Genomic DNA, 45,047 nt, shown 5'->3' with positions numbered 1-45,047 from the left:
TCGCTGTATTGCTGCTCGGACGGCGTGCGTGGTCGTGGCGCACCCATGACGTATCTGTCCCATACGGCTTCCTTCCATTCCAACGAAAGGATCGCACCATCAAACCGTGGGATCAAACACCTAAGGCCGTGCGCGCTGGCTTGTGTGCGGATGTCTCAGCATTTCGGCGATCTCGGGAATGGGGCGAGTGAATGTCTTGCAGGCGAGAGCAATCGTCATGGCGAGGCGCGCGAAGGGCGGCTCTTGGCGCGAACCCAGATTAATTGCGCTGCATAAAAACCGCACTGATTGGTCGGGCATTGCCGTTCCTAATTGGTGGCAAAAGGCGCCAACATGCCTGCCGTTCCAGCGGCTGAATGGCCCCGTCAAAACCCGTCGTTCATTCATCGTGAGAGGGTAATGCGAGAAAGACTGGGGCTGGGACAAAGCAGCCATTGATTACCAATGCTTCCAACCTCCGGATAAACCGAAACTGAATATTCGATCAGTGGTGTAGCGACTCTTTCATACTTCCAGACTGCAAACGCTGGCGCTTTTTGATGGCTTGAGCCGAGCATGAAGGAAGAATCCGATTAAAAGTTAAGAGGCTTGCTTTCGACAGTTTCTAAGGGTGTCCAAGAACAGAACGGGCAACCCACTGCGAATTTTTTTGGAATATTTGCACCACATCGAAGGCACGTTGCAACATCGAGATGTCGAATTAACCGTCCGAGCAATCTTTTCATGCTTCGAGTGTCCTTCGTGCCGCCTCGGCGCACCGCGACGTTCTCTCCAGAGCTTGGCCGATGAGCAGCAACGCTGGTCCGTCACCTAGTGCCGTTCGCGCGGCCAGGGGCAGCAGGTCGAGCCGAGTATGAAAACGCTGCTCGATCGGAAGGCTGGCGTTTTGCACCAGCGCGACCGGCGTTTCACCCGGCAAGCCAGCGCGGAGCAGCCCGCGCGAGACTGCCTCCGCGGCAGCCTTGCCCATATAGACGGCCACCGTTGCCTGTGGATCTGCGAGTGAACTCCAGTCGAGATCGAGAGTTTCGCCGGCCCGGGCGTGGGCGGTGACAAACGTAAGCTTGCGAGCCAGACCACGCAGAGTGAGCGAGGCGCCGAGCGAGGCAGCGGCGGCGCTGGCCGCGGTGATGCCTGGACAGATTGAGACGGCAATGCCCGCCGCGCGGCACGCCTCAAGCTCTTCAGTGGCGCGGCCGAAGATTGCCGGATCGCCGCCCTTCAAACGGACGACGCGTTCGCCGCGCAGCGCAGCTTCGACGATGAGGCGGTCGATGGTTTTCTGGTCCTTCGAGTGGCGTCCGGCCCGCTTGCCAACATACACCAACTGCGCCGTGGGTGGAGCAAGCCCGAGCACGCCTTCGCCGACCAGTGCATCGTGGAAGATCGTTTCGGCGCGGGCGATCAGGCGCTCGGCCTTGCGGGTGAGCAGTTCGGGATCGCCCGGTCCTGCGCCGACCAGCCATACGCTGCCTTGCGGGAAATCGTCGTTCACGCCGCCTTCTCCTCGGATGATGGGGTGATCGTTGCGAGCAGCCGGGCGATCGCCGGGCGGCATGAACCGCAATTTGTGCCCGCTGCCGTGGCCGCGCCGATGGCAGCGACCGTGCACGCGCCACCGCGCGCTGCCGTCTCGATATTGCGCGCACCAATGCCGTGGCAGACGCAGACGATCGGGCCGGGATCGGGCGCGGGCGAGGCGGGGCGAGCGGCAAGGAGTTCCGCCGGTGCCGCTTGCCCGAGGCCGACTTGCGTGGCGATCCATTCGCGCGGGGGAAGCGTGCCACGGCGGGTGACGTAGAGCGCGGCGGCAACGGTTCCGTCTGGCGCGAGCACGACCACGCGGCGCATGCCGCGCGTGGCGTCGGCCACTTCGATCCGCTCACCTTCGGGGAGCAGCGCGTCGACGTCGACGCTGCCTTGCCCGGCAAGTTCGGTCAGCCAGCCCTGCGTCAGGCGCGAGGCGACCCAGTAGGCGAGGCCTTGCGGGCGGCTCGCTTGCGCCGAGACGAGGAAGCCGCGCCAGTCGACCGTGACCGGTTCGATCCGCGCGGCGCTGTTTTTGAAGCCGGGCTGGCCGGACACGGGGTCAACCTCCGGGGCGACGAGGCGGTTGCTGCGACCCTCGCCGGCCATGGCGTCGGTCCAGTGCATCGGCACGAAGATTTCGCCACGGCGCTGGCCGGGGTCGAGCGCGACGCGGAACACGGCGCTGCCCTGCGGCGTGACGACGCGCGCCAGCGCGCCCTCGGCGAGGCCTGTTACCGTGGCGTCTTCGGGATGGACTTCGAGCAGCGGCTCGCGCCGGTGCTGCGAAAGCCTTGGGCTCAAGCCCGTGCGGGTCATCGTGTGCCATTGGTCGCGATAGCGCCCGGTGTTGAGCCGCAGCGGGAAGGCGGGGTCGAAGCGCGCCTGCGCCGGCCTTACGGGCACGATCTTCGCATCGGTCGGCAAGGCCTGTGCGCTGCCCCACTGGAAGGGTTCGAGCGCGTCGTATTGCTGGTCCGACAGGGTGGCGTGAGCCGAAAGGTCGAGCCGCTTGCCGTGTCGCGCGGCTAGCGCGGTCATCGCTGCATATTCGCGAAAGACCTCGGCGCTGCAGTTCCAGTCGAAGGCCGCGCCGTGACCGAGCCGGCGGGCGACATCGGCGATGATCGCCCAGTCGGCGCGCGCCTCGCCCGGGGGTGCGAACAGCGCGCGCTGGCGGCTGACGCGGCGTTCGGAATTGGTCACGGTGCCGTCCTTCTCGCCCCAGCCGAGCGCGGGCAGGCGGATGTGGGCGAGGCGAGCCGTGTCGGTATCGGCGATCACTTCGGAAACGATCAGCGTTTCGACCTTGGCGAGAGCCGCCCGCACGAAGCCGGCATCGGGCATCGACACGGCGGGGTTGGTGGCCATGACCCAGAGGAAGCGGACCTTGCCTGCATCGATCGCGCGGAACAGGTCCACCGCCTTGAGGCCGGGGGCGGTGCAGAGCCGGTTGGTCTTCCAGAAGGCGGCGACGTCTTCGCGTTCGTCTTGCGAAAAGCCGAGGTGGCAGGCGAGCGTGTTGGCGAGGCCGCCGACCTCGCGCCCGCCCATCGCGTTGGGCTGGCCGGTCATGCTGAAGGGGCCGGCGCCGGGCTGGCCGATGCGGCCGGTGGCAAGGTGCAGGTTGATGATCGCGTTGCCCTTGTCGGTCCCGCCGGTCGACTGGTTGGCGCCCATGCTGAACAGCGTGACCATGCGCGGGGACGCAGCGACGAGATCGACCAGCGCGGCAAAGTGCGCGGCGGGAATACCCGGATCGCAGGCGAGCCCGTCCCATGCCTCGACCTGCGCCAGCCCGCGTTCGGCGAGCGCGTGGAGCAGGGCGTTGAACAGCGCGGTATCGCCGTCGGGAGCGATGGCGATGTGCAGGTCGGCCTGCTCGGCGGTTTCAGTGCGGCGCGGGTCGATCACGACGATCCGGGTGCCGCGCGCCTCGCGTGCCGCCTCGATCCGCTGCCAGATCACCGGATGGCACCACGCGGTGTTCGAGCCGACGAGGAGGACGAGGTCGGCCTCCTCGAGATCGGTGTAGGAGCAGGGGACCAGGTCTTCGCCGAAGCTGCGGTTGTGCGCGGCGACCGCGCTCGCCATGCACAGGCGGCTGTTGGTGTCGATGTTGGCGGTGCCGACGAAGCCTTTCAGCAGCTTATTGGCGGCGTAGTAGTCCTCGGTCAGCAACTGGCCGGAGACGTAGAACGCGACGCTGTCCGGGCCGTGGCGCTCGATCGTCGCGCGCATCCGTTCGGCGACGAGATCGAGCGCGCTGCCCCAGTCGGCGCGCTTCTCGCCGATCATCGGATGAAGCAAGCGGCCTTCGAGGCCGACCGTCTCTCCTAGGTGCGTGCCCTTGGAACAGAGCCGGCCGAAGTTGGCGGGGTGCGCCGCGTCGCCCCGGATCGTCACCATCCGGGGCCCCGTGACTTCGGCGCGGATGCCGCAGCCGACGCCGCAATAGGCGCAGGTGGTGCGGATTTCGCTCACGCCGCGCGCTGGCCCAGCACGGCGGCGCGCAGCAGGTAGATGCGCCCGGCATCGACCTTGAGCGGGATGACGGGGACGCAGCCTTTGTCCTCGCCCTGCGCCTCGCCAGTCTTGAGCGAGATGTTCCAGTTATGCAGCGGGCAGGTGACGACGCCGCCGTGGACGATGCCCTGGCTGAGCGGGCCCTGCTTGTGCGGGCACTTGTTGACCAGCGCGTGGAAGCCGCCGTGCTGGGTGCGGAACACCGCGATCTCCTCGCCGCCGACGACCGGCAGGGTGCGGGCGGTGCCGGGGGCGATCTGGTCCACCGGGCCGATATCGAGCCAATCGCCAACCATCATGCGTTCTCCATCTGAAGGGGGCGCACCTCGGCAAGGTGCTGGTGGAGGTCGGCATGCGCGCCCGCGGCGCGCGCCGCCCAAGGGTCGTCTTGGCAGAACAGCTGCGAATGGCGGAACCGCGCGGCCAGCCGCGTGACACTATCGTGATCGTCGAACAGCCCGGCCTTCACATGATCGAGCCCGACCCGCTCGATCCACGGCGCGGTGCGTTCGAGGTAGTGCGCCTGTTCACGGTAGAGCTGGATGAAGGCGGCGCAGACGTCCATCGCCTCGGCCTCGGTCGCGACCTTGCACAGCAGGTCAGTGGCGCGCACCTTGATCCCGCCGTTGCCGCCGACATGGAGTTCGTAACCGCTGTCGATGCAGACCACGCCGAAGTCCTTGATTGTCGCTTCGGCGCAGTTGCGCGGGCAGCCCGAGACGGCGATCTTGAACTTGTGGGGCATCCACGAACCCCAGGTCATGCGCTCCAGCTTGACGCCGAGCCCGGTCGAATCCTGCGTGCCGAAGCGGCACCATTCGCTGCCGACGCAAGTCTTCACCGTGCGCAGCGACTTGCCGTAGGCGTGGCCCGAGACCATCCCGGCGGCGTTGAGATCGGCCCAGACGGCGGGCAGGTCTTCTTTTTTGATGCCGAAGATGTCGAGCCGCTGGCCGCCGGTCACCTTGACCATCGGCGCGTTGTACTTTTCGACCACGTCGGCAATCGCGCGCAGCTCGCGCGGGTTGGTGAGGCCGCCCCACATGCGCGGGACCACCGAATAGGTGCCGTCCTTCTGGATGTTGGCGTGCATCCGCTCGTTGACGAAGCGGCTCTTCTGGTCGTCCTCGACTTGCCCCGGCCAGGCGCAGAGCAGGTAGTAGTTGAGCGCCGGGCGGCACGAGGCGCAGCCGTCGGGCGTTTTCCAGTGCAGTTCCTGCATGACCTGCGGGATCGCCTTGAGCTCCTTTTCGAGGATCAGGCGGCGCACGTCGTCGTGGCCGAAGCTGGTGCACTTGCACAGCGTCTTCGGGCCCGACTGGACCTCGTCGCCGAGCGTGATCGCCAGCAGGCTTTCGACGAGCCCGGTGCACGAACCGCAGCTTGCCGAGGCCTTGCAGGTGGAGCGGACGGCATCGAGGCTGCACGCGCCACCCTTGATCGAGGCGACGACCTGGCCCTTGGAAACGCCGTTGCAACCGCAGATTTCGGCATCGTCCGAAAGGGCGGCAACGGCGGCATTAGGGTCCAGCGAGGGCCCTCCATTGGCGAAGGCCTGGCCGAAGATCAGCGCCTCGCGGATGGGGGAGATGTCCTCGCCCTTCTTCAGCAGGTCGAAGTACCAGCTGCCATCGGCGGTATCGCCGTAGAGCACCGCGCCGACGAGCTTGTTGTCTCGCACCACCACGCGCTTGTAGATCCCGCGCGAGGCATCGCGCATGACGATGTCCTCGGCCCCGTCGCCGCCCGAGAAGTCGCCCGCGCTGAACAGGTCGATGCCCGAGACCTTGAGCTTGGTAGACGTGACCGAGCCCGCGTAGCCGGTGGGCTGCTCGCAAGCCCCCTCATCCCTGCAAGCATTGTCGGCAAGCGCCCGGCACATGTCCCACAGCGGCGCGACGAGGCCATAGCACTGGCCCCGGTGCTGCACGCATTCGCCCACCGCCATGATCGCCGGGTCGCTCGTCACCATGTGGTCGTCGACGACGATGCCGCGCTCGACGGCAAGGCCCGCTGCCCTGGCGAGGCCGGTCGCGGGGCGGATGCCGACCGCCATCACGACGATGTCGGCGTCGAAGGTGCGCCCGTCCTTGAGCTTGACGCCGGTGACGTGGCCGTTCGCTCCGGTGATCTCGGCGGTGTCGCCCCCGGTGACGATGGTCTGGCCGCGCCGTTCGAGTTCGCTCTTGAGCAGGAAGCCCGCCGCTTCGTCGAGCTGGCGCTCCATCAGCGTGGGCATGAGGTGGACGACCGTGACCTTCATGCCGCGCAAGGCAAGGCCGTGCGCGGCTTCCAGACCGAGCAGGCCGCCGCCGATGACCACGGCAGAACCGCCCTTGTCCGCTGCCGCCAGCATCCGGTCGACGTCGTCGAGATCGCGGAAGGTGACCACGCCATCGAGATCGCGGCCGGGCACCGGGATGATGAACGGGTCTGACCCGGTGGCGATGAGCAGGCGGTCGTAGGGCTCGACCCGGCCCGATCGCGTGGTGAGGGTGCGGGTCTCGCGGTCGATCGAGACGACCGGATCGCCCGAGACGAGCGTGATGGCGTTGTCGGCGTACCAGTCGGCGCCGTTGATGACGATGTCCTCGAACGCCTTTTCGCCCGCCAGCACGGGCGAGAGCATGATGCGGTTGTAGTTCACCCGGGGCTCGGCGCCGAAAATGGTGACGTCGAAGCGGCCGCAATCGCGGGCGAGGATTTCCTCCACCGCGCGGCAGCCGGCCATGCCGTTGCCGATCACCACCAGGCGTTCGCGGACCGGGGCGGTCGCGGGGGGATGCTTTTCGAGCACTGTCGTCGGGGCGTTCACGGGATTTCCCTCTGGCAGATGCGTGAACACGAAAAAGCCGCCCGAACGCATCCCGGTGAAGGGAGGTCTGGGCGGCGACGTTGCCACGCAATGTTGATGGTTCAGGCGGCGCTCGATCACCCTTCGTTGGGTGGCGCTTGTGCCTTCGAAACAAAGGCTAACCGATTCGGGTCGGTCAGCGCAAGCGGCATTTTGCAGTGCAGCAATGGAAAGTGGTGCGGTGTAAGCGGAAAGCGGTCTTGTGGCGAACCGCTTTCCGCTTCATGCAGGATCAGAAGGCGTAGTCCGCCTCGAGCCAGAACTTGGTGGTGTCCACGCCGAAGCCCTTGGCCTTGTAACCGGCATACTTGGCGAGCAGCGCGACCTTGCGCACCTTGAACCCCACGCTGGCGTCCCACTCCTCGCCGTATTTGACGTGGCCGATATCCGAATGGAAATCGTGCCAGGTGACGTTGAGTGTCAGGCCCTTCGCCTTGGGGAATGCCTTGGCAAGCCCGGCGTAGACGTCCTCCAGCCCGGCGGCGGGGGTGGTCAGGAACAGGTCGGCCCAGCCGTTGAACTTGTGCAGCGTGGCCATCGGCGTCTGCAGCGCGATGGCCTTGCCCGAACTCGTGTCCGAGCCGAGCTTTTCGTAACCCCCGGTCGCGGTGAAGCCATGCGCGGCAAGAGCGGCCTCGGCATTGACGTAGTCGGCATGGAAGTGCGCCGGGTTGTCCTTCCACCCTTGCTGCCGCGCGTAGCTTCCGACTAGGTTGAGCTTGGCCTTTTTGCCCAGCGGCAGCGCGGCGGTGGCGCGCAGGCCCCAGGTCTGCGTGTCCGCCAGGGTGACGGCGAGCGGGCCGACCTGCTCCTTCGCATCGTAGTCGAGCAGGTAGGCAAAGCCCTTGACCGTAACCGGACCCTGCCTGACCCCGGCCTGGAGGAACCAGAAGTCGCCGTCGTAGGCGGTTCGTGGCCCGGCGTCGTGGCCGTAGATCGTGCGCTGGCCGCGGGCATACGTGACGTCGGCCATGACCGGGCCCAAGGTCGCTTCGCCGCGCACCGCGTCGAAGGTCTGCTCGTTCTGCCGCCACGCGACCGAACCGACCCAGCGCTGGTCGTCGAGGTTGATGCGCTGGCGGCCGATGGTCAGGCCCAGCTGCTTGGTGCGGTACTGGACCTGCAGGCGGTTCAGCTCGACGTTGGCCGGGTCCGGCACGATGGCGTAGGCGGGGCGCGCCTTGGCCGGCACGAAGGCGAGGCCGTTGAAGTGGTCGCCGATCTCGAGCGTGCCTTCGGCTTCGGCAAGGAGCGAGAGGTGCGACGGGGCGTGGCGAAGCTCGAACCCGCTGCGCAGGCGCAGGGTCACGGCGTCGGCGTCCCTGGCCGGGGTGTCGACGCTTTCCCATCGCAGGCGGGCATCGACGATCGGGTCGAAGGTCAGCGTGTCGGTGACCGGCACCGGGTCTCCGAAGGTCCTGGGGGCGGCGAGCGCGGGCTGCGCGAGAGCGAGCGGCGCCGCCAGCGCGGCCGCGCCGAGAGTGAAAGTCTTCATGTCCGGAAATTCCCTCATGGTGGGGCCGGGGTGGTTTCGTGCCCACCCCGGTCGCCCGACGTCAGCACATCAGATGCGGGCACCCGCAAGGGCGGCGCCCCAGGTCGTCCGCCAGCGGCTCTTGACGGCGGTGAGCCCGGCCAGCGCCACGATCGCCAGCGCGGCGAAGATCATGAAGCCGATCGAGGCGCTGCCGGTGGCCTTCTTGATCGCGCCGAGCGAGCTGGCGAGGTAGAACCCGCCAAGGCCGCCGCCGAAGCCGACGAGGCCGGTCATCACGCCGATCTCCTTGCGGAAGCGCTGCGGCACCAGCTGGAAAACCGCGCCGTTGCCCACGCCCAGCGTGCCCATCACCGCGACGAACAGCGCGACCGCGATGGCAAGGCCGCTGGTCGCGACCATGGCGATCACGCCGAGCAGCACGGCGGCGACGGTATAGACCACGGTGAGCGTGCGGATGCCGCCGAAGCGGTCGGCCAGCGCACCGCCCATCGGGCGCAGCAGCGAGCCCATGAACACCGCGGCGGCGGTGCAGTAGCCGGCGATCACCGGGGTAACACCGAAGCTGTCGGCGTAGAACGTCGGCAGTGAACTGGACAGGCCGACGAAGCCGCCAAAGGTCACGAAGTAGAACAGCATGAACCACCAGGCGTCGGCTTCCCTGAGCACCGAGGCGTAGGCCGAAAGCGGCTTGGGCGCGGGCTGGTCGGGGCTGTCCTTGGCGGCGACCAGATAGAAGGCGAAGACCGCGATCAGCGGGATCAGCGCGAAGCCGAAGACATTGGTCCAGCCATAGACCTTGGCGAGCAGCGCGGCGAACAGCGAGGCGAACACCGTGCCCGAATTGCCCATGCCGGCGATGCCCATCGCCTTGCCTTGGTGCTCGGGCGGATACCACCGGCTGGCGAGCGGGAGCGATACGGCGAAGCTCGCCCCGGCAAAGCCGAGGATCACGCCGAGCGCGAGCGTGCCCTGATAGCTGGAAATGCCGAAGTGCCAGGCAACGAACAGCCCGGCGATGACAACGATCTGGCTGATCGTGCCGGTAAGCTTGGGGCCGATGCGGTCGACCAGCAGGCCGTTGATCAGGCGGATCACTGCGCCAGCCAGCGTCGGAAGGGCGACCATCATGCCCTTTTGCGCCGGGTCCAGCCCCAGCTCCTTCGAGATGATCGGCGCCAGCGGGCCGAGCAGGACCCAGACCATGAAGGCCATGTCGAAATAGAGGAACGCGGCAAGCAGCGTCGGGCTGTGGCCGGATTTCCAGAAGCTGGTGGTAGCGCCCTTGGGCGCGGGGTTAGCGGATGGCATGGCGAACGTGGCCATAGGTGGTCCTCCCTGCACTTGACGAGTGATGGCTTGGAACGATCCTCACGCACGCGGGCGACGTGCCCGGGCGCAAGGGGCTGAAACGAGTATGCGGAACTGCGGGGAACTGGTTGTTGCGGCTGGCTTTTTCAGTGCGACCGGACCGCGAGCCGACAACCAGGACTTCGGTGGCGTGCACCTCGGCAGCGCGACTGAGCGCGCCCGCCACGGCATCGTCGCGGCGGTTGCCGACGGCGTCAGCGGCGGCAGGCAGGGCCGCGCCGCCGCAGAGCTTGCGGTGCGCGCGCTGGTCGATGGCTTCTACGCGCTGCCCGAAACGCTGGGGCCGGCGCGCGCGATCCGGCAGGCCATGGGCGCCTACAACCGCTGGCTCCACGCCCAGGGCCGGGGCGAGAGCATGGCCAACAGCGGCACGACGTTCACGGCACTGGCCCTGCGCGGACGGCAGGCGCACGTCGCGCATGTCGGCGACAGCCGCGCCTGGCGCTTTGCGGCGGGACGGCTTGCCTGCCTCACCACCGATCACGTGCGGCCCGAGCCCGACCTCAACCACGTGCTGATCCGCGCGCTGGGGCTCGAGGCCGAACTGCGGCTTGATCACCTTACGCTGGAAATTGCCGAGCGCGACCGCCTGCTGCTCACCACCGACGGCGTGCACGCGGTGCTGTCGGCACCCCGCCTCGCCGCGATCCTTGCCGAGAACGCGAGTGCCGAGGCCACGGCGCAGCGACTGGTCGAAGCGGCGCTCGCCGCGGGAGGCCGCGACAATGCGACCGCGCTGGTGCTCGACGTGGTGCGCCTGCCCGCGCCCGACCACGAGGGCATCCTCGCCGAAGTGTCCGGGCTGCCGTTCGTCGCGCCGCCGGGTGTTGGCGACACGATCGACAGCTTCCGCATCGAGCGGACCTTGAGCGAAGGCCGCCACGCCGTGCTGCTCGTCGCGACGGACGAGGAAGACGGCGAGCAGGTGGTGCTCAAGTTCCCCCGCCGCGAGATCCTGTCCGACCACGCGCTGCGGCTGGCCTTCGCCCGCGAATTGCTGCTTTCCCGCCGGGTGGCGAGCCCCTTCGTGCTGGCGGCGAGGCCGGTGCGGCCCGAACGGCAGAGCGGGCTCTATTCCGTGCTGCCGCTGCTGGTCGGGGAAAGCATGGAGGCGCGCCTGGGGCGCGGACATCCGCCGCTCGAAGAGGCGCGGCAGGCGGCGATCGGGCTGGTGCGCGGACTTGCCGCGCTGCACAGGCTCGAAGTCGTCCATCGCGACGTGAAGCCCGAAAACGTCATGCTGACCGGCGAGGGCGGGGTGAAGCTGATCGACCTCGGGGTGGCGCGACTGCCGCGGGTCGAGGACTTCCATCCCGACGAGATCCCCGGAACGCCGGGGTTCATGGCGCCCGAACAGTTCGAGGGCAACGCAGGCGATGCGCTGACCGACCAGTTCGCACTGGGCGTCACACTCTACCGCTGGTTCACCGGCAAGTGGCCCTATGGCGAGCAGGAAGCGTTCCAGCGCCCGCGCTTCGGCATCGCGCCGGCGCCTTCGCGCTACCGGCCCGAGATCCCAAGCTGGCTCGACGCCGCGATCCTCGCGGCCATCGCCCCAAGGCGCGAAGATCGCTTCGGCGACGTGGTGGAGCTGCTCCGAGCGCTCGAAAGCGGTGGGGCGCTGGGCTTTGCCGCCGCGCGTCGCCGGCCGCTGATCGAACGCGATCCGGCGCTGTTCTGGAAGGGCACCAGCGCGCTGCTGGCGGCTGCCCTTGCCGCGTCGCTGCTGCTGCGCTGATCGCACTTCGATGCCCACGCCGGGTTGGCTCCTGCTGACGCGCAACGCAAAAAAGCCGCCTCGACTTGGCCGGAAGGGCCAGATCGGGCGGCGACGTTGCCACGCGTTGTTGATGCTGTGCACGACCGGCCTGCGGTGCGCCCCATCGTCGGGACACGGCCATCGTGCATCCCAAGGCTAAGCGATTCGCACCGGCGAGGTAAAGCGCTTTTTGCGATGCAGCATCAGATCGGCATCAGGGCAGGGTGGCGAGGTATCCCGCAAGATCGGCCGGATCAAACACTCCGCCATCGAAGAAACGGTTGCTTTCCAGAGTCATGCGCCCCTGCTGCGTGCCGACGACGGTGGTCCCGGCAAGGCTGCCTTCGACCTTGGAACTCGCCCCCGGAAGCGGTTCCGCGCTGCCGACCAGTGCGCTGCGGTAGACATCGGGACGGAACACGCGGGCCGCCTTGCGCGCTTCGTCGGGCACGATCGCGCCCTGCTCCCAGCGCACCATCTGGGTGTAGAGCCACTCGGCCTGGCTGACCCACGGGAAGTTCGCCGCCTCGCGGTACTGGAACATGAAATCGGGGAAGGGCACGATCGCGCCGCCCTTCGCCAGCATCAGCTGGTCCGAGATCGCGCGGCGGATCAGCTCGGCGCTGCCGTCGAGGTATTCGGGCCGGGCGAGGATCGCGGCGTTGGCGTCCCAGTTCGCCGGATCGACGAAGTGGAGTGCGGCGCGGATCAGTGCGCGGACCATCGCCTCGACGTCGCTGCGGCGTTCGTCGACCAGCCGCTCCTTCATCGCCAGGACCTTCTCGACCCCGCGCCGCCAGATCTGCGCGGTGACCATCACGATTTCGCCAGCGCCGCGTTCGACCGCCACGCTGTTCCACGGTTCGCCCACGCAGATCGCGTCGACTTCGCCGGCATCCAGCGCATCGGCGCAGAACGGCGGTGCCACGGTGGTTATCTCGACGTCTTGGTCGGGGCGGATGCCGCTGGCTGCGAGCCAGTAGCGCAGCATGTAGTTGTGGCTCGAATGGCGGTGCACGACGCCGAAGCGCAAGCGGTCGCCCGCCGCGATGCGCTCCTGCGCGACCAGTCGCAGTGCCGCGCCTGCCTTAACCGGATCGGCAAGCTGGCCCGGCGCGGTCAGCCGCCGGGCGAGATCGGGCCGCATCGTCACGGCGTTACCGTTTAGGCCAAGCACGAACGGCACCGCCAGCGGCTGCGCTGGCCGGCCCCGCCCGAGCGTCGCTGCGATGGCGAGCGGGGCGACCATGTGTGCAGCATCGCTGTGGCCATAGAGCAGGCGGTCGAGCACAGTCGCCCAGCTCATGTCGCGCACCAGCCGCAGCGACAGGCCCTCGGCCTCGGCAAAGCCATGCTCGTGGGCAAGGATCGGCAGGCAGGCATCGACCAGCGGCAGGAACCCGATGGTTATTTCAGCGGGCATCAGGCGCCTCCCATAAGCTCGTGCGCGGTGACCACCGCCTCCGCGATCTCGGCGATCCGCCGGCCCTGGTTCATCGCCGTCTTGCGCAGTTCGGCATAGGCCTGCGGTTCGGTCAGTCCGCGGCTGTCCATCAGGATGCGCTTGGCCCTGTCGATCGCTTCGCGTTCGGCCAGCTGCCCCTTGGCTTCGGCAAGGTCGGCCTGGAGGCGGGCAAATGCGTTGAAGCGACGTACGGCAAGGTCAAGGATGGGGCGGATGCGATGGGGGGCGAGCCCGTCGACGACGTAGGAGGATACGCCTGCATCGATCGATGCCGCGATCGCCTCGTCGTCACTTTCGTCGACGAACATTGCAATGGGCCGGGCAAGTGCGCGGCTGACCGCGAAGTATTCTTCGAGCACGTCGCGTGATGGATTGCCCAAGTCCATGAGGACGATGTCAGGATCGATCTCGGCGATCCGCGCGACGAGCGCCGTACGTTCAGTAACAACGAACAGCTCGCAATCGTCGAGCGCAACCAGTCCTTCACCGATCACGGCGGCGCGGGAGGCACTTTCATCGACGATCGCGATGCGCATGGCGCCTATTGGACTGCAACACGAGTGGTTGGCAATCACTCACACCACAAACGTTTTGCTGTGCAATGAGGGGTTTTGGCCTACACAGACCCCGCATCCTGCATGGATGGATGACTGGCGATGGTCGAATGCTGCCCCCGCAGATCGCCGACCGTTGGTTGGCGGCTGACGCCGCCAAAGCCGCCGTTCAGGCCACCAGATCGGGGCGTCGGAAGCGGTCATATATTCACTTTGTTGGACGGCACGGTGAAATGGCGCGGCTTGGGACATTTCTGCCGTTCCGTTGCGACGTGTTGAACGGCAGGTCTGGCCAGAAGCCGACATCCGGCGCTGGCCCGACCAGCACCGCAGAATGCTGGAGATTATGCGGGGTGCAGACTGGCCGCTTACCGGCTCATCCCCCGCTTTGGCGACACGGAACTTGTAAACGTGGCACCATTGAAGCGATGGAATGTGGCCAAATCCTGCACCATTTGCGAACGATATGAACGGCATATTCTTCGCCGCGTTATTCATCGCGCCTTCGGCAGGATAGTGTAAAATGGCGAGAGGTCCAGATTGCTATCCGCACGGTCCTCGAGAGAAGGCCGTAGGTGGGCACGATTGTCGAAGCTGGTGCCGCCCAAAGTATTTCGGCATTGCGACCGGACATCCGTGTCCGATCGCTCTTTCCTATACTCCATGTGCGCTGAAAGCGCTTAAGCTTGGATCTGCTCCGGAATGTTGGTTTACTTCATAGGACGCAAGCGTCCAGTCCTCCTATGGTCATCAGTGTCTAGTTGCACAGGACGCGAATGTCCTGTCGGATGATCTTGAAACTCCTCGTGAGCGAGCGCAGATAGACGCTCGAAAGGAATGGTTTCATGGCCAACACGACCAACACGCCGCCCGAATCAAATGTCATCCCGTTGCGCGGGCTGGGCAAATCTGCACGTGCGCGCGGGTTCGAGGAAAAATGGGGGCCGATGGCCGGCAAGGTCGGGTTCACGATGATCCCGACGACGCTGCTGCGCGGCGCGGCCCGGCTGCAGCTCGATCCGCCCAAATTCGCGATCGTCCTCCAACTTCTCGAGCATTGGTGGGAGCGTGATCGCGATCCCTATCCGTCGAAGGAGACGATCGCGACGCGTGTAAAGCTCAGCCCGCGTCAGGTGCAGCGGCATATCGCACTCCTCGAAAAGGAAGGGCTCGTGCAGCGGCTTGAACGCCGGGCGCCGGGCCGCGGCAAGACCAGCAATGCCTACGACCTGTCTGGTCTGGTTAAGCGGGTCGCGGCATTGTCGGGAGAGCTTCTCGAGGAAGCCGCCGACACCAAAAGGCGCCGCGCGGCCTTGGAAAAGCCGGGTCTACGCAAGCGTGCCAAGCCCAAAGCCTGATCCGCTCTACGCCGCCGATCCATCTCCTTCAGCCGCATCCCGACCCCGAGTAGTTTCCGATGTCCGCTCAGCACTTGCCCTTCACCCTCGGCGACCAGACCTTCGATCTGGCGCACCTGGACGCCTCGACGTTCGGGTGTAAGACCGATTTTCGCGCAGCGGACCTGACGATTGGCATTCGGTACAGCAACCATTGCTATACCGTGGGATGTGCCGAAGACGAGGAGCCCGGTGAGCGGCTGATCCTCGATCATCATGGAAATCGTCGTTCTTTTGACGACGACCGGTACGCGCTTTCGCATAACCTCCCGGCCTTGCTGGCCGCGTTGCCAACTGCCAAGGTCTGGCAGAGCGCGCAGGAGCGGAACTATCTCCATTTCTCGACGGCTCTTGGGCCGGCAGAATATCGTGTTTTCTTTCATCTCCGGCGCGCAGCCGCCGGCGCAGGTCATGATCTCGCGCTGTTCGTCGAGAGCGCCTATGCGCTCGAAGCGGCTAACCCGGCTACGCGCGGTCGAGGACAGATCCGTTTTCCGATCCTCGCCCGAAAGATCTACCTGGGCGAGCCGGTGCGGTTCGACAACGGCCGCAACCTGCGCCGAAAATAGAGAGCCGCAGAATCAAAAAGGGCGCCCGTTAGGACGCCCTTTAGTGTAACTCGGTAGCCCCTTCGGCTTGCGCCTATCTCGCATCACGCGTGGACCAGGTTGCCCTGGCGGGGAAGCACTGTCGGCTCCGAGGAGCCTCAACCGATCTGTTGCCTCTGAGCAGCGAGATAGTCCCGCAACTCTGAAGAATCAACTAAAAGTTGACTCATTCGTTCCCGGGAAGCGGCCGCTTCTGCCCCTTTCAAATCACCGCTCACCGCAGTTTTCCGCCATTTTTCCCAAGTTTGTTGGCTTGAGCTCTCCAGTCACTGGTGCCTCGTGGACAGTGCGCTTTTGGGCTTTTGGATGGTCACGGACGCGCAATGAGATAGGCTTCTCGGATGCGATTCCAACCGCCCCCACCAGCCTGTTCCAAACGAATCATCCTGCGACGCAATGTCTAGCTCTGCCTTCAAACCGGACTGGCCCGCTGCAGATGAGCTATCACGGCGGCTTCGGTTCGTTGATCCCACAGCCCTGATGCACCTCTCGCGAGGCCTGACCTTCAATCCCCTACGCTCGGCCGAGGTCTTGGACGACACGCTCATTCATTTCGACAAGAAGAATGGCTATATCACACAGGTCGAGGACTGGATCCGGTCCGGCGGCATACAGGCAGGACCATGCCCCGCCTTTCCAACAGGCCGCATCATCGCCGACACCACTGAGATGACCAACGCCGAGGGAGGGACAGTGCATATGGCTGCCATTCTCAATGAGACGCGCGATGCCGTGATCGCGCCCGCGGTGTTCCTCAGCATGGTTTCGCCCGTGCTCGACATCCCAATGCGGGTCGAGCTGCCGATGCGCGCGGTCCTGAAGGGCAATCTGCCGCTCCCCGGCACATACACGCTCTATCTCCACGCATTGGGGACGAGCGACAGCGAAGACTATGTTTACTACGGCATCACCAAACGAGGCTGGAGCATCCGATTCCACGAACATACCCGGGCTGCCGTTGCGACCGCATCGAAGCGCCTGTTCGCGAGCAAGCTCAATGAACTGATCGAGGCCAGGGTCGCTGAACGCACCGGGGTGATCGACGACCGCCCCAAACTGCGCTCCCTCATCACGGCCATCTGCGCGACCGGCCTCAACAAGGCCGAGGCCTTTGAGGTGGAGGAGGCGATGGTCGAAAAATATAGCCTAGCATCGAAGCATCCGCGCGGGCTCAACATGATCCCCGGCGGAGCCGCGGGCGCCCGTCGGTTCCGCAAGGCAGGATAGTCGATGCCACAACACATATTCTTTTCATGGCAGAGCGACGTCCCGAATGCCGCGGGCCGTAGCCTGATCGAGCGGGCGCTCGAACGCGCGATCGGTCGACTCCAGGCAGATGCGGAGGTCGACCCCGCCGACCGCGATCTGGTGATCGACCGGGATACCCTCGACGTTCCGGGATCGCCCCCAATCCTCGACACCATCTTCGCCAAAATCGATCGGTCGACCGCATTTCTGTCCGATCTGACCTTCGTCGCCCAACGCGACAACGGTTCGCGATGCCCGAACCCGAACGTCTGCATCGAGCATGGCTATGCACTGAAAGCCCTAAGCTGGCGCCGCGTGATCGCCGTGATGAACACTGCATTCGGACATCCCGACCAGCATGAGCTCCCCTTTGATCTGCGGCATGCGCGCCGCCCGATCCTGTTCGATTGCCCAGCGGACGCGGATGCCGAAACTAACCGCGCCGCGCGTCACGGTTTGACGGCAGCCTTCGTCCAGGCTCTTCGCGCGATCCTCACGGATCAGGAGTCGCGCATCGTCGCGGCGCCCGCTGAGCCGCATCCGCATGACGTCGAACTCCTCGCGCGCGTCAGGCAGCTCTTCGATATGCCGTTTCAGCGGTTCATACGGCAGCAGAATTTCGGCGAGCCATTCCGGCAAACCAATCTCAATCCAATGTACGAGATGAACGAGGACTGGGTCGGCGCGGCTTTCGAGTTTCACGACCAGCCCCTGCAAACGGCTTTTGCGGCGGTGCGCGCCGCCTGCTCAGAGCTGGGCGCGCTCGTGTTCGAGCGCGTCCACTACATGGACCGAATTCCTGGGATGGTCTGGACGAAGACCGATCAGGATGCCGCTCACGGTCGGCAACCCGAGAGCCTGCAGGCCGTCATCGAGCTGAACCGGCGCGGCAACGTCTTTGCTGATGCAATCGACGCCTTTGAGCGGGCAGCACGCGACCGCGTCCGAGTGGCGGCAGGGGCTGTCGCCGCAGCCCCCGACGATCGGCCGGCCCGCGCGATCGAGGTGCTCAACGCGCTTGCCCTCGACACCCAGCGTGGCGCCCTACCGGAGATCGTCAGTCGGCCGCGCATGACGATGCGGCTGATCCCGTTCGCAGCGATCGACGGCGGGCGGCTCGATACCACAGTTGTGCAACGCGCTCAGGGACGCTTTCCCCCGACGCCCCACGCTCGCGTCGAGACCGACAGCGACGGTCGCCAATGGTGGAGCTACGGGCCGCGCCATCGTTCTGCCGAAGGCACCAATCAAGAGACCGATTGGCGCATGCGTCTAGTCCGGCCCGGCTATCTCGAGTTGCAGATGTCCATCGGCCGTCGCGTCGATGACGATCCAGATATTCCCGTAGATGGCCGCCGGCTCGAAGGACTGGTCATCTCCTCCGCCGAACGCATGGCAGCGATTGCCATCGATCTGGGATTGGACGGGCCTGCCCTGATCCACCTCGGCTTCGACGGCATCGAGGACGTCTACCTGATGCGGCCGCGTGGCCGAGCCCGGGCTATGCGCATCCCAGAACTCGTATTGAATCCTTTCACCGTTCAGCGGCTCGATCGGCCGCTCGCCGAACACTTCCACGAGTCGTTCGATATCCTGTGGCAGACGGGCGGCTGGCCCGATGGCTCTACCTCCTACAGCGCTGGGATCTGGGCGGGCTACGCCGACCGCCAGAATTACGCCGACTACTGACCCCACCGCTGGCGGGGTAGTCAAAGATAGGCCGGAAGCTCTAAACCCGATCGTGATGAAGGCCGAGCCTAGATAGCTGTAGCGCAGCGACATACTTGCCGTTGAACGGTCGGCATCGATCGTGTCCGAAGCAGCCGCTTGCGGTGGCTAAGCCAGTCGGCCGGGTATGGTCGTTTGCCGACTGGTATCCGGTGTGCTGAGTTTGAGTCCAAGCTTCCTTTTGCCATGGCGGTCTTTCATCATGGAGTCTTGGGTAACCCTTTGTGGAGGGTGCCGGAGCGATCAAACGCAAAGCGCAGGTGGGCGAGGATAATGACATTGCTACCTCCACCGGGAGGATCATCTCGGACCATATCGTTAACTGAGCCTAGGCCGGCCGCCGAGGTGGATGTCCAAGCCCTTGTCGTGGAAGCATATTTGCGCCTTGGATATAGAGTCCACCGTGAGGTCATGGTCGGCCCGATGCGGGTGGATCTCGTGATCGAGCAAGGCGTCAAGAAGATTCCCGTCGAAGTACTTGGCGGCCAAGGTTCCGTGACAGTCGATCAACTCCGCAATGATATCCTCCGCCTGTCCACTCTACGGGGTGCCGACATTTGGGCTGGAACGCCCGTCATCGTCATCGCGGGGGCAATGTCGCCCGCAACATCCAACTGGGCACGGCATCAAAAGAATGTCAGCATCATCACGCTTAATGCCCTTCTAGAACAGGCTGCTGCTAACCAGTCGGCGCCGCCAGAGCACGCGCCAGAGTTCATCGACGACAGGATTTCAGGCTTTGAGCGGGACTGGCAACGTGACCAAAAGCGGGCGGACCTAATAGAGCAATTGCGAGAGCATGACCTCGACGGGTCGGTTCTTTCTCCAACGGAATACGAGAATCTGTGTATGCAGGTTTTCATCTTTCTGTTTGATCCAAGCCTTTTTGGATTTGAACCTCAGACTGAGACCACCGATGGCGGAAACCGATATGACTTCATCTGCCGAATCGCGTCTGGCCGTCCGTTCTGGGACACGCTCCGTGCCGATTTCCGGACGCGAGCATTACTCTTCGAGTGCAAAAATTACCGCGAACCGATTACCGCTGATCAGATCTATTCGACGGAGCGCTACCTCTTTGCCGGCGCCTTGCGTACGGTGTGTTTTCTGATCGCGCGCAAAGGCGGCAATGCCAGTTGTATGCGGGCTGCGCAGGGCGCGATGCGTGAAAGCGGCAAGCTTATTTTAGTTTTCTCAAACCGAGATTTGATCGAAATGCTGGAGTTGGGCGAAGATCCGGACAGTGCAGAAAATCTGCTTGATGAGCGGATCTGGCGTTTCATCATCAGCCTTCCGCGTTGATGCGGATGTATCCGCTTAGCGTCCGACGAGTCCGGGGCTGTTCACCTCTTGAACCTCGAACAGGAGCGAATTTCACAGCCTCAACCATTTGCAAACCGAGGGCGCTGCTTTCATGGTCGCAGTTCAGAATTTCGGTTTCGTCATCAGCGTGCCGGTCAATCTAATATAGCAGTTCATCGATGGGGAAATTTGATGGGGCGTGAATCCATTTCCAAGATTGGCGAAGCTGCTGCTGCCGGCGTTGGCGCGGCCGCTGGTGCTGGTATCGGGGCAACCATCGGTGTGACCACTGTTACAGTCGCAGCTGAAGCGGCAGCAGCAGCTGCTTTGGCTTCTGGCGCCACGGCGGCAACGACCACTGCTACGCTTGCAGCCGCAGGTGGTGGTAGCTTGGCAGCGGGTGGTACGGGAATGGTAGGTGGCGTGTCGGCGATAGCTGGATCAGCCGCAGCTTCAGCAGCCATGCCAATAATCGGATGGGCTGTGGGCGGCGCGATGCTGGTGGGCCTGGGTGCTTGGGGCGTCTACAAATTCTTCGAACCCACGCCGCAGAACCCTGCCCGCCCACCGGACCCAACGACGGTTGACGCCTAACGCCGCGATAGCCGACATTTGGGGGTTGGACAGAGTGTCGCGAAAGCCGCCGCCCGTTCATATGCCTCGGGTAGCCGAGATCGGTTGGGAGACCACCATACCGGTAGACCGTCTGGCCTTCAGTCGTCGGTTCGGCCTAGATCACCCAACACCTATGGGCTGCAGTGCTTCATGCAGCGCACGTCCGCGCCGGCCGATGATTCCAGCCAAAGCATCGGCGGTTAAGGCGGCAATGGCATCTCGATGCAAATAGCCGGCGTTGAAGAGCGCAAGAAGTTCCCCTCGTGTCAGTGGAAAGCCTAGCGCGCTCAGAGGCAACGCTTCGGCTGGAAGCCCAAGATCAAGCCGCGCGAGCATTATAGCGGCCGCATCCTGATCCTCGGCTTGTTGCAGCACGATCGCGGCTATGCGCAGCGCGGACTCGAGCAGGAAGCGAGAACCATCCGCGTAGCCTCGAATGTCGCCGTGGCCGACCCTGACGAAGGCGTTAGATGAGTACCGGACCTCAATATCGTTGGTCGGCTCGCCAGAGATCCAGTCACTCACGATGAGCGCGCGCTTGCATCGGGCATAGAACGCGACATCGCTTTCAGCACGATGCTGCAATGCGCGGCCCACGCCATGTCCAAAGCGGCCAAGGGCAGCCTGCTGCCAGCGCGGCTCGCCATTGCGGATTTGCGGTGTGTAATCCTCGTCACGCTCCGGTAGACATTCGACGAGAACAAGGAGGGCTTCTAGCGTCGCGTCAGCCGGATCAACGCGACGCAACAGCTCAACCAGGCGCATCGCCGACTCAAGTGTGAGGGGCGACTCGCCGCAGGCTCGTCCAAGCATGGTCAGACGGAGATTGTCGTCGTCTTCCTCGATCAGGCCATCCGCGATCATGCGATCCAACAGCCGTTCGAGCGTAGGGACCATGCGATCGCGCCATGCGGGATTTTGGAGGGCGGCGAGATAACCACCATAGGTGTTAGCGATCAGGTCGACTACCGCTCCGCGCGGAACATCTCTGACCTGCGTGAGCAAGCGGATCACCCACGTACCCGGCTCGTTCTGATTGAACGATGACCGGATGACTTCCGGCTGACCCTGTACGTATCGCCGGAAGAGCTGATTGCGCTCCATGGGAGTATCGGCGAGCAGGATGGCCTTCCCCTCAGCCTCAAACCCCAGGCGCCCGGCGCGGCCTGACATGTTCTTGTATTGGGCAACCGTATAGGGCTGCCGCTCCCGCCCGGGGAAATCCGTCTCGGCGATGATGACGGTGGATGCGGGCGTGTTCACCCCCGCGGCAACCGTGCTGGTTGCGACGAGCGCCCTGATCTGGCCATCTGCCCGGCGAAAGCCGCGCTCGACCGCGACGCGCTCATCGCGGGTGAGATCGCCGTTGTGAAACGCAATGCCACCCTCGAGCGATCGGCGAAGACTCTCTGACATTTGGGAAAGGTCGCCTTCGGGAAGTGCGTCGATCACGTCTTGCGCTGCCGACAGGCCTAGTTCGGCAGCAAGATAGTTTGCGCAACCACTCGCCGGACCACGCGCGTTGCGGAAAACGATGACCTTCTCGCCGGCATCGATGAGATGGCGCACGAGCGGCACGATCACGTCCTGCGAGGATTGCTTTTGCCCGCGCTGGCGGATCGCAAAGCGATCGAGGAGTTGAATCGTTTCGGGGCCGTCCGGCCCTAAGCGCGTAAGTGCGCCGGTTCGATCAAGAACGCCTTCCACGAGCGGGACCGGCCGATGATCAGTTTGCAGAAGATCGCAACCGAGCCAGCGGTCAAAATGGTTGGCGTGCCCGATGACCGCGCTCAATGTGATGAGCTGCGGAGCGACGCCGCGCTGACGGGCACTCACGAGATTGGTAAGCAACAGTTCGACCACCATGCCGCGACCCGGCTCAGTGATGAACTGCGCCTCATCGAGCACCGCCAGCCCGATCTGATTGAGCATGTGCGGGGAGGCGACCGACATGCCCAGGAACTTTTCGTAGGTAAAGAATGCGATGTCGTATTTACCTCGGAGGACAGTGCCGACCTGATCCTGCCAGTCGCCGGAGCATCGGGCGATCCGGAGCCCCAGTCGATCGCCATAGTGAGCCGAGAAGTCCTCGAACTTCTCGTTGACGAGGGCCTTGTACGGCAAAAGAAATATGGCCTTACGGCCATCCGCGATGGCTTTGAGAGCGGCCAGCTCACCAATGAAGGTCTTTCCTGCGCTGGTGGGTGCCACGACCATAAGCGAATTGCCGTCCAACACCCCCTTTTCGTTGACCGCTTCGATCTGAAGTTCGTTGAGCCCTTGAGGAAAGCGCTCATGCCATGCGTCGATAGCTTCTTGCGGAATACCTGCCGCTGCCAATTCGCGAATGTCGCCTGTTGTCTTAACATTGACGCGTTCCGGAAAGGCTTCGCGATAGCGGGCGCCGATCTGGCCGGGTGGCAGGACAAGACCGCCTTCGGTCTGGCCGAACATAGTCGGGGACTGAACATAGCCAAATCGACGGGCATTGGCAGTGACGAGGCGAGTAACTCGATCGACAAGCTCGAGCACCCCGAGAGGTGCGTGTGCCTCTAGAAAAACGTCAATGACGGCCTTGGTGAAGAGGCCGTGACGCGACTGGGGATCCTCAAGCGCCTCTTGATCGGCCGAGGATGCCGCGAACAAAATACGTCCGTTACCTGCCACCTCGCCGAGCGGGAAAGCTACAGCGTCACGGGGAACCAGGCCCGCCTCGATTACGCGCGCCGGAGCACCGCCGCTAAAGCAGCAATCCAGCAAGAGGATGACCGCACGCGCTCTGGTCTCCCGAAAACGCTGAGCCAACTCATCCATGCCCAAGGTAGTGCTCAGCAGATCGGCTACATTCGTGTCATGCATAACCAGACGGTGGTCCTGCGTGCCGTGTCCGGCGAACCCGAGGATCACTACATCGTCTTCATCCGCAGCGCCGAGCGTCGCGTCGAGAACATCGCGCATCGCAGCCAGTGTCGCCTCATCGTCCGTGACGAGGGGCGCGTCCAAGTTGGCGATGCTGTCCGACAACACCGCCCACAAAGCGGTCGCGTCACGCGCGGCTCCTGTCAGATCGCCGATGAAGGAATCCGCATGCCGATCAATTCCGATGAACGCCCCCCGTATCATTACTCAGCCTCGTGTCACCTGGAACGACGCAAAATCAGATCGGTCTGCTTTCTCGAGCGCGATGGCAGCGAACGTCTCTCGCGAGGCGACCTGCTTGTTGCCGACCTTTTCAAACCAGACGCACCAAATCGCAATGCCCTCCACCGACCAATGCTCGCCGATTTGCTCAACGGTCATGATCGGGCCGCCAGATTTCAGTTGGACCGTGTCCCCCGGCGCAAAATCCATACTCTCCCCCATCTGCGTGAACCTCATCTATTGGAAAGGTAAGTTGTTTTGTTACATCTTGCGAGACGGACGGTCCATCTGACCTCGACATTATGTCTTTGCTACGATTCAAGCTACGCTTCGAACACTGCCGCCGCTTTTGGGCCGATTAAGGACCGTCGTCGCCGAAGCACGATCAAGCGCCGACAAGGGTCATCGACAATGACGTCCGTTGCGGCAGTTGGTCCCAGCTCCTGAAACCTGTCGCAAGTTCAGGAAGCCAGATATGGCGCCACCAAGCTTGTCAGCCTATGCGAGTTCCACCAATGTCACACGGCTTCTTGGCAAATGTCGGGGCCGCCCCCGAAAGGCAGGTTTTCGACGTTCCTCAACAACAGCGGAACACGCTGTCATTAGCACAAGCGACATGCTCTAATTCGGTCATGCCTATACTAAGACGCCCCACAAAGAAGGTTCTGTCTGCGAGCATCAGCAGCTGTCTCGGCAACGGGAATCGCTTGATTGAGGAAACGTATGACTTGGAATTTCGGGAACCCAGTGCAACGAGGCTTTACCTTGCAATGATTGCACAGGAGGAGTTTGCAAAGGCGTTCATGCTACTCTTGGTCCGTGATGAGGTCATTCCCTTCAGCGCACCGATACTCCGCGCAATGAATGATCACGCTTGTAAGCAATTGGTGGGATTGATCATGGATTACGTGATCATGCACTGGGATGCGATTGATGATCTCAAAGCGATGTTCGCCGAAGATTCCGAGATGGGCGAAAAATTTCCGGCAGATGTTGGCAGCGCCCTTGAGCTTCTCCGCTACGAGAAGATTGGCCGGTGGGAAGGGAAGAATTGGTGCTGGGACGTAGATCCGAACTATGAGCGTACGGCGCTCGGTATCGCCGAGGGCAAGCAAGACCGTCGCAAGCAAGACGCTCTATATGTCCGCATTGTGAAAGATGGGCGAGTGGCGAGCCTTCCTGACCAATTTACCGAGCAACATGCCAAAGTCGAAATCGAGAAGGCCAATCGCTACGGCCAACTAGTGGCTGCAGCGACAGAGGGTGAAAGCCTCACATATCGATACGAAAAGGCAATTAGCGCCTTCAAGATGCTGTTCGCTGGCTAGCCGCGCAGAACATTTTTCGACGAGGATGGCACAGTTCGTCGCCCTCACAGTGTTGGCTTATGTAGATGAATTGTGTCAGCTTGCCGTTGGCTAAAAGTCTGGGGCGATTCACGCCATGGATGAGCTTGGCATCGGAGGTGACGGTTTGGCGGCGCCGGAAGCCGCTGGTGAAGAGCGCCCGCAAACCACGATCTGGGCCGAACTGAACGCTTGGGGTAAGTCCATTGCAGACTGGCAGCGCTACATAATCTCCCACGCCGTTCGAGACGGCACACTTTCCGATGCGCGGATTGATGAAGCCTATCGATTATTTCTGCGGGACAGGAAGCTTGATAATGGTAATGATGAGCTACCGGATGTGCCGGGCTCGGTCACTGGCCGCGCAGTTGCGGAGGGAACGCCCCTCTCTCTGCAAGCGATAAAGTCACTGAAGAATGTAAATGCCATCCCCGAGGTGTCGCATGTCACCTTCGGTTCTCAACTGACCGTAATCTATGGACACAACGGCGCCGGAAAGAGTGGCTTTGCACGCATCCTCTCATGTGCCTGTTTCAGTCGCTCCAGTTCCCAGATTATTCGCAACATCTACGATGATGATGCGCCCGATGCGCCAGCAACGGCCCAGTTCGTCGTTGATCGTGGCAACGGCTTTGACGAGGATATCGCCTTCACCGATGGTGACGAGCATGATGATCTGAAACGGGTCAGCGTCTTCGATTCCTCTGTCGCCCGCATTCACTTGGCCAAAGAGAACGAGCTGGGATTCCAGCCCGCTGGCTTCGACGTATTCGATGAAGCGATCCGGGCGATCGGCCTCATCACTCAAAAGCTTGACGCTGACATCAATGCGAAAACGCGACCGAACAAGTTCGATCAGCTTTTCGCCGACCCAGGGTCCGTCGCGGACAAGATCGCTGTGCTGAACGCGAAGTCAGACATCGCTGAGCTTCGGACACTCGCAACCTTTGGCGATGCCGAAAAAGAACGTTTGGATGAGGTGGCGCGGCAGGAACAGGAGCTTCTAGCCAAATCTCCCGTTGAAACGCTCAAAGCCCTTGCAACTGCAAAGACCGATACTGAGGCTCTTCAGAAGAAGGTCGCGGATCTCGCGTCCGCCCTCGGCAACGCCGCGTGCGATGAAGCACGCCGACTGCTCGATGGCCACAAGACTGCGCTGTTGGAGGCCGTAAAGGCCGGAAGTGAGGCGGTCTCCCATTCCCAGTTGGGTCAGACGGGCTCAACCGACTGGAACAACTTCGTGCTCGCGAGCCGCAAGTTAGGTCAAGCCGAGGCTGGAACTTATCCGGCAGCAGGCCACCCTGTTTGCTCTGCCATCGCCCTCTCGATGCCCCGTCTGCTTCGCTGATTGGTCGCATGTGGGGTTATCTTGACCATGATGCTCGAAAGGCAGCCGTCGTCGCTGACGAGGAACTCAATCGCTATGCGGCCCAACTCAAGGCGCTTAATTGTGCATTGCTACCCGCTGAGAGCCGCATTCGCGCTGACCTTTCCAAGATTAATCCTGCGCTGGTCGGGGAAATTGACGCGGCCTCTGCCACTTTTGACGCGAGGCGAAACGCGCTTGTTGCTGCTCTTGAACAAGGTGCGGCCGACGCCGTCCATACCGGCGATCTTGCCCTTCCAGAAGAGGCTCTTGCCAAAGCATTGGAGGATATTGAGGCGCAGGATGTGGCGCTCCGCGACGGCAAATTTGATGAGGTTCTTGCCAAGCTGAAAGCCGAGCATATCTCCCTTCGCCATCGTCAGGTGCTCAGCAAGAACATCGACGACCTGGTTGCATTCGTCGAAGACCTAGCCTGGATCGAAAAGGCTGTCGGCTCCCGTCCAAACACCCGTTTCGTCACGGATCGCCAAAAGATAGTTTTCGAGAAGTTGATCGAGGGCAACTACAAGGAGCGCTTAAAGGATGAGTGCGCCAAGCTCGATTGCTCACTGCCGTTTGAGTTCAAGGCGCGGGGGAGCGCTGGGAAGACCCTTCGCGGTCTCAAAGCCAAAGGCGGTCACAAGCCTGATGATATTTTCAGTGAGGGGGAGCAGCGGGCGCTGTCTCTTGCGGATTTTCTCACCGAAGTGAATCTCAATCCCACCAGTGCCGCCATTGTTCTCGATGATCCGGTCACATCGCTCGACCATCAGCGAAAGCGGGCGATTGCTAAACGACTCGCTGAGGAAGCATCTGTACGACAAGTGATCGTCTTTACGCACGACCTCGTATTTCTCACGCTGCTGTCTGACAGAGCCGAGGCCGCTGGCTGCGAGGTCACGAGCCACTGGGTACAGTGCTTGGAAGGTGTCCCTGGGTGTGTAAGTCTCGAAGACACGCCAGCCAATAGCAGGGCCTATCGCAAAACTACCAAGGCGAAGGAGTTTCTGCAACAGGCCAAGCAAGCCACAGGCGGCAAACGGGTTGATTTGGTTCGGAGTGGCGCAGGGGCGCTTCGCCGCACGGTTGAAGAAGTGGTCATTCTTCACCTGTTCAAAGACACTGTGCGTCGATGGGATGAACAGGTCAGATTGGGCGCATTGACCAAAATCAGTTGGTCAAACGACTTAGCAGACGAGATTGTCGCCTTGCATGATGACACCTCCCGGCTCTTGGAAGGCCACTCCAACTCGGATGAATTCGCAGGTGAAATGCCGGACGTGGACTATCTCGAGAAGTTGATCGCCCGCGTGGATGATGTGATCGACAAAGCCAAAGCTCAACGTACCTGAGACCGAGCAAACTGCAGCGATCCGGTGAACCGTCGAAAGAGGGCACAAAGCTGACACGCTAGTTCTCTGCCGGGAACGTCCGCTATGCCAATCTGCGCTCCTGATAGGAGACTTTCCGGTTCGTCCGCAATCATGGTCGTTCTAGAGCCATCATCAGAGCAGATAGGCGATGGAGTGTCTTAGCCAACCTGCTCCCGGAAGGCGCCGCTCGGGATCGTCCGTCGCTCCGGGCTCCACATGCCCCATCCGGACGATCACAAGGCCGCGACCTTTACTCCGGTCGGGCGTCAGCGCGAGCGCCGTTGTCGGCACGGTCAATAGTCGTTGCGGGAACCAGGATGTTTAGTGTGCGTGGATCTCTCGCCCCTTTGTACCAACGGTCCAGCGCGGCCGAGAATAGGGCCTGCTCCGGATCCGCCTCGGCAAACAAGGTTAGCGATGAGCGCACCTTCACGGCGTCAAGCGCGCCAAACACCTCCTCCGGGCCAGACATCGGCAAATCCTGCAGTGCAGTGACGCATTCCTGCAGACGGCTTCCAAGAACAGGATGAGCGAGGTACGCCTGGGCCTCTTCCAGCGAGCGAATGGCGAAGCGTTGCGCCATTCCACTTCGGCCCAGCCCGCTCATTTGGGGGAAAATGTACCAGATCCAATGCGTCTGTTTTCGACCACTTCTGATTTCGCGGAGAGCGGCTTGGTAGGTATCGCGCTGCGCATCGACAAAGCGTTCCAAGTTGTAGTTCATTGTTTTCTACACGCCCAAACCATTATCCGCTCGCATCACGACGCCTTGTACCGGTCACACGCTGATACTGCCAAAAATGCCGGTGCTCCATGTCCGGCATAGACATTCGCCGTGAGCCAGGCCTCTTCCGCATCGCGCTCGACTTCGGTAATATTGCGTGACCAGAAACGTACAACCGGATTCCAGCGGTATCCCCGTGTCTTCAAACGGTCTTTGCTCTCGAACGGAGCATCAACCGCATTTACCGTAAAGCTTGGCCTTTCCGACTTGGCCATCAGGTGTGAAATCACGGTACGCCCATCGGGCAAGTCGTGCGCGAGCAGATGGATGAGTGCGAGAATATCGGCCTCGGCCCTGTGGCCCTCGTAAAACCAACCGCACTGCGACACGAGATGGGCAAGAGCTCACCCGTCGAACCCGAGGTCCAGCCAGTCTGGCTCTGTTAGTGAACAGGCCCACGCCTTACCCGCAACGCCAGGCAGACGCTTGTCGACAAACGGACGATCAAATCCGGCATTGTGGGCAACGATGAGGTCTGCCGAAGTGAGAATCTCCAGCGCCATCTCGTCATCAATGACTTGCCCCTTCAGCATATCGTCCGTCAGCCCGGTCAGTCGGGTGATCACAGGATCAAGGGCGCGCTCCGGATCTTCGCGCCAGACGCGAGGTTGCCCGACCTCTACAATGCGCCCCGCCAAATCGTAGCGGAAGCGCTGAACGGCCAGCTCGATGATCCTGTCGGTTGAGCTATCGAGACCTGTGGTTTCGACATCGATCGCCACACCGACGCGATATTCAGCATCGGGGATCGGCGCATGAAATCCGGTTACGGGCCTCAGCTTGCGCAGGACACGGTAATCCCCACTGGATTCCAGGAACCGCGCGGCGCGCTCGAAGGTGTGATGATCGGTGGAGGACATGGGCTTGCTCGATCGTTGAAAGGATCGCGGGCAGCAGCTGCCAGCATCGGACAAAGGTTCGGCCAGGGACGGTCAAAGCTGCGCGCAAGGTTGTAGGCAGGGAACTAGCCAAGAATCGGCGCAACCCGAGGGCGCGTCAGGCGGCCTTCTCCAGATCCTCGATACGAGCTTCGCACGCCGCACGGACAGCGTCCTCCAGGACCGCGACACGGGTTGCGATCCAGGCAAGTTCGTCGTTCGTGATGTGATACGAGGAGGAATATCGCGCCTTGATGTAAGCATCGCGTAGCAGCGAATAGCAGCGCCGCTCGGCGCGCGTTGCGCGCGGCCAAACCGCTTTCAGGCTTGGCTCCATCTCTTCTGCCAGGTCCCGCAGCCTGTTTAGGTTGTGCGATTTAGGCGACCACAATGTGCGAACCAAGAATATGCAATGATAGAAGCGCTCGACAGCCTGATGAAGGAGAAAAATGGCTTCCTTGGGTCGCCCCATTTCAGAAACCAGGCCGCTAGTGCGAAAGAACGTCGATGCACTCTCGAACCAATCATCAAAATAGTCCTGAGTTTCCTTCAACGCCTGCTCCCGCGACAACGGCAGCGGTTCGACGAACGCGTGGCCTGGTTCCTCGAAGAGGACGATACCGTCCTTGAGGATGTCCATGAAGAAGTAGCGGCCAAGCCGAAGCTTGTCGTTCACATCGTCGAGCGCATGGTAGATCGCGCTCACCGGGGTCCGCAGGGTTGTACCTGCTGTCAGATCGGACAGCAGCCGGCTTTCGGTCTTGTCCCAGAATTCGGCAACGTCGGTCAGCTCCTCGCGGTCCACGACGACCAGCAGATCGTAGTCCGAGAAGTAGCGCCCGACCGGATCCTCGACCCAGTCGCCGCGGGCATAGCTGCCGAACAGGATGATCTTGAGGAGCTTGCCCCCACGAAAGCGCTCCTGCGTGCGGCGCGCGGTGGCGGCCTCGAAGCCGGAACGAATGACCTCGACCACGTAGGCCAGTTCCCTGGCCTTGGTTTCGGGCAAGTGGTCAATGGTCGAGCGCATGAGGGCCAGACTCGCCGTTTTGCACGCTTCTGCCAAGCGAAAATGCGCAAGGGTGACCACGGGGGGGTGCGTTGCACAACTGCCGCAGGGCAATTAAATCCGCACTAAATCAGAAACATCTTGCATTGCAGCATAATCGAGGTGTGTTAGAAATAATCCAGCAACACTTGGGCGATTTCGGAGGCCTGGGAACCGCAGGGGCCGTCCAGCAGACACGGAAAGGACGATCGTCAGGAACAACGGCAGTTGAAGATGCTACCGGCGATCGTGGCTATGCCAGGCGTCCATGCAGGTCTCGGCTAAAACGCTACTCGATCTTGTTGAAGGTGTGGGAAGCCGCGACGAACTCGGCGGGGTCATGAGCGAGGTGTGCAGAGTTCTGGGGTTCCAGTATTTTGCCCTGACCCACCATGTCGACCTTTTGAAGGCCGGCAATGGCGCCATCAGGTTGCACAATTATCCCGAGCGCTGGGCCGAGCACTATGACAGCCAGACCTTGTCCCTCTCTGACCCGGTCCATCGCGCGAGCCAGGTAACTGCCTTTGGCTTTCAGTGGTCCAGGATGCGCGCGCTCATTCCGCTCAACCGGGCGGATCTGGCTATTCTCGAGGCAGGGCGCCACCAGGGCTTCCACGACGGCTATACAATTCCCGTCAACGTCCCCGGCGAAGCCTGCGGTTCGTGTACGTTCGTCAATTCGCTTGGACAAGCAGCGGAGGGCGAAGTTTTACCGCTCGCCCAGGTTCTCGGCACCAAGGCATTCGAGGTAGCTCGCCGATTGTGGCTGCCCCGCGGCTTTTCAGGGAACGTCCAGCGCCCGACACTGACCGATCGCCAGCGCGACTGTGTGCTGTGGGCGGCGCGCGGCAAGACCGACTGGGAGATCTCCAAAATCCTGGGCATTTCCGAAGAAACGGTCGCGCGCCACATTCGCCTCGCCTGTGATCGCTACGGCGTCACCAAGCGCGTTGCGCTCGCCTTTTGCGCCGTGAGCGAGCGAATCATCACGATCCACGACGTCGGTCCGTGGGTCTATACCCCTTTCCCGGCATAGCCGGAGCACCCCGTCTGGCGTGATCGTGCACCTGACCACAGCGGTCCAGGAGCACCCACATGCTGAACATCCTCACGCCCGGCAGCGAGCCGGACGCAACAGTAATGCGCGCCATGTTTGCGGCCCGCAAATCGGTTTTCGTCGATCTGCTCAAATGGGAGGTGCCGGTCCTCGACGGACAATACGAGATCGACCAGTTCGACAACGTCCACGCACGCTACCTCGTGCTGACGGACCCCGACGGCAATCACCTCGCTTCAGCGCGTCTGCTTCCGACCACCAGAGAGGGCATTCTGTCCGGGCTGTTTCGCAAATTGTGCGATGGCCCGGTTCCCTCCGCTCCAGACATCCTGGAGATCACGCGGTTCTGCCTCGACCGGCGCCTGCGCGCCGCAGAGCGCCGCCAGGCGCGCGATGCGCTGGTGCTGGCGCTCGTCGACTACGCGCTGGCCAACGGCATTACCCAGTACTGCGCCGTCGCGGAGCTGGGATGGCTGCGCCAGATCGTGGATTTCGGATGGGATTGCCGCCCGCTCGGACCACTGGGCCAGATGAAGGGTGAGCGGCTCGCCGCGGTGCGCATCCTGATCGATGCAGACACACCAGCTCGCCTTTTCGCCGGTGGAATCCGCGCGACCGGACTTCCGAGCATTCCGGCAAGCCTTGCTGCGTAAGGGAGCGACACACCATGAATGCTCACTCTTCCGCGATCGCCACGGCTCAGGTCGAGCGTCATGTCCACGAGCTGACGACGCGCGGTTTCACGATCGTCCGCGGCGCGCTTCCGCCCCGGATGGTCCGCACGCTGGACAAGGATCTGGAACAACCGTTCAACAACACGCCGTTCGGCATAGGCGCGTTCTACGGCGGCACAACCAAACGGTTCGGGCGACTTCTGATCCGTTCGCCGCATGCCCGCGCCCTCGTCTGTCATCGGCTCATCCTGTCGATCGTCGAGCAGGTACTCTCACCCTGGTGCGACCGCATCCAACTCAACACCACGCAGGCGATCGCAGTGCATCCGGGCGCGCCGGCCCAGCTCCCGCATCGCGACCAGGACATGTGGCGCGGGCCGGTCGGCGAGATCGAGTACCTCGTCAACGTGATGTGGCCACTCACACCCTTCACGGCCGAGAATGGGGCTACCCGGGTCTGGCCTGGCAGCCACGGGGCCCGGGCGCTCGAAGCCGGAGCCGACGGCCCGGAGACGATCGGTGAAATGGCGCCGGGTGCAGCCTTGCTGTTCCTCGGCTCCACGCTCCATGGCGCAGGCGCCAACTACAGCGACATGGTGCGGCGGGGCATCGTCATCGGCTATTCGCTCGGGTGGCTCAAGCCTTACGAGAACCAGTGGCTGGCCTATCCACCGGAGATCGCGCGGAATTTCGACCCGGAGCTCGCTGCCCTGGTAGGATATCGCCAGCACCGGCCCAACCTCGGCAATTTCGAGGGCCAATGTCCCTCGGTGCTACTCGGCGACTACGACGGCAGTCCGCTGGGTGCGATTGATGCGCTGCGTCCCGACCAGATGGCGGCGGCCGACGCTTTCAGCGCGGGCGGACGGGAGGCTGCATGAATGCCGGTCCAACTGCCGAGAGGGTGTATGAGGCCTTGCGCTTGCTTATTCTCAATCAAGCGTTCTGCCCGGGCGACCGTCTCGATCCAGCGCTGCTGGCCGAACAACTGTCGGCCAGCGTAACGCCGGTGCGCGATGCGCTGAACACGCTTACCGGTGAAGGCCTTGTCGAATCCCGCCGGGCGGGCGGCTTCCATCTGCCATCGCTCGATGAGCCGGGCTTGCGCGACATGTTCGTCTGGGAAGCACAGATCCTGCGCCTCGCACTGAACGAAGCCCAGCTGATGCCGGCATCGCCAACCACCCACCGCCAGCAACTCTCGTATGCCGAGCGTGTGGCTGGTGCTGTCGGGACAGTGGCCGAAGGTTCGGGCAATAGCGAACACGCTCGCGCCCTCGCCCGGCTCGGCGCACGGCTGCATTCCGTGCGCACGCTCGAGGAAAAAGTGATCGAGAACGCGCCCGGCGAACTCGCACACATCGAACAGGCGCTGGACCAGGCTGATCGCGCTGCGCTGCGCCGGCTGTGGCGGGCCTGGTATCATCGCAGGGTCGGCGCCGCAGCGAAACTGGTGCGTGCTGCCTACAGGCTACGCGGGAGCGCGTGAGGCGCCAACAATCGGCATATCACCGCGATATAAAATTCGGATCGGAAGACCGGCTTCGTAGCCTGAACTTTGCCGCAATCGTGCGGCGCAAGTGATGGAGTGAAAGCCATGGAACGCAAGATCGAACTGATCGAAGACGTCGAAGACCTCGGCGCTGCCAGCACCGAAACGCTCGGCGCGCCGGGCAACCAGCTCGAATTCGGGGTGATCGCCCGCCCGCTGGGCCTCGACTCCGAATAAGCCTTCGGCAGGCGCGCTTGGTCACAAGCGCGCCTGTTGCCGGGTTGAGGAATACGCTGATGGCATCGCCGCCCCCTCCCCCCGCCTTCCGGCTCGCCGACGGGATCGGCGTTGCCCGGTTCGATGACTCCGTCATCGTTCTCGATGTATCGTGCGATCGCTACCGGAAAGTCGGCGGCGAAGCGGCGGCTGCGCTGCTTGCAATCGCCGATGCGCGCCCGATTGACCCGAACCACGCCGGGCTCGCGGCTTTGCATCGTGCCGGCTTCATCGCCGACCGATTGCACTCCGATGCGCCGTATCTAAATCCTCGCAGCATGCCGCCCCCGACGTCGAGCGTGCTTGAAGGTGGCGCGCCATATCGGGTGGCTACCCGCCACGATCTGGGCGTCGTCCTCGACTGTGCCGCGAGCAGGCTAGATCTGCGGCGATGGCCACTTGAGCGCGTGTTGCGCGCGCTGCGGAACGCCAGACAACGGCATTCAACACAAGAGATCGGTGAGCTGGCGCGCGACTTCGACATGGGACGACGGCTGGCGCCTTTCCGCCCCTGTTGCCTGCCCGATGCGCTGGCTTTCACGCGACGCGCACGGCGGCATGGCCACGATGTGCGGCTCGTGTTCGGCGTGAAGTGCCACCCGTTCGAAGCGCATTGCTGGGCACAGATCGGCGAGGTGGTGCTGACTGACCCGCTCGAGCGCGTGCTGCGCTTTCAACCGATCCTCACGTTATGAACCCTGAACGCTATCTTCTGGTGATCGGCGCAAATCGTTCCCCTGCCCTGCTGTCGCGCGCCGCGGCGCAACTGACTGGATGCGGTCTTCAACGCCGGGACTTCGGCCAGGATGTCACCTTGTTTGCAGCACCGGGCCTTGCCGTCGTGGAGCACCCGTCATTGGCGGTGATCGGACAGATGTCCGACGCCAACTTGGCCCAGCTCGCGCATTGTGAGACGCCTGTTGAGCTCGTAGCCGACTCCTGGGGCAACTATATCGCTCTGGGCCTTGGCACCGATGGCACGCCGCGCTGGGTGATGCGTGCGCCGCTGGGACATCTTCCTGCCTACCGCACAAGCGCAAACGGCACCGAAATCATCGGCTCACATCCGGACCTCACCCTGGCCGTTACGGATGAAAAGCCCACGCTCGCCTGGGAGTTCGTGGGGCGGCATCTGGCGTTCCAACATCTGCAGACTTCCGAAACGGGGCTTGCCGGAATCGAGGAGTTGCTCGGCGGGGAAAGCCTGGAACAAGGGTCGAACGGGGATTGGCATCGCCGCCAGGTGTGGTCGCCCTGGACCTGGACCGCGCAGAGCCGCGAGATAGGCGACCCGTTGAGGGCGCGACAGAACCTGCGCGCCAGCGTTGAGCGCGCGGTTGCAGGTTTGATCCCGCGCGACGTTCTCTGCCTTCTTGAACTGTCGGGGGGAGTAGACTCTTCGATCCTCGCCGCCGCGCTCGCAGGCCACAAAGCAAAGGCGCGGGCCGTCACGCTCGTGACCGATGAGCGCGAGGGCGACGAACGGATCTATGCCCGCGCAGCCTCGATCGCCACGGGGCTGCCGCTCGACGAAGTAGCCGTGACCGGCGCAGTCAATCTCGCCCGCCCCGCCAGCATGCGAAGCGCGCGCCCCGGATTGCCGATGACGCTGTCGCTCGCCGATGACCTGCTGGCCGAGAAAGCGCGCGCCGAAACCATCGGCGCCTTCGTCAGCGGTGCAGGCGGGGATTGCGTGTTCTGCTCGCCCGCCTCGGCCGCGCCTGCCGCCGACGTGTTGCGCCGATTCGGCGTGGGTCGCGCGGCGTGGGCTGCGGTCGATGCTCTGGCGCGGATTCACCACGCCAGCGTGTGGGACGTCGCGAAAATGGCCTGGCGACAGGCACGCGAGCGCACGGCGCAGTCTCAATGGCCGCGGACCACCGGCTTTCTGGCGCACGACGCTTTGCCCACCACCGCACCTGTCCATCCCTGGCTCGAGGAGCCGGCCGATGTCCTGCCCGGCAAGCGCAGCCATGTCCGCGCGATCCTCGCAGCGCTTGCTCATGTCGAGGGGTACGGGCGTCACGCGGTGGCACCCTCGCGCTTCCCGCTGCTGAGCCAGCCCGTGGTCGAAACCGCGCTGCGCATTCCTTCGTGGTTATGGATCGAGAACGGTCGTGATCGCGCGGTCGCCCGAACCGCGTATAGCGGCTTTCTTCCCGCAAGCGTGCTCGACCGACGCACCAAGGGCGGGCTCGACAGCTATGCCATTGCGATGCTGGCCCACAATCGCAGCGCGCTGCAGCCGCTCCTGCTGGAGGGACATGTTTCGCGCAGCGGGCTACTCGACCGGCGGAGGCTCGAGGCTGCACTCGCGCGGCAACCTCGTCGCGGCGATGCCGACACTTATCTGCTCTTCCCCTTGATCGACACCGAAGCCTGGGCAAGCGCCTGGCTCGGCGAGCCGTAGCCACGCCAGCGGACGTATTGCGCGGCCTTGGCGGGATCGGGATCCACCTCGCCGGCCAGCCAGAAGCGGAACCAGTCGAGGTTGCGTTCATTGGCAGCAAGCTGGTGGCGAGGCTGCCACTTGATGTGCATTTCCTGGGGGAATGCCCAGAGTTCGGCGGGCTTGCCGGCGCGCTGCAGTCGGGACAGCAGTTCAACATTGGACCGATATTCCTGCTCAGGCACCTGCATGAGAAATGGCGCCGAGATCCGGTCCGCGTTGAACGCCGGCGACATCCGCCGCCATCCTTTGCGGTCATGATCGGGATCGCCGATCCCCCATGAACTGCGCAACACACCAGCGACATCGCGCCCGGCGACTGCATTGTACCAATAATAGGCCGGGGTCAGCATGACGTTGGCGACGGACAGAGCGCGCAATCGATGGGTATGGATCGCAAGCCAGGCGGCCACCTCACCGCCGAAGCTGACCCCGCCGACGCCCACGTGCGCAGGATCGATGGTGCCCTCGGCCGCCAGCTTGTCAATGATCGTTCCGATGCCGGCTTCAGCCACCGCATAAGCCTCGGTGTTGCGGCCCCCACCGACAAAGCCAGCAGAACGATTGATGCACATCGCCGCGATCCCATGTGCCGCGAGCGCTCTCAGAGGGAATTCGTCGCCAAGCCCGCCGCGCAGATAGCCCGCGCAGGAATAGTAGGTGATGAACAAGGGCACAGGCCCGGAGTGCCCAAGCGGCAGAGCAATGAACCCTGCAAAGGGTCGCCCCTCGGCATCCACCCAATTCAGCGGCGCAAAATGCGGCTCACTCGATGGCAATTCAGGATTGGGGGAAGCAAGGTTCCGCAGGGCACCGCTTTGCGGATCGACCAGCACCAGGTGCGGCGGAACATTCGCACTGGCCGCAACGCAGGCGATCACCACTTCGTGCGCCGCGCAGGGATCACCAAGATCTGCGCCCCCTTCAAGCAGACCTTCGCCAACCACCAGTTGGCGCGTGGATCTGTCGGCAAGATTCCAGACGATCAGCGAGGAATTGTTGGGCGTCTGGCGAACCTCGAGCATCACTTCATTGCGGTGTCCGATCCAGTTGATCGATCGCACCTTCGACGGATTGCACAACGCATCGGTACACCGCGCGACTTCCTTCCCATCGGGCGCGGCGAGGACAAGGTGATAGTCCTGCCCTTTGCCAAGCAGAAGGACATTGCCGCGATTATCGCCCGACTCTGCGCGCACCATGACAAATTCGCCGCCCAGCTTATCGAAACCCTTGATCGGTGGCGCGTAGACCTGCTGCTCTTGCCCGCTGGCATCGCGCAACATGCCGGATTGGGGATCGAGGATCTCAAGGTGTGGCGCCTGCTTGGGCAAAATACCCCCTTGCTCGAACCAAGCCCCGCGCAATCGCCCTGTCGCCCAGCGCCCGTCGATCCAGTCGCCCCGATAAAGCGGTCGCTGCGGATCAACGCTCGCATCGATCAGGGTCCCCCTGTCCTTCTCTTCCTCCTCGGCAAGAGCAATGGCCGCACGTGATCGGCCGACTGCAACGGCAATCTTGTGCCCGTTCTCGAGCGCCGCCACGTCCGTGACGTTCCCGTCCTCGTGGGTCAGTTGGCGCACGTCGTTGCCATCGACCTCTGCGCGCCAGACCTGCGCTTCACCCTTCGCAAGCTTGCGGAACAGGATCGCGCGCGAGTCCGAGGTCCAGATCGGCGCGCGCGCCAGCATCGTACCATTGAGCAAGGTTGGTTCACCCGCGTCAGCAAACCGCCGTGGCGGTTTGGAACCGTCTGCGGGCGCGACGAACCAGGCAATGTCATATGCGTTGCGGTCGATCGAGGCACGCGCTTCGCGCCAGACGACAAGGCGCCCATCCGGGGAAATCGACGGGCTATCGATCCGCGTCATTTCGATTTCTGCCCGAATCCCGGCCCCGGCAGCGGCATGAGCCGCAACCGGGGCCAGAACCAGCAGGGCGAGCGCAAGGGGAGCTGAAGCCTTGCGCATCACCATGCCTTTACCAGCTGGAGAGCAATGACCCGACCGGCCGCGCTTGCCTGTTCGGGATCGAAACCCGATGCCGAATAGGGCGTGCGATTGTTGACGTAGGGCGGATTGCGGTCAAACAGGTTCGTCACGCTGAGCGACAACCGTGTCCCGCGCATCGGGCCATCGACCTCGCCAAAGGTCTTGCTCAACTGGACATCAACGGTCGTCCAGCTGGCAACATGTTCGACCGGACTGACCGCAGTGTTGGCGTAGCCGGCGGTGTGGTTGACGAAACCTGCAAACCCGACGCTACCAAGCTGAAGCGATGCGCGACCACGGACGCGATAGCGCACCGGGTTGCCGATCGTGCCAAGGGCTTCGACCACGGGCGATGTCGCGGTGAACTGCTGCGTCAGGCGGAACAACCAGGTACCCGAAGCGCCAACTTCGAAGAACCCGCCCGTCAGAGCCTTGCGATAGCCGAGATCGAAATCGATCCCGTCGAGGTGGTTGCGCGCAAGGTTCGCGTTGCGCGCATCGATCACATAGGCAATCGCCGAGGCGGGAATGCCGAACGGGTTCGCAAAGTTCGGATCGGCATAGAGAGTGGCCAGCGTTGCCGCCGATGGGTTGGCGGTGATCAGCGAGGCGTAGCGGTCGCGCTGGGTGAGGAACGTGAAGGCATCGACCGCCGGGTTGAAGATGCGGTCGCGATACGAGACGTCGAACCAGGTCATGCTCAATGCAAGACCGGGCACGGCCTTCGGCCGGAGATCGATACCGGCCGTCAACGTACGCGCTCGTTCCGGTCCGATCGCCGGATTGTTGCCGAACAGCGCGACGACATTGCTCGATCCGCCAGGCGATGTCGGATCGGATACCGGCAGAGGCACGATCTGGCTGAGTCCTGGTCCCTGACGCACATCGAAGAACCCCGGCGCGTGGAACGAGGTGCCGTACGCGCCGCGCAGGGCCAGCCCCTCGACGGGTTCCCACGTCACACCAACTTTCGGATTCGTCGTCGTCCCGAAATCGGAATAGTGCTCAATGCGGCCCGCCACCGAGAATTCGAGCCGGTGGATCCCGGAAATGCCCTGCCCCGGTTCGACCAGCGGCGCCATGAGTTCGGCATAGCCCGCAACGACATGTCGCGAGAGCGGGTAGCCGGTGTCGCCACCCGAGATCGGGCTGAGGCTGAAATCATCGTAGACATAGGCGGAACCGAAGGCTTCGGCCCGGTATTCGGCGCCGACGGCAAGCCGCAGAGCACCACCCGGCAGCGCGAACAGTGGCCCGTCGAACTTCAACCCTGCCGTGGTCTGGCGCGAGCGATCGCGTTGCGTCGCAGAGCCGCGCACCTTGTCGATCGTCGCCACGCTGGTGTGCGAGCCATCGCCGAACACGTTGAAAGCTGTTGCCGGATTGCTGTCCGCAAGCGCGGCCGCCAGGCGGGCACTGTTGACCTCGTTCAGTGAATCCAGCTGTTCATGTTGCTGGCCGTAGCTGCCATAGACTTCGCCATGCCACTGACCGAACCGTGCCTCGAGCGAGGCCGAGGTCGCCCAGTTGGTGACGTGCGCCCTGTTGAGCGGCGCGCCGAGATCCTTCCGGAAATCGTAGGTGACGCTGACCGGCTGACCGGTGCCGATCGGATCGACGTAGAATGGGTTCGCAGACGTGACCGTGACCGGCGAATTGAGCGCGAAGTAGCGCTGAGACGACCGGCGATCGGCGGCAAAGCCCTGGACGCGCAACGTGACCGCGGGAGTGATTTCCTGCTCGAAGGCAATGACGCCGGCATGGCGGCGGGTTGCGGGCAGGAGATCGGTTTGGCTACGGCCATCGCCAAGGTTGGTGACGCCGGGGATCAGGTCGGACCCTGACAGATGCGTGCCATCCTGCCCCTTCGGAATACCATAGACGCTGCCGTCAGCCGCCGTGATCGTGCCAGGGTTAGCATAAGCCTGGCGATAGTCGGGCCCACCGTAGCGGCGCAGGTCTTCGGTCGCATAAGCGCGGTCCTCCGATCCAAGCCTCGTGCGATCGTAATATTCATATGCCGCCATGATCCGACCGGTGGACCACTTCTTGCCGACGATCTGGCTCGCCTGGAATTCGGTGAAGCCATCTGCAATCCCTGTCCGCAGGCTGGTTTCCGCGCCCTCGAAATTACGGCGGAGCCTGACATTGACCACGCCGGCAACCGCGTCCGAGCCGTAAATTGCAGAGGCCCCGTCAGCGAGCACTTCGATCCGCTCGATCGCGCTCGTCGGGATCAGCGAGAGATCGACGAAGGTGCCCCCTCCCCCGCCCAGCGCGAGCCGGTTGCCTTCCACGAGCGTCAGCGTCGAAGTCGTCCCGAGGCCGCGGAGGTTGACGCTCGCGCCGTAGCCGATGTTGCCGCCGGCATTGTTGCGCGTGGTGAAACCGACCGTGCCCTCATTGGCGCCGCCGCCGAAGTTCTGCGGGATCGCGGCCATGACCTCCTGGGTCGTGGCAAGGCCGCTTTGCTCAATGTCCTTGCGGTCGATCGCGATCACCTGTGCGCCGGCAGGCGCAGACCCGCGAATGCGGGTGCCGGTTACCAGGATCTCGGGGGTGTTGGCTCCACTCCCCTCCCCCGGCAGACGCGCCGTTGCGAGCCTGACCGCGTAAGAATCGCCGATCTCGACGCTCTGCAGTCCAGACCCTGCCAGCAGAAGCGACAGGGCCTCGCCGACCGTGAAGGTGCCGCGCACCGCCGGGGCACTGCGCGCGCCCACGACATCGGCATCTGCCAGCACGGTCTGCCCGGATGCTTGCGCAAGGCTGCGCAGGGCATCGGCCAGCGGCTGCGCAGGCAGATCGAGGGGCAGTCGTCGGGTATCGCGCGCCTGCGCACCATGCGGTGCAACGAGCACAGTAGCCGCCATCAGCGCGGCGACGATCGAACGGGTTTGGGTCATGGACGTCATGGTCTTGCCTCCCTGGCGCCCGAATGAGCGCTCATGGCGGTGGAGACGCCGGCGGTCGCAATCACCCGACAGAAATTTTTGATGGGCGCGATCACGCTCGCCGTAGCGGAGCGCGGGGTGCTGACCCCGTCAGCCGAGCCGGAGCTCTATGCTGCACAACCGGGTCCGTTCATCTCGCACCTCTTCCCTCGCCCCCTCCCCTCTTCTGGTAGGTCATAGCGGGAAATTTCCGAAGTTCTGGCCCGGAGAGAATGTCTTGCCGAGACTGCGCAATCCGCTCGAAGAACAGGCTCAACTCAGCGAGCGCTCGGGATCTAGAAGGATAAGCGCGGCCCCTTCGCCGGAGCCGAGAGCAGCATCGTGCCAACGCCAAAGTACCAGACTGCACCCGCCACGGTTCTGCACAGATGGCACGAGCGCTCCTTCTATCCCGTCGGCGATGAGTTCAACAGCAAGCTGCCAACTTGGCGGAGGATTACGAGATGTTTGTGCCAGCGCCTTCCATGACGTTTCTAGCGCTTGAGCAACCACTGAATCGAAGGGGCCACCCCGGCCGTCAGTAAGATCGGCGATGCGCGATGCGTTGACGTGGTAAGGTGCAAGAGTACCAGGTTTGGGCAGGCCCTGATAGAATTCAGCCACGGCCGTTGCGTGATCGGTCGCCAGATAGAGCGCAGGAGTTCCGCGCGGATTCCAACGCCCACCATAGAGCCTTGCGCCCTCACCCGATAACGGCGTGCGTTGGTGGGGTATCGGCAGCATGCGCCATAGCGGAACAGAAAGATGGCAGATCGGATAGCTCATGAAGGAAAGTTAGCCGCAGCTTTACTCAGCAAGAATGGGCCCTCGTTGTGAAACAGGCAGCCACAACTTCATGAATAGACGCCTTCGGCCATGCGCTCGAGGTCTTCGAGCACCGCATCAGCATGACCTTCCTCAACCAGCTCCTCGGCGGTCTTACCCCATCCAGGAATCGGCTGGTACTTGAACCAGATGATTGCGCGACCTTCTTCACCCGACAAGTCTGCTGCCCGGGCGATGATGCGGGCAATCTGCCCCAACTTTTCCTGAACAGCCGGGCTTTCCGGGCGGCTCGTCATCACATTGCGATTGAGATGCGCCAGCTTCGAAAGCCGCGTCAGCGGAAGACGCAGCCGGTCTGCCATGCGCTTGGGGGCGATCAGGTCGCCGTCACGAATATCATCAAGAAACGCTGCAAGCATGGGTGCACTCCTTGCCCCAATATATGCCACCAAATTTGCTACGACAAGATTGGAAGGCGTATACGTGACACCCGTGGAATTCAGTAATGCGGACGCAGGTCAATCGCTTGCCCGACCTGCACGACCGCAAGTCCGTTCACTGCTGCAACCGTTCGCGCAAAGGCTTCAGGATCATCACCCCTGAAACCGCCCGACAGCCGCATGTCCGCGATGTCGCGTGTCGCCAGGCGAATTTGCATGGCGTTCTGGCGATTAAGCTGCGCGACTGCCTGACCCACAGTCAGATCGCTGGCGGGCAACAGCGTCGATCGGACAGGCTCCGCCACGGCCGTCGTCCGTACCACTGCAGCTTGCGTGGTTACGGTTCGCCCCGCGGACAGATGACGTGTCTCTCCGCCAGGCAAGGTCACTTCGGCGGCACCGGACACAACCTCGATCCTGCCGTCGTCGCCGGCCACGGTCACGTCGAGCACGGCATCGTCCGTTCGGACCGACACGTCCCGCACATGGATTTCCAGTGGCCGGACATCGTTGCGGCCTGCGTGGATGCTCGCATGCCCCGCCTGCAGTTCGATGCGGCGCAAGGCCGAACCGATCTGCACCTGCGCTCGGCTCGCGCCGTCCAACGTCAAAGCGCTGCCGTCCTCAAGCTGCCAGGTGCGCATCTCGCCGGACACGGTCTGATAGGATCGTGCTTCGACCGCGCCGCCGATTTCGAGCATGGGCCCCACCCCGACGAAGCGAACCGACAGCAAACCCACCGTGACCATCACGGCCAGCGTCACCGCCACGACATGGGTGCTGCGCCGCATATAGAACGGTGCGCGCACAAGGCTGCGCGAACGTCCGATATCGGTGTTCGCCAGCAGCCGGCTTTCCCGCCAGGTCCTCTCGACCTCGGCATAGGCAAGGCGATGTCGAAGATCGCGCGCCAGCCACGCCTTGAACGCCGGGTCGCTCTTGCCAGGCTCGGCACCTTCGTGCCGTGCCAGCCATTGGGCTGCTTGCTGCCGGATCGAATCCGGAATCGTATCCTTGCCCGCGCTGGTCATGGCTCGCGCATGTGCTTTGCCAGTTGCTGGATCGCCCGGCTCATCTGCTTTTCCACGGCGCGCACGCTCAACCCCGTCCGTTCGGCAATCTCGACATAGCTATAACCATCGAGCCGGCGGGCAAGAAAGACATTCCTAGTCATGGGCTTGAGACGATCAAGCGCTCGTTCAAGCCGCCGCAGGCGATCGCGCGCTTCGAGATGACGGACGGGGTCGCTCCCGGCGATTTCGACCTGGTGGAGCGGAACATGGCTATCGGCGTGCTGTCGGTGAGCCGTGCGCGCCTGATCGCGGGCTGCATTGCGTGCCGCTTCGGCAAGGAACGCTGCAGGCGCCTCGATCTCCGCGACGGCACTGCCTCGCCCGGCGAGGCGGACGAAGACCTGGTGCATCATGTCCTCGGCAGAATCGAGGCCGGTGCGCCGCGCAATCCGCCGCAAAAGCGACGGGCGCTCGGCCCGGTACATCTCGTCGATCAGCGACGCCGATATCGCGTCAAGTTGGACAAGCACGGGGAATGGCGCCTCGCTCATCGCAGGCGCCGCCTGTTGGCGTGATCAATAGTCCGCGTCATCAAAATGCCGGAGCCCCTCAAAGACGAGGCGCTCCGGCGAACAACCGGATTCTGAGAACGTGCTTGAAGCGCACGCGCCGACACCTTTGGCCCCGAAGGGCTTGGACATACGCACCGGCAATCCGGCTGCGGTTCGCAGCAGAACGAAGAAGTCTCTCAAGCGAGGTTCTCAGGCCTCGGCGCGCCGGTGTCCGGCTACGCACTTGAAATCTATGTCAGAAAGATGACCGTGACAAGCCGCTCAACCGCGCCCGATCGCCGAAACCACGTCCAAAGCGGTTTCAAGCGGTACAAAAAGGCGGGTCTGGAAGCGGATGATCTCGGTAAAGCAGCCTTGCGCCTTGTACCAGTCGAGCCGGGCAACCGACCATCCCGTGAGTTCAAGCCGCTGGGCACCATTGACGAGGCTGCGCTTGAGCGTGAGCGGATCGACGCTCGCGACCTCCATCGCGCGGCCCGTGGCAAGCACGGCTTCGACAATCACGTGCGGTGCCAAGGTTGCCCCCTCGCCCAGCCCAAGCGCACGGCACAGCGCGGTCACATGCGCTGCCGGAACCTCACGGCCGAGCAGCGAGCGTCCGTCACGCGCCGCAATGCGCGAAACGCGGACATGATCGGAGGGCAACTTGCCCCAGACCGGAAGCAGCAAGCCCGTCGCGAGATGCAGCCGCTCCACCCTGAGTGATGCCGCAGCCTCGTCGACTTCGCCCTGCCAGCATTCGCGTAAGGTCTCATGATCGACCGGTTCCCAGTTGCTCTCGGCAAGATCGTCAGCGATCATCCAGGTGCGTTTGAGCGGCCGGATCAGTTCGAACCGGGCGATGCGCGCACCTTCGTCGGTCAGCAGGCTACGTACTGGCACGACAAGTGCGATACGGCCCCACCGCGCATTGCGCACCGGGCGGTGCTGCGGATCAGCGAGTGCATGAAGCCCCTCCAGACGTGCGAACGGCAGCGGT

The 45,047-nt window shown here is 63.3% G+C and carries 37 protein-coding genes (1 of these 37 only partly in view); 16 read left to right on the top strand and 21 right to left on the bottom strand.

The genetic code is table 11. The annotated features are described in order from the left end of the window. Positions 1 to 721: 721 nt before the first annotated feature. The 6 genes from cobA to HHL27_RS19960 all read right to left on the bottom strand — a co-directional run bounded on the left by cobA (position 722) and on the right by HHL27_RS19960 (position 9,728). On the bottom strand, positions 722 to 1,495 hold the full coding sequence (gene cobA / locus HHL27_RS19985) for a uroporphyrinogen-III C-methyltransferase (RefSeq protein WP_338114970.1): 774 nt from the start codon (positions 1,493 to 1,495) through the stop codon (positions 722 to 724). Further along, positions 1,492 to 4,011 (bottom strand): molybdopterin-dependent oxidoreductase, encoded by a 2,520-nt coding sequence (locus tag HHL27_RS19980; protein WP_169495156.1) that lies wholly within the window; start codon positions 4,009 to 4,011, stop codon positions 1,492 to 1,494. Before HHL27_RS19980 ends, cobA begins: the two co-directional genes overlap by 4 nt. Beyond that, entirely contained in the window at positions 4,008 to 4,349 is a 342-nt protein-coding gene (nirD, locus tag HHL27_RS19975) for a nitrite reductase small subunit NirD (protein ID WP_169495167.1), read from the bottom strand. The genes HHL27_RS19980 and nirD overlap by 4 nt, the downstream gene beginning before the upstream one ends. Then, positions 4,349 to 6,868, bottom strand: coding sequence for a nitrite reductase large subunit NirB (nirB, locus tag HHL27_RS19970; RefSeq protein ID WP_338114969.1), 2,520 nt, complete (start codon positions 6,866 to 6,868; stop codon positions 4,349 to 4,351). Before nirB ends, nirD begins: the two co-directional genes overlap by 1 nt. A 271-nt stretch (positions 6,869 to 7,139) precedes the next feature. Continuing rightward, on the bottom strand, positions 7,140 to 8,402 hold the full coding sequence (locus HHL27_RS19965) for an alginate export family protein (RefSeq protein WP_169495155.1): 1,263 nt from the start codon (positions 8,400 to 8,402) through the stop codon (positions 7,140 to 7,142). Positions 8,403 to 8,471: 69 nt separating this feature from the next. Next, positions 8,472 to 9,728 carry a nitrate/nitrite transporter gene (locus HHL27_RS19960; protein WP_169495154.1) on the bottom strand — a complete coding sequence of 419 codons (1,257 nt, stop codon included), beginning with the start codon at positions 9,726 to 9,728 and terminating at the stop codon, positions 8,472 to 8,474. A gap of 91 nt (positions 9,729 to 9,819) precedes the next feature. Here HHL27_RS19960 and HHL27_RS19955 point away from each other — a divergent pair, with 91 nt between their 5' ends. Then, positions 9,820 to 11,511 carry a bifunctional protein-serine/threonine kinase/phosphatase gene (locus HHL27_RS19955; protein ID WP_169495153.1) on the top strand — a complete coding sequence of 564 codons (1,692 nt, stop codon included), beginning with the start codon at positions 9,820 to 9,822 and terminating at the stop codon, positions 11,509 to 11,511. 235 nt (positions 11,512 to 11,746) lie between these two features. Here HHL27_RS19955 and HHL27_RS19950 read toward each other — a convergent pair whose 3' ends face one another. Beyond that, complete coding sequence (locus tag HHL27_RS19950) at positions 11,747 to 12,955, bottom strand: CmpA/NrtA family ABC transporter substrate-binding protein (RefSeq protein WP_169495152.1); 1,209 nt, start codon at positions 12,953 to 12,955, stop codon at positions 11,747 to 11,749. After that, on the bottom strand, positions 12,955 to 13,533 hold the full coding sequence (locus HHL27_RS19945; RefSeq protein WP_169495151.1) for an ANTAR domain-containing response regulator: 579 nt from the start codon (positions 13,531 to 13,533) through the stop codon (positions 12,955 to 12,957). The genes HHL27_RS19950 and HHL27_RS19945 overlap by 1 nt, the downstream gene beginning before the upstream one ends. Before the next feature lie 863 nt (positions 13,534 to 14,396). On the opposite strand from HHL27_RS19945, the gene HHL27_RS19940 reads away from it, so the two are divergent. The 5 genes from HHL27_RS19940 (at position 14,397) to HHL27_RS19920 (ending at position 19,834) form a co-directional block, all read left to right on the top strand. Beyond that, positions 14,397 to 14,909, top strand: a complete 513-nt coding sequence (locus HHL27_RS19940) for a helix-turn-helix domain-containing protein (protein ID WP_169495150.1) — start codon at positions 14,397 to 14,399, stop codon at positions 14,907 to 14,909. 59 nt (positions 14,910 to 14,968) lie between these two features. After that, the gene (locus tag HHL27_RS19935) at positions 14,969 to 15,517 is read left to right on the top strand and encodes a hypothetical protein (RefSeq protein WP_169495149.1); all 549 of its coding nucleotides are present in this window, start codon (positions 14,969 to 14,971) and stop codon (positions 15,515 to 15,517) included. Positions 15,518 to 16,087: 570 nt separating this feature from the next. Continuing rightward, positions 16,088 to 16,783: a hypothetical protein gene (locus HHL27_RS19930; protein ID WP_169495148.1), complete on the top strand. Its 696-nt coding sequence runs from the start codon at positions 16,088 to 16,090 to the stop codon at positions 16,781 to 16,783. Between the two features lie 3 nt (positions 16,784 to 16,786). Beyond that, positions 16,787 to 18,493, top strand: a complete 1,707-nt coding sequence (locus HHL27_RS19925) for a hypothetical protein (protein ID WP_169495147.1) — start codon at positions 16,787 to 16,789, stop codon at positions 18,491 to 18,493. 450 nt (positions 18,494 to 18,943) lie between these two features. Continuing rightward, a complete protein-coding gene (locus HHL27_RS19920; protein ID WP_206069737.1) occupies positions 18,944 to 19,834 on the top strand; it encodes a hypothetical protein in 891 nt (296 codons plus the stop codon). A gap of 735 nt (positions 19,835 to 20,569) precedes the next feature. On the opposite strand, the gene HHL27_RS19915 is transcribed toward HHL27_RS19920, so the two are convergent. Beyond that, entirely contained in the window at positions 20,570 to 23,572 is a 3,003-nt protein-coding gene (locus HHL27_RS19915) for a DEAD/DEAH box helicase (RefSeq protein ID WP_169495145.1), read from the bottom strand. Positions 23,573 to 23,575: 3 nt separating this feature from the next. Continuing rightward, positions 23,576 to 23,800: a YodC family protein gene (locus HHL27_RS19910; protein ID WP_240960098.1), complete on the bottom strand. Its 225-nt coding sequence runs from the start codon at positions 23,798 to 23,800 to the stop codon at positions 23,576 to 23,578. 290 nt (positions 23,801 to 24,090) lie between these two features. Between HHL27_RS19910 and HHL27_RS19905 the strand changes: the two genes are divergently transcribed. The 3 genes from HHL27_RS19905 to HHL27_RS19895 all read left to right on the top strand — a co-directional run bounded on the left by HHL27_RS19905 (position 24,091) and on the right by HHL27_RS19895 (position 27,654). Next, positions 24,091 to 24,918 carry a hypothetical protein gene (locus HHL27_RS19905; RefSeq protein ID WP_338114968.1) on the top strand — a complete coding sequence of 276 codons (828 nt, stop codon included), beginning with the start codon at positions 24,091 to 24,093 and terminating at the stop codon, positions 24,916 to 24,918. Positions 24,919 to 25,033: 115 nt separating this feature from the next. Further along, a complete protein-coding gene (locus tag HHL27_RS19900; protein ID WP_169495142.1) occupies positions 25,034 to 26,284 on the top strand; it encodes an ATP-binding protein in 1,251 nt (416 codons plus the stop codon). Positions 26,285 to 26,292: 8 nt separating this feature from the next. Then, positions 26,293 to 27,654 carry an AAA family ATPase gene (locus tag HHL27_RS19895; protein ID WP_169495141.1) on the top strand — a complete coding sequence of 454 codons (1,362 nt, stop codon included), beginning with the start codon at positions 26,293 to 26,295 and terminating at the stop codon, positions 27,652 to 27,654. Positions 27,655 to 27,925: 271 nt separating this feature from the next. Here the strand turns inward: HHL27_RS19895 and HHL27_RS19890 are convergent, their stop codons facing one another. From HHL27_RS19890 to HHL27_RS19880, 4 genes are all read right to left on the bottom strand, one after another. Next, the gene (locus HHL27_RS19890) at positions 27,926 to 28,399 is read right to left on the bottom strand and encodes a DUF1810 domain-containing protein (protein WP_169495140.1); all 474 of its coding nucleotides are present in this window, start codon (positions 28,397 to 28,399) and stop codon (positions 27,926 to 27,928) included. A 35-nt stretch (positions 28,400 to 28,434) separates the two neighbouring features. Next, on the bottom strand, positions 28,435 to 28,674 hold the full coding sequence (locus HHL27_RS22550; protein ID WP_240960096.1) for a hypothetical protein: 240 nt from the start codon (positions 28,672 to 28,674) through the stop codon (positions 28,435 to 28,437). 129 nt (positions 28,675 to 28,803) lie between these two features. After that, on the bottom strand, positions 28,804 to 29,319 hold the full coding sequence (locus HHL27_RS22545; RefSeq protein WP_240960095.1) for an exonuclease domain-containing protein: 516 nt from the start codon (positions 29,317 to 29,319) through the stop codon (positions 28,804 to 28,806). 136 nt (positions 29,320 to 29,455) lie between these two features. Continuing rightward, positions 29,456 to 30,427 carry a HEPN domain-containing protein gene (locus tag HHL27_RS19880; RefSeq protein WP_338114967.1) on the bottom strand — a complete coding sequence of 324 codons (972 nt, stop codon included), beginning with the start codon at positions 30,425 to 30,427 and terminating at the stop codon, positions 29,456 to 29,458. A gap of 226 nt (positions 30,428 to 30,653) precedes the next feature. Between HHL27_RS19880 and HHL27_RS19875 the strand changes: the two genes are divergently transcribed. From HHL27_RS19875 to HHL27_RS19845, 7 genes are all read left to right on the top strand, one after another. Further along, positions 30,654 to 31,421, top strand: coding sequence for a LuxR family transcriptional regulator (locus HHL27_RS19875; RefSeq protein ID WP_169495138.1), 768 nt, complete (start codon positions 30,654 to 30,656; stop codon positions 31,419 to 31,421). A gap of 59 nt (positions 31,422 to 31,480) precedes the next feature. Continuing rightward, complete coding sequence (locus HHL27_RS19870; protein WP_206069736.1) at positions 31,481 to 32,095, top strand: acyl-homoserine-lactone synthase; 615 nt, start codon at positions 31,481 to 31,483, stop codon at positions 32,093 to 32,095. A 14-nt stretch (positions 32,096 to 32,109) separates the two neighbouring features. Continuing rightward, positions 32,110 to 32,997, top strand: coding sequence for a phytanoyl-CoA dioxygenase family protein (locus HHL27_RS19865; protein WP_169495137.1), 888 nt, complete (start codon positions 32,110 to 32,112; stop codon positions 32,995 to 32,997). Beyond that, positions 32,994 to 33,605 (top strand): GntR family transcriptional regulator, encoded by a 612-nt coding sequence (locus HHL27_RS19860; protein WP_277350591.1) that lies wholly within the window; start codon positions 32,994 to 32,996, stop codon positions 33,603 to 33,605. The genes HHL27_RS19865 and HHL27_RS19860 overlap by 4 nt, the downstream gene beginning before the upstream one ends. A gap of 108 nt (positions 33,606 to 33,713) precedes the next feature. Beyond that, complete coding sequence (locus HHL27_RS19855) at positions 33,714 to 33,845, top strand: benenodin family lasso peptide (protein ID WP_169495135.1); 132 nt, start codon at positions 33,714 to 33,716, stop codon at positions 33,843 to 33,845. Between the two features lie 59 nt (positions 33,846 to 33,904). Next, positions 33,905 to 34,579 (top strand): lasso peptide biosynthesis B2 protein, encoded by a 675-nt coding sequence (locus HHL27_RS19850; RefSeq protein WP_169495134.1) that lies wholly within the window; start codon positions 33,905 to 33,907, stop codon positions 34,577 to 34,579. Between the two features lie 119 nt (positions 34,580 to 34,698). After that, positions 34,699 to 36,294 carry an asparagine synthase-related protein gene (locus HHL27_RS19845; RefSeq protein WP_169495133.1) on the top strand — a complete coding sequence of 532 codons (1,596 nt, stop codon included), beginning with the start codon at positions 34,699 to 34,701 and terminating at the stop codon, positions 36,292 to 36,294. Here HHL27_RS19845 and HHL27_RS19840 read toward each other — a convergent pair. From HHL27_RS19840 to HHL27_RS19810, 7 genes are all read right to left on the bottom strand, one after another. After that, a complete protein-coding gene (locus tag HHL27_RS19840) occupies positions 36,231 to 38,204 on the bottom strand; it encodes an Atxe2 family lasso peptide isopeptidase (RefSeq protein WP_240960101.1) in 1,974 nt (657 codons plus the stop codon). The two genes, HHL27_RS19845 and HHL27_RS19840, sit on opposite strands and share 64 nt — an antisense overlap. 98 nt (positions 38,205 to 38,302) lie before the next feature. Then, positions 38,303 to 41,239, bottom strand: a complete 2,937-nt coding sequence (locus tag HHL27_RS19835) for a TonB-dependent receptor plug domain-containing protein (RefSeq protein ID WP_169495131.1) — start codon at positions 41,237 to 41,239, stop codon at positions 38,303 to 38,305. A 291-nt stretch (positions 41,240 to 41,530) separates the two neighbouring features. Then, positions 41,531 to 42,043, bottom strand: coding sequence for an RES family NAD+ phosphorylase (locus tag HHL27_RS19830; RefSeq protein ID WP_169495130.1), 513 nt, complete (start codon positions 42,041 to 42,043; stop codon positions 41,531 to 41,533). 68 nt (positions 42,044 to 42,111) lie between these two features. Next, positions 42,112 to 42,462 carry a hypothetical protein gene (locus HHL27_RS19825; protein ID WP_169495129.1) on the bottom strand — a complete coding sequence of 117 codons (351 nt, stop codon included), beginning with the start codon at positions 42,460 to 42,462 and terminating at the stop codon, positions 42,112 to 42,114. Between the two features lie 80 nt (positions 42,463 to 42,542). After that, positions 42,543 to 43,514: a FecR domain-containing protein gene (locus tag HHL27_RS19820; RefSeq protein ID WP_169495128.1), complete on the bottom strand. Its 972-nt coding sequence runs from the start codon at positions 43,512 to 43,514 to the stop codon at positions 42,543 to 42,545. Further along, positions 43,511 to 44,047 carry an RNA polymerase sigma factor gene (locus tag HHL27_RS19815; protein WP_169495127.1) on the bottom strand — a complete coding sequence of 179 codons (537 nt, stop codon included), beginning with the start codon at positions 44,045 to 44,047 and terminating at the stop codon, positions 43,511 to 43,513. The genes HHL27_RS19820 and HHL27_RS19815 overlap by 4 nt, the downstream gene beginning before the upstream one ends. Before the next feature lie 282 nt (positions 44,048 to 44,329). Beyond that, positions 44,330 to 45,047, bottom strand: the 3' portion of a protein-coding gene (locus tag HHL27_RS19810; protein ID WP_169495126.1) for a strawberry notch-like NTP hydrolase domain-containing protein. The gene runs 3,521 nt beyond the window's last position; 718 of the gene's 4,239 nt are visible here — the last part of the coding sequence; its start codon lies beyond the right edge, outside the window; it ends in the stop codon at positions 44,330 to 44,332.

Origin of the sequence: Novosphingobium olei, assembly GCF_012927405.1 — a bacterium.
GTDB classification, from domain to species: Bacteria; Pseudomonadota; Alphaproteobacteria; order Sphingomonadales; family Sphingomonadaceae; genus Novosphingobium; species Novosphingobium olei.
This window is presented reverse-complemented; position numbering and strand designations above follow the sequence as displayed.

Excerpts from the sequence above, each read along its gene's own strand:
- nirD (WP_169495167.1), bottom strand. The coding sequence starts at position 4,349 with ATGGTTGGCGATTGGCTCGATATCGGCCCGGTGGACCAGATCGCCCCC.
- HHL27_RS19965 (WP_169495155.1), bottom strand. The coding sequence starts at position 8,402 with ATGAAGACTTTCACTCTCGGCGCGGCCGCGCTGGCGGCGCCGCTCGCT.
- HHL27_RS19960 (WP_169495154.1), bottom strand. The coding sequence starts at position 9,728 with ATGGCCACGTTCGCCATGCCATCCGCTAACCCCGCGCCCAAGGGCGCT.
- HHL27_RS19955 (WP_169495153.1), top strand. The coding sequence starts at position 9,820 with ATGCGGAACTGCGGGGAACTGGTTGTTGCGGCTGGCTTTTTCAGTGCG.
- HHL27_RS19950 (WP_169495152.1), bottom strand. The coding sequence starts at position 12,955 with ATGCCCGCTGAAATAACCATCGGGTTCCTGCCGCTGGTCGATGCCTGC.
- HHL27_RS19945 (WP_169495151.1), bottom strand. The coding sequence starts at position 13,533 with ATGCGCATCGCGATCGTCGATGAAAGTGCCTCCCGCGCCGCCGTGATC.
- HHL27_RS19940 (WP_169495150.1), top strand. The coding sequence starts at position 14,397 with ATGGCCAACACGACCAACACGCCGCCCGAATCAAATGTCATCCCGTTG.
- HHL27_RS19935 (WP_169495149.1), top strand. The coding sequence starts at position 14,969 with ATGTCCGCTCAGCACTTGCCCTTCACCCTCGGCGACCAGACCTTCGAT.
- HHL27_RS19925 (WP_169495147.1), top strand. The coding sequence starts at position 16,787 with ATGCCACAACACATATTCTTTTCATGGCAGAGCGACGTCCCGAATGCC.
- HHL27_RS19920 (WP_206069737.1), top strand. The coding sequence starts at position 18,944 with ATGGTCGGCCCGATGCGGGTGGATCTCGTGATCGAGCAAGGCGTCAAG.
- HHL27_RS19915 (WP_169495145.1), bottom strand. The coding sequence starts at position 23,572 with ATGATACGGGGGGCGTTCATCGGAATTGATCGGCATGCGGATTCCTTC.
- HHL27_RS19910 (WP_240960098.1), bottom strand. The coding sequence starts at position 23,800 with ATGGATTTTGCGCCGGGGGACACGGTCCAACTGAAATCTGGCGGCCCG.
- HHL27_RS19905 (WP_338114968.1), top strand. The coding sequence starts at position 24,091 with ATGCGAGTTCCACCAATGTCACACGGCTTCTTGGCAAATGTCGGGGCC.
- HHL27_RS19900 (WP_169495142.1), top strand. The coding sequence starts at position 25,034 with ATGGATGAGCTTGGCATCGGAGGTGACGGTTTGGCGGCGCCGGAAGCC.
- HHL27_RS19895 (WP_169495141.1), top strand. The coding sequence starts at position 26,293 with ATGTGGGGTTATCTTGACCATGATGCTCGAAAGGCAGCCGTCGTCGCT.
- HHL27_RS19890 (WP_169495140.1), bottom strand. The coding sequence starts at position 28,399 with ATGAACTACAACTTGGAACGCTTTGTCGATGCGCAGCGCGATACCTAC.
- HHL27_RS22550 (WP_240960096.1), bottom strand. The coding sequence starts at position 28,674 with ATGGCCAAGTCGGAAAGGCCAAGCTTTACGGTAAATGCGGTTGATGCT.
- HHL27_RS22545 (WP_240960095.1), bottom strand. The coding sequence starts at position 29,319 with ATGTCCTCCACCGATCATCACACCTTCGAGCGCGCCGCGCGGTTCCTG.
- HHL27_RS19875 (WP_169495138.1), top strand. The coding sequence starts at position 30,654 with ATGCAGGTCTCGGCTAAAACGCTACTCGATCTTGTTGAAGGTGTGGGA.
- HHL27_RS19870 (WP_206069736.1), top strand. The coding sequence starts at position 31,481 with ATGCTGAACATCCTCACGCCCGGCAGCGAGCCGGACGCAACAGTAATG.
- HHL27_RS19865 (WP_169495137.1), top strand. The coding sequence starts at position 32,110 with ATGAATGCTCACTCTTCCGCGATCGCCACGGCTCAGGTCGAGCGTCAT.
- HHL27_RS19860 (WP_277350591.1), top strand. The coding sequence starts at position 32,994 with ATGAATGCCGGTCCAACTGCCGAGAGGGTGTATGAGGCCTTGCGCTTG.
- HHL27_RS19855 (WP_169495135.1), top strand. The coding sequence starts at position 33,714 with ATGGAACGCAAGATCGAACTGATCGAAGACGTCGAAGACCTCGGCGCT.
- HHL27_RS19850 (WP_169495134.1), top strand. The coding sequence starts at position 33,905 with ATGGCATCGCCGCCCCCTCCCCCCGCCTTCCGGCTCGCCGACGGGATC.
- HHL27_RS19840 (WP_240960101.1), bottom strand. The coding sequence starts at position 38,204 with ATGACGCGGATCGATAGCCCGTCGATTTCCCCGGATGGGCGCCTTGTC.
- HHL27_RS19835 (WP_169495131.1), bottom strand. The coding sequence starts at position 41,239 with ATGACGTCCATGACCCAAACCCGTTCGATCGTCGCCGCGCTGATGGCG.
- HHL27_RS19830 (WP_169495130.1), bottom strand. The coding sequence starts at position 42,043 with ATGAGCTATCCGATCTGCCATCTTTCTGTTCCGCTATGGCGCATGCTG.
- HHL27_RS19825 (WP_169495129.1), bottom strand. The coding sequence starts at position 42,462 with ATGCTTGCAGCGTTTCTTGATGATATTCGTGACGGCGACCTGATCGCC.
- HHL27_RS19820 (WP_169495128.1), bottom strand. The coding sequence starts at position 43,514 with ATGACCAGCGCGGGCAAGGATACGATTCCGGATTCGATCCGGCAGCAA.
- HHL27_RS19815 (WP_169495127.1), bottom strand. The coding sequence starts at position 44,047 with ATGAGCGAGGCGCCATTCCCCGTGCTTGTCCAACTTGACGCGATATCG.